Below are 57,671 nucleotides of genomic sequence, written 5' to 3' on the forward strand. Positions count from 1 at the left end.
GATATGGAAGGCGCTGAAGAGTTCATACCGGTCGGTTCGGCAGGCGCGTGGAACGAATCTACGAATTCGTACGACAACAATTTTTTTAATGATTCTTATAGGGTAAAGGTAAAAGGGTTTAATCTTGTAGGTTTTGATGGTAATTATAACAACGATAATACGGTAGCGAAAACCAATGATTTTCTTAGTCAAATTACACAAGAAGAAGATTATGATCCAACAAAACCGATATTTGTATCTTCTCACTTCCCAATAAAAGGAACCGTGTGGTCAGGGGAATGGAGCAGCGAAGCAAGTGATCAGGTAGGTAAATATATTGCCGACAACCATTTATCTCAAGTGGTATACCTATCCGGTCATACGCATTTCGACCCGACCGACGAACGTTCTCTCTATCAAGGTGCGGCCACATATCTCGAATGCGGTGCATCGACATATTCCAGTTATATTGATAGCGGTCCGTACGGCGAATATATAGAAGGCACGTATATCAATTACACTATCGCACCTCGCATCGCGAACTTCTTTGAGGTTTACGGCACCAAAGTTATTATCAAACAGTATAATTTAAGTACAAATCAATTTGTAGGCATACCTTTTATAGTAAACGCCGGCGAAGGCAAAGATGCTTTTACATACAACAGGAGCGATACAAGAGAACTCATTGCTCCGCAGTTTGATGAAGGTATTACGGTCAATTCTATCGATTGCACCGAAGTTACTTTTACAATAAAGCAAGCAAATGACAATGTGCGCGTATTGGAATATAATATTCAGCTGATCAACAAGCTCACCGGGGAAGTGGACAAATCGTTCAACAGCCTTTCGCTGCCGCTAGATCATCCATACAATGAATACAAGCAATATAAGATTACTGATTTATTGCCGAATACTCCATATATAATCAGGGTATTCGCCGCGGATTCCATGTATAACCGTTCGTCGCAGGACATTGACATTATAACTGACGGTGTAAATTAAACAGCTTCGCTGCGCCTACTAATTGTGCCAGGAATAAGCTCTGCCCTACCGAAGCTCCACACGGGATTCACCGCTTCCTTCTTCGGTCAGGTCCTTTCGGATTTTCTGCTTTCAACATCATCCTGAACGCCTTGATGTACAAATACCTATTTCCTGTTCAGCCCTTACGCAAGGTGTTGCAACACCTTGCGTACTATAGCTTCTGCTGACTTCCGTACGTTCAGTCAACTCTCGCAAGCAGAGTTACGGATGATTTCCGCTTTACGTACAGATCTCCCCAGGTAAGAATGCTATCCTCCTCTCCATCTACCCGCCTCATTTATTCCCGTTCGCCTTTGGCAGTATGGACTTCGACTTGTCTTTCAGCCTTATATGAGATTCGTGTTCCTCAGGCCGGAGATTTGCCGACGACTTCCTTCAGATTCGTCCCCGCGGTCGACACTTTTGTCTTAAGCTAATGGCTACTACTGCCTTCGCTATTCGGGAATTGAACCCTTGAACTCCAGAGATAGCGCCCATGCTGGGCGCACAAGCAAAAATCCACAACCTCTCGCGGTTGTGGATTTACATGGTGGAGGCGAGGGGATTTGAACCCCTGTCCGAAGATTACGCCACATGTGCTTCTACGGGTGTAGTGACAGTTTTGATGTCACCCGAGTATCGCCCCGTAACCGGCTATACGTTGGGTCAGCCTGATTGTCTTCTTCAGCTCACCGCAGGCGGAGATGAGACAGCGTATTCCACTACTTGTTAGCCCCTAATCCAGTCACATGGCAGATGCTGGGTAGAAGCACACACACAGTTTCTTAGGCTGCGAAAGCGTAGTTTGTTTGTTGTTTGTCATTTAATAGGCTTTAGCGTTGATGTTGAAGTTGAGAGTCTGCAAATGATAAAATTTGACGCAGATAGCTGAAGAAAAACTATCGAATAAGTAGTAATGATCGCAAGAAATTTCATGCAGAAATAACCTTTGGAAATCAGAGTTGAGTATTGATGGCTCGTTGAGGGGATTTACATCTATTTCTTAACTCTTAAATTTTCTAATGAAAGTAATGATATTATATGGTAATATCAAATTAGGTAAATAGTAGAAATTACCTTGAATATTAGCCTTTTCCTTCACTTTTCAATTTGTTACATCTGTCAGTGGGAAATTCTGTATGATATCACTGTGAGAGACTGAACTAGAGAAGGATATTTTCTTCTAAGATGTATTCACTATCATTGTTAAACGTAAGATATAATCACTCATGAAATGACGAATCGTCTCGCCATTCAATAGATGTAGTCTAGTTATAGAAAATCGGTCGGGGGTTCTTGGTTGTGAGCGAAGAAAATACAGTTCAAGCAAAGAAGGGCGTTATGGAGGTAACTACTAAGGATAACGTTACATTCACAATCGTGACTAACGATATTATCGAAATCTCCGAGGATCAGTACAACAAGCTCGTTGAAGTAATTGATAAGAGACCATCTAAAGCTATACGTAGTGGTGGTGTAGATATTCTACCCTTGGAACCTGGGCAAGTTGAAAAGGTTTTAGAGGAAATCCGCCTTAGACTTGGTGATTCGGTAAATCCTTTGGCAGACAATTTGCTGAGGTTGGATGGACATATTATCGATGAACACGCTAATGATCCTGATTTACTTAAGAAGCGGGGATGGTATCGAGAACATATCAAGGATATGTACAGCGATATCGTTAGTGTCGTTCAAAAGTGCATTCATGTTAGAAAGGCGACATTGAAGTTTAAAAAATCAATTAACACTTCCCAACCGAGATTTTCGTTTACATTAGTTGGAGCAAAGGTTAATGGAGATCAAGGCGACTTGTCTGTTTGCTTCTTGGACAATGGGGGTAAACATGTGTTAGCTTTAACAATCCTCGAAAGCAATGAGAGATTTGTCGTCTAAACTTCAATGGGTTTGACTATACTAAATGAAGGAGGGGAACGCAATGGTGGTTAATGTTGCATTAATGGAGGGTGCTGTGAACAATACTCAAGTTACATGCATGTGTGGCGAAGAAATGCATTTGTCTCACGTATTGAAAATGGGTAGGCACGGTGATAAGCTAGTGTCAGTTCTGCATGTACCAGTACATGTCTGCGAAGAGTGTGACATGAAGATCATGAGCGGCCCTGACAGTTTACGTTTTGCAGAACGAGTTGAGTATGCAGCAGAACGCAAAATGTCTGAAATTACTTTTTAATAATGAAAGGGGTTTGCAGATCATGCAAGCCTCTTTTTTTGTTTTGAAGCATTGTTTGTCCCGCTACGGAAGGGAGGGGGAAGCTTATCACTTTCAGACACCTTTAGTTGATCAAAATCACTTATTCAAATGGCCTATTATTGTGGACTAAACCCTAGTAATTATAGGGCTTCTCCAACCCCACGCATTCAAAACAAAAAAAAGCACCTGACACGGCGCTTCTTCTGATAAGGTTGGTGGAGGCGAGGGGATTTGAACCCCTGTCCGAAGATCACGCCACTCAGGCTTCTACGGGTGTAGCCACAGTTTTGATGTCACCCGAGAGACTCCCCTTTATTCGAACCCATCGTTACTATGAAAATTTCACCTAACCATATCATCATAACTTGACTACTAGTTATTAGTACTATATAGTACTAATATGAGAAAAAATACACTTAGCAATAAAGACATTGCGCTACAATCAGCTTTCACATTGTTTCTTACCAAGGGTTTTCAAGCGACAAGCATGGACGACATAGTCGCACATAGCAAAGTCTCAAAAACCAATATTTATTACCATTTTAAGAGCAAGGAGGAACTGCTCCTCATTATTGTTGATCAGTTGATTTCACACTACGAACAACGGATTAATCACATCCTGTCTCAAAGTGAGACCTCCGTTCTAGAAAAATTAGAAACGTTACTCATCATCCTAACCGATAATACTGAACAAAATAACTACCTTGGAGGATGTCCGTTCCTAACCCTTTACATGCAAACACCCCTTGAAGCTATCGAAGTCAGAGACAGAATCAAAAGCTTTTTTGAACGGCAGCTCCATGCCGTTGAATTGATTTTAGTCGAGGGGATTGCGAAGCAAGAACTAAAGGCGGAACTCCCCGTCCAACAAACAGCTGCACTCATCGTCTCCTCTATCGAGGGTGCTCTTTTCTTAGCTCAAGCTTCTAATAACGCAGATATCATCAAAGCCGTTCATCCCGCTTTAGCTTCATTGCTAAAGTAATTTTTTAGCCACATTAGTACTGGTTAGTACTAATAATAAAACAGGAGGGTTTTTATAATGAATATCTTTTTAACAGGTGGAACTGGTTTTATCGGAAGGCATCTGCTTTCTGAATTGGCTTCTCAGCACCAACTTTATGTACTTATACGTCAAAAAAACCGTTTCCAAGCAATCGTAAATCAATTGCCAACCGATCAACAGCCTAACATCCTGCCAGTCATTGGTGATCTGACACAAACCAGATTAGGTTTAGATGATACTAGCTATGAGCAAATGCTTGCCACTGATCTGATCATTCATGCTGGCGGACCCATGAATATTGAGTTAAGCCTCAGTGAAGCAGAGCAGTCATTCCTCTATCCCGCCAAATCCCTTGTTCAGCTGGCAAAAGATATTCACGCCACAAAAGGTTTAAAGCATTTCATCCATGTCGTAGGTTTCATGAGTCCTTATCATGAACAAAATACAATGTCGGATATTGATCAGCTGCTAGATAAAGAACCGCCCTATGAGAAAATGAAGTTTCTAGCGGACTCCTATATACGTAAAACTCTTCATGCTATGAACATCCCATTATCTACAGTTAATCCTAGTGTCGTCGTTGGAGATTCCTTCTCAGGGAAGACGGAGCAGCTTGGAGGTCTTAGTATCTTAATTGATGCCGTGAGACGAAACCTTATGCCGCTCGTTCCAGGTGGCGACGACTACTGGCTGCCCATGGTACATATTGATCATGTTGCCTCATTTATTGCAAAGCTTGCTAATACAGAAGGATTATCAAGCAATACTTACTATCTATTAGATTCTAAACAAGCGAGTCCATCGATTCGAGTCTTGATTCAGCTTATTGCAAAAGAATTGCAAACAGCCCAGCCCTTGGGAAGGGTACCCCTTCCGTTATTGAAAGCCGTTCTTGGAATGGGTGTTGGAAAGCTCCTTGGTATTCCTAAGGAGTCCATGAACTTTCTTGTAAAGTCAGAATTTCCCGTTAACACTAAATTAGAAATTGAACAAATGAGCGAGATGAAATCATCCATCCTGCCATCTACACTTCCTTTTATAGTCAGCGATCTTGATTATCGGTTAAATCATTTAAGAGTGAATCGGCAGATGAGCTTTTCTCAACGAAGAAGAACGAATTTAATCTCTTTGGAAAAAGATATTCATGGCATACCTGTTATTTTTCTTCATGGGACGTTTAGCGGTGCGGATACCCTATTGCCTATCGCAGGATCTTTAAGTGATATAAATACATGGTTCATTGATTTGCCTGGATTTGGACGCACTCCATACCACCATGAACCTTCTGTCATAGAAGGCTATGTAGACAGTGTAGCAGCCATGATTATCGAATTGAACAGACCCGTAATATTGGTGGGCCATTCATTTGGCGGACTGATTGCCGCCCGAGTGATGCAACGCCAGCCTTCGCTGATCCATCAGCTCATTATGCTGCAGCCAGTCTTGCATCCTGTAAAACCTAAATACAGAATTCAAGTTGTTACAAAACTCATTTTAAAATATGTAAAACCTACCAAACTGAAAAGAGAGCTGCTTCAAAGCAAGAATTTCATAGCATCCAGCGAATATTTTGAGGATTACGCACATTATGTGGTTCATGATTTAAAATCACCCCGCATCCGCACGATTAACGCCGCGGTCATGTCATGGTTAACTCAATCGAAGTCCATTCAACTGAATCCTGAGATGTGGGATGAGACCAAAGTCAAAATATTATGGGGATACATGGACAAAGCACATTATATTCCAAAGCCATATGAACACCTCGATATTACTCGTATTCCATATGGTCATCAATTTCCCATCGAACGTCCCGAACAAACGGCCCACTGGATTCGTCAGGCTTTGAAAGTTTGAAGCGGTCTTTTGGGTAAAAATAGCATTACATGTGTCCGTTAAAATAACACCATCGCTGATTCTACTCTCTACAACAGCAAAAACACTGACCTCGTGCGGTCAGTGTTTTTATGGTGGAGGCGAGGGGATTTGAACCCCTGTCCCGATTTTCTCTTGTTGGTTTATAGTTCGTCATTTGATCCCGAGAAGCCTTATCCTGTATGGCTTCTCAGGGCTTAATTGATTATGTTCTACCGCACATTATTGCCTTGCATTATTACTCATTACCGCTTTGGTCTACATTGTGTCTACAAAATTTGGACAGGATTTCTGAATAAATCCACTCCTTGTTAGCTAGTACCATCGAACCTTTCATACAACTTACAATAAAATTAGGCTTTTTGAACAGCTCTTAAAGGTTTAAATATTATTTTTTACCATTTAATCCCTTATGAAAGCAGGTTCTAAGACTACAAACTCAAAAATCCTGTTTGTTTCAGTTGCCGTGTTCCGTCGGGAATCCCTGGCCGATCCTCGGAATGTACGAGAATATGCCAAGTCCCTTTCGGAAACGCTTGTTCCATGAATAATGGCTGGGGCAGCCAAACCCTGAATAGATTTGATTCACTGAACTCATTACCCGCGGATGCATAATCACACATAACTAGCTTGCTTTCTTTATGTCCGACGAAATGTGACGGTCTGATAAGAAAAGGTACCTCAAAAGCCATCCATACCCCCTCGGGCTTTGATGCAGCAGACACAAGATCAATGTAGGTTTCTTCATCGGAGCAGTTATCCAGGAGAACATAATCAATGTTCCAGTCTTGGTTGTGCTTTCGCTCCATCTGTTCATGATCGAGCCAAAGACTGACATGCTTCTCTGCGTCGGAAAGCCGACTGTCTAATGCAAGTACAATCGGTCCCACCATGACGGCCTTATGGTTTATACTCCCCGGCGCCGTAATCACACGTCCCCTTAAATCCAGCTTCAGGTGAATTTCGTCCCCCGATTTCCATTCTCTGTGGATTTCCGTATACGTTCCGGGTATGCAGGCAATCCGCTCGCCGTTTACTTGAAGTTCGTTTTGTCGGCTCCATGCTGGAATACGAAGCTTTATAGTATAAGAGCAGATTTCACTCTGCTTAACCTTGATTCTAATTTTGTCCAGTTCAGGATAGGCTGTCTCCATCTCAAAGCCGACTTCGTCTCCATTGTTCACTCGTCCACTCCAATTCCCTTGATAATACAAATTTATGGCTATACCAGAATCATCGTTCATGACCGCCCACCCGGACGCGGTGAGGAGTCCGCGTGGACCATTCGCCGAGCAGCAACTGCACTGCACGAGTGGGACCTGCATATGACTAGGTACACGTTCCCCAACCAAAGGCGAAAAATATGCCCACCAGTTGCCGCTCGGAACCATTGCGCTGAGCAATGCATTATATAGCGTAATTTCCATTTCATCTGCCCATTTCGGATCACCTGTAAGACGCAGCAACTGGTAGCAATATTTGATCCAGGTTGTCGTGACACAGGTCTCCATAGGCTGTTCCAGCAGTTCAGTCTGCCTTTTAGCCCCATCGCACCACAATTCACCGCTGGAACCGGAACCTACGATCATACTTTCCTTTTCTCTTACCAAATCGGCAAATTTGATTGCGGCTCCAAGGTACTCATGCTTTCCTGTAGCCCGGTACAATTCGCACAAGCCTTCATAACAGGACATCATTTCGTAACCTTTAGGTGATGCAATTTTCAGGGGTTCGATTCCCGCAATTGCATCCTCGATAAGTCGGATTCCTTTCGGATTGTAAGCGCTCGGTTCGCTCCAAAGCGAAACGAGGTACTCGGCGAAATCAAGGTACTTCTGATCACTTGTTCGCTGAAACAACAATACGACAGGTTCCAGGACGGAACAAGACGATAATGCCTCCAAGAGCGAGAGCCCCGTTTCCGTCAGCTTTTTTCGGCCGGGACCGGATATCCGAATAAGCTCGTCCGTGGCTAAAACAGCCGCTTGCAATGCCTCCTGTTTTCCGGTCAAATCATAGTAGGCGATCAGTCCAAGCAAGGCATACTTTCTTCCCCAGATGTCCCAGTCCCCAAAATCGTTCTCATAGCTGCTGATACGGCCATTCTCCGACTGCGTATCTATCAAACCCTGAACCGCATCAGCCAAAATCGCCCCGTGATGATCAGTTGGTTCAATCTGATAGGCCAGTACTGCGGAGGTAAACCATTTGCCCCAAAATTCCCCCCCCCAACTACCGCCTTCATCCGTTTTATCCCGAAACGGGATCTGGAATAAAGCATGATTGGCGGCCATGACGCCGTTGTGAATACAGGAGACAATTCTTTGCCCCAGATATCCTTCAATATGTACGCTTCCTTTGCTGGATGGTGTTAAACGATCCGTTGCCGTTGCATTCAATTTCATCTTCCAACACTCCTTACGCTCTTTATAAATTCTCACCTGACTGAATATTCATCAGGATACACCCAAGGCGCCCAGAGGTCCTTTGCTCAACACCGGCGTTACCATCATTGAAGTGCAGTGTTTCAGCCTTATCAGTTGCTCCTCCGCTGTGTGCTCCGTCTCCGCATGATTGCTCTGATTGTTGACGATTACTTGTAACCCGGGCCACAGCAAGGGACCAGCACACTCTGTGCCGATCCCCCTTCCTCCCCGGTGCAATCGCAACTTCCCCTCTAAATCGTTCATCCCGTACGAATCAGAAGAGTTTGAATCAACTGCTTATAACGCCGATAAAACCAAGCCGGAAATTTGTCCCCTTACAATTAGGGGTATTTCCATGCACCACTTCCAACTCAAACCGATGATGACTTTCTTGCAACGAGTCCGAAACAAGATAGAGGGAAAACAGCCCATCATCTGGCAGCCACTCCGGCCTTGCACGGTCTGAGAAAACCCAGTCCGAATCATCAATCCGGTAGTTAAATTCAGCCGTCTTCCAACCGAAATCAAGACCTAGTGCCAGACCTTTCCCATAAAAGGAGAAGGAAAGCTTCGCTCCCACTGCCGATGTTTCTAATACTTGATCGATCCAGACGTGATGCAGCCACCTTTTGAGTACCCAGGGACCTTCAATAGATGCGGCTTTCAGAGAATGAAGAGATACCGAATGCCATAATCCATCAAACATGGGTGCCGGCAATGATGTCGGAGCAGCTTTCGATTCCGCTTGGATGTACCTTTCACGCTCCACCTCAAGAAATGCAATTACACCTTGAGCATAGCTCAAACTTCCCCGGGTCGATGGATGGACACCGTCAGGTAGCCATTCTTCCCAACTGAATCTCCCTTTTTTGAGTTCGTTCAAAGCATGGAGTCCCACCCACACAGACCCGATTCCATAATGCTCCGCCAGTTGTTCGAATTCCGCTACGGATGCCGGCATTTCTGCTTGCATCATGGTTGTATACATATCCTGATGATAGGTGTACACGAGAATGACATCGCAATTCCCATTGCCAAGGATAGACCTGATCAGCGTTTCCCTTGTTTTATTCCTCTGCTCGGATCCAACATATAGATCATTGACCGCATATTCGATAAATACCAAATCACATCCACGGTCAATGATATCTCGTTGCGCTCTAAACACCGCCAAATCGCTGCCGGTAGCCCCAATAGCCGCATTCTCAATGCATATTTTAGCTGAAGGAAATTGTTCGCTAAACCATGCAGCAACCGGTTCGGGCCAGTTGTTACGGGGCCTCCCGTCAGTTATTGAGCCACCCATAAAGCCGATCGTTATTTCCCCTTCATTCAACGAATGCCAAGTATGCGACAATAAATTTCTATTTATAAATTCATTCAACCCTATACACCCCGCGTTCTAATTCAAGCGCTACATCACATCTATTAAAAATGCCTATTGTTCCGGAATTAACCCTAACTGATTATCCCGCATCGTATGCGATGCACATGCATCTTAAATGATATTTCAGCCTCTTAATTGATGAATTGCAAATATTGAAGCATCCGCTTCAGTATGGTGACAGCTTGGGCTCGTGTCGCTTCTTCCTTGGGGGAAAATGTGGAATCTGACAAACCCTGCATAATATTTGCATATCGGGTGATTGCTACCGATTCCAACGCCCAATCGGAAATGTCTCCCTGATCTTCGAATTGGTCAAGAACGAATTCCGCCGGATTGACCGTTTTACCGGTGAACTCTATCGCTCGCGCAATCATCACAGCCATCTGCTCACGTGTGATGGTGTCGTGCGGTCGGAAAGAACCGTCTTCATAACCATTGATTATCCCTGCCTTACTGGCTGCTCCGACCGAACCGGAGAACCAAGTCCCTCCTCTAATATCCGAGAATTTCAAATCTGTTACAGTAGTGGACAAACCAAGGGATCTTACGAGTAGTGCTGCGAACTGTGCCCTTGTAATACTTGCATCTGGTACAAATTCCTTATTGCTGATCCCATTGATAATAAGTTTGTTTGCTAGCAATTTGACATCCTCTGAAGCCCAGTGTCCAACAAGATCGTTAAAGGATCTCTCCGATTCAATTACCGTGTAAATACTGTTATGAGGGGAATATACCGTTATCTCAAAACGATCATCTTCACGGGAAATTACCGAAGGCATAAAATGTAAGCCGTTATCGTCATCAACCCATACGGCCGTCACTTTCGAAATATCCGAAGCAGCAGCAAACGAAAGTGTTCGACTGATATAGATGCCGCTGAAATCCGTGGCTTCTTTGCCATTGTATTCAACTCTGAAATCAACAGGACTTGCCAACATATGCATGAATCCCATTTTTACAACTTGGCTTTTAATGACACCTGCCATTTCTTCGGCTAATTTAGTAATCGTAATGGTGATCTTCGTATCCCTAGGAATATTCTTTAAAATTTTTGCAGGAAGTAGATAACTGGCACCATCCACCTTGATCAGTAAGCCTGCATCAGACCATTTCTCTGCCGCATCCTGAAGAGCTGAAGCGGGAACATCAACCTTGACCACAGGATCCGTGTTCTTCACCTCGAGTATGAGTGCAGATTGTTTACTCAAGGAGAAAGCTTGCGCCAGGACGTCCGCAGTCACCGCTAATCTGACTACTGTCTGATTATTGTCATTCTTTTCTCTAGTCACAGTAACTTGTAGCCCGCTGTTACCTAACTTAACATCGGTAGGATTTGTCGGGTTACCGGGATCGCCAGGAGAATTTTCTCCTTCACTTGGCGGCAATGCTTCTCCCCATACCTTAAATTCCCTACTACTCGGCCAAGCGTTGGCATCGGTGATTGTCATTCGTACATATCGGTAGATTCCTTCTACTTCTTCGGTAATCATTGGACCTTGCATGCCATCTTTCGTTCGATCAACAAGGGTCTCCCAATCCGAACCGTTCGCCGAACCTTCGATCTTGTATTTGTAGGTCTTGATATCAGTGTCCGCAAACCATTGGAAGACATGAGTTAGGGAATACTTCTCACCGAGATCGACTTTAAACCATGATGGATACTTCACACCATCCACCAGCCATCTTGTCTCAGGATTTCCATCTACGGCAAGATCCGGGGAGAACAGCGCATCTCCTCCGTAATTGGTGTACTCCGAAGCGGTTGCCTGTTTTTTGTAAGCGAGATTCACTTTCTGCCCGATGATATTGACCGGAACGGTACCAATTACTCCTGAACCATCTCCAGCCTCCGCACGAACGAGAACCGTTCCGTTTTTATTTGGATAGAGCAGCCCAGTGTTATTTATAAATGCCACATCTGTAGGCGATTTGCCGTCTTCTGCCCAAACAGACCATGCAACGGCTTTGTTTGTTGCATTTGCAGGCAGAACATCGGTAATCATCTGTAAACTCTGCCCGTTTAACGTGATTTCATTCGTTCCTCCCTCGCCCGAAACTTCAATGGTAGCTACGGGGATATTGTCCGGGATGACTTCACCGGTACTGCCATAGATTTCAAACTCTTTGCTGGACGGCCAGGCATTGGCTTGAAGGAACGTCATTCTTACATACCGATAGCTCCCATTGACCACTTCTGTGATCTTTTCCCCGGTGACACCCACTATACTGCGGTCTACCATCAACACCCAGTTTTCACCGTCTAATGAACCCTCTATTTTAAATTTATAGGTTTGGGATACTGCCGCATACTGAATGATTGTACCGAGAGCTTTAGGCTCCCCCAGATCAACCTGTAACCAAGATGGATATTGCACACCATCTACAAGCCACCAGCTATCCATATTGCCGTCAACTGCGTTGGACGGATAGTAGATTCCTGCTACGCCATAATCGGCATAGGTAGAGGCGGTTACAGTTTTACCCCGCGCAAGGTTCTCTGGCTGATTGCTAATTGTGATGATTTTCTCGCCCTTTAATTCCGGCTGACTGTTGTCCGTCACTACCACTTTCACCTGACCGTTCGACTTAGCCGTTAGCAGACCGTTGCCAGATATTGAAGCCTTAGTTGTGAGCGTGACCCCATCCATCTCGTAAACTTCCCACTTGACGGACATAAAACCGTCATCACCCAGTGGCTCTGCTTGATAGTCCATTTGCAATGTTCCATAGGGCTGGTAAATTGTGTATGCTCCGTTTGCAGTTGTTACAGTCAAACTTGTAGCATGCTTAATGGTAAGTAACTGCGGAATCTGATTTTTGTTTGGGAGCAGATTGTCCGGTTCGGTCGTCGCGTCGGTGAAGATTCTTCTTATTGCATTGAGGTAATCGAACCCATACTTTTCTGTAGGTGCGATATAATGGCCCTCAGCATACTCATTCCAGTTGTCGAGAAGTAGCAATCTGCCGCCCAAATTTCCATCGGATTTGGAATTCATTCTGGTTTTCGCTTCGTCCAAAAGTCCTTCATACAAATCCGGGGGGATCTCCCAGACGGGTRCAGGCGTGCCCCACGGCCGTGCATCCCAACCGCTTGATACAGTCATAACATAGGGAACTTCGCTGTTCAAATCGAAATTATTCCACGAATCGATGTGAGACTGGACATAGCTCTCAGACGTGATGTTCGCTTCAGATGGTTTCGTGTCCATAAAGGTCGGGATGTGATAGGAATATATATAATCGATTCCTATGTCTTTAGCGGCAGCGAAACTTTGTGTTGTATTCGAGTTCTCGGCTGTCATCAGGATAACGCCAGGATAGCCGGCAGCCGCCACTGCCTGGCGGAATTGGATAATGGCATTCTTGGCATTCTCTTCCCCACCGACATCGCTGATGAATTTGGACAAGCTGTAGATAGATAATATTGGCTTGCCTTCAACTTTCAGATAATTGGATTTAGAGAAATACTCCTCTATCCAGAAAGGGACCAGATTGTTCAGGAAATCATTTATGTCCGAGACACCGTCGGCTGACTCATTGGAATTTTCCCATTGTATGGCCCATTTCAAATACTCCCTATGCTGAGCGCTGTTGGCCAAGGAGTGCGTCAAGCCATCAAAGGAGGACATAACAGGGGCTTTGCCCATATTTCCTTTTTGTCTAAACCAGCATGAAAACAAACCGTCTATGCCGTTCTCGACAGCCATCTTGATCTGCCAATCTGTCGACACGTCGTAATTCTCGTCATAATAACCCATGAGGGGAGTCCGCTCCGGATAAAGAACGGGGTTCGTGCTTTCCCAGAAATAGCGGCTTCCCCACAAGTTGCACGACTGCGCCACTACGATTTTGTCACCGGTATCGACAGGAACAGGGGTCGGAACCAGATCCTGGGGCTGAGCATAGGTTTCGCCTTTGACTTCGAGCTCCATGCTGCTTGCTGGGCTCCCGTCTCCAGAACCGGTAATCACAAGCCTGACAAATCTGTATCTTCCCTGTACAATTTCTTCTATTATGCTGCCGTTAACACCGGTTTGGGTACGGTCAGCCAGAATGGACCAGGACCAGCTGTTTGGCGTATTTTGATTGGAACCTTCAATTTTGTAGTACCAAGTGGTATCTGTCTGAAAATGCTGTTTCACTACCCCCAGCGTGGAGATCGCATCCAAATCAACGATAATTGTTTGAGGGAATGTTGCATTCGCTGCTACCCATCCTGTGTTAAGATCGCCGTCTACTGCTTTAACTGCGGTATTGATCCCCAGGTGAGAGGAGGAGTCGGCCCGGCTTCCCAGAGCTATATTGGCATACCCGCCCTCATAATTTGTATAGGAAGACGTGGTTAAAGGCTTATTAAGCGCAATGTCCATGGCCGTTTCTGACGCTTCAACTTCATTCTCTTCCAGACCGATAATGCCCAAACACGGCAAGAAAATTGAAAGGATTAAAATACAGACTGCGATTTTGATCATTAGTTTCCGATACAAAAACCCCATCCCCTTCCACATATTTACTTCTAAACTGTCCTGAAAGCTTCACGTACAGCTTCCAAATAGGAAAAGCCATATTTTTCGGTTGGAAAGATATAATGCCCTTCTCCGTATTCATTCCAGTTATCCAGCAGAATTATAGTACTTTCCAATCCGCCGCTGTGCCGGGAATCAAGCTCCTGTCTAGCAGTTTCGCACAATCTTTGAAAATCACGGGGTTCAAGGCGCCACGTTTGGTCTGTGCAAGAATAATTCCACGGTGCCGAGTCCCATCCCATGGAACAAGTCACGATATTAGGAACAGCCCCCAGGGACTGCACCTCCCAGCATTTCTTCTGCGCGAGAATAATGGAATCGGGATTGTCACCGAAGAATTTCGCTCCGGGATTCGAAGAGCCATCTGCAAACGTAGGCCAGTGATACGAGAAGCTGTAATCCAGACCGATATCTCTCATAAGCTGATTCCGCTCTGTTATCGGCCCCCAGCAATATTGACCGAAAATGATCAAACCTTTAAATCCAGCCTCTATACAGCGCTTACGCATATTCTCAATCGCTCTTGCAGCAGGAAGACTTCCACCAAGTTGCTCAACCAGCAGACCGATATTGTAAATCGACAGAACCGGCTTTCCATCCAGTACAAGGTAATTGGATCTAGAAAAGTACTTTTCCACCCAATATGGCAGCAGATTTTCAATGAGATCCCTTTCAGAATCCACTCCGGAAGCGATGTCGTTAGCGTTCTCCCACATGATCATAAATCTCATTAGATCTCCGTACCTGCTGAGTTCCAGACCTCTTAGCCAATGATCGTATTCGGCCGTAATCGGACGCTTCCCCAAATTATTTTTGGATCGATACCAACAGTTCATAAAGAAGTGAATGCCATGCTCTAACGCAAATTTTATCTCCCAATCAATGAGACGGGGGTCCGCCTCATCATACCAACCAAGTACAGACTTTCGATTTGTAAAAGGCTTGATTTTCTCCCATGCGGAAGAGCTGTTCCACAGATTGCATGCTTGTGCCCCCACCAGGTATTTACCAGTTTCAATCCGAATGGGTTGTATTGGCTGGCTGCTGTAATCCCGAATCTCGTCGCTTGCCATATGTACCGCCCCCTTTTTATCAAGAGAACTCCGCCTTTATGTAGATGTAAGGGGGAGTTCTCATTTTGCCTGTCTTTGTATGGAGGTTAATTATCAGTTAAGCTCCGAGAGGGCTTTCTTCATTTCCCCGTCCCAGAAAGTGTAAACCTTGTCAATCCCCATCTTCTCAAGTTCCTTGATGATCTTCGCTTTGTGACCGACGAAGTCATCCGCAAGAATGAGCTTGATGACCTCCTGGTTCAGATAATTGACGATACGGTCCGAAATCAGCTTAATCTCATCTGGCTCACTAGGCGGCAGCAACGGAGAAAGTTCTGCCACGCGTGTTTTGCCGTACTCTTGGCCCTTGGGCGGTATCTTGTTCGGAAATTCCGCATTGTAGTACGAAGTAATTTCCTTTTTCAGCGCATTTTCGGGCTTTTCCAGTTGGATCTTCATGTAGGATTGATTATTTCTGAAATCAAGTGGATTCTTAGTGCCAGGGATGAACCCCGTTATATCTAGTCCGGATTGGTTCGCATATTTCCGATATCCGAACTTCAAGGCGTTTTCGGCGTCTTTCTCGTTCTCGAAATAAGTATCTGTATATTTATACTCACCGTTCTCGTTTACCCAATCCTGTCCTTCGATCCCATTAATAATCGTAAGCACGCCTTCAACAGAATAGAGGTAGTTGATCAATTCCATTGCTCTTTCTGGATTTTTCGAGTCTTTGCTGATTGCATACACAAAGTTTTGTCCTTTGTTTGCCGTATTGTAATAATAGTTTTCTCCACTCATAGGAATTGGGTTGTCTGCGGTCCAACCTTTATCGTAGATCTTCTTGGATTGGAAATAGGCGTTTGATCCGCCAATCACCCAGTTAATATAGGTGGCAAGTACCTGTCCAGTATTATATTTCTGAACAGCCTGATCATACTTTTGCGTCCAACTGTCCGGATCAATGAGCCCCGCTTTGTTGGCCTTATTCCAGAAATCAAGATCAGCCCAGAATCCCGAGTTTTCATTCGTGTATTTGTTGAAGTATTCGAAGGACTCCCTGTCGATTTGAAGAATATTCGTCAGTCCGCCTATCACTTCTGCTCCTTGACGTCTTACGTTCCAGTGATCGGCCAGTATTCCGTAGCCCCAGTCCAACCATAATGAGAACCCGTGGTAAGGCTTTCCGTCTTCATTTTTAGGATGAAGCTTTTTCATCTCTGCGACAACCTTGATATAATCATCGGGTGTTTCGATTGCTGGGTAACCGAGCTCCTTGTAATAATCCCATCTTACATAGGGACCCGCCCAGATCGTTTCAGGTAAAACTGGGCCGTCAGTGCTAATTTCGGAACCAAGGAATTTCAATTGCCCATCTCCGAACATATCTTTATAATAAGAAATCGTTTCCGGACTGATGTTCTTTTTGATGTCTTGTCCATATTTTTCAAGAAGTGGTTCCATATCAATAACTAGGCTTTTCATTTGATCAAAGTTCTTCTTGGGAATAACCATAATATCTTTCAGATCGTTAGTGGCGAGAATGGCTGCCAGCTTCTCATCGGATGGCTGGGTTTCCATATCGAGTTCAATATTAAACTTCTCTTCGATATGCTTCATAATCGGATCGTCCTGACGTCCTGTCGGGGAACTGGCCCACAATTCTGCTGCCCAGAATGACAAGCCTACCTTTTCCCTCGGATTTTCCTGAGCGACTGTCTCACCCTGATTCGTTGCCGCTTGTTCAGCACCTGCGTTAATGTTTTTCTGCTCGCGATTGTTACCTGCGCACGCAGTGTTAAACGTGAGTGTAGCAATGAGGATCACTGCCGACAAGTTTCTCATTCGCTTCTTCATACCCAAACCCCCTGTTATTTTTTCATAATGCTTATTGGTAACCTGCAAGCAGGCCAATAACGAAAGTTATCCTTTCACCGATCCAAGCATAATGCCCTTCACAATAAACTTTTGCATAAACGGGTATACAAGTATGATCGGAAATACTGTTACCATAGTAATAGTGGTCTTGATCGAAAAGGAATCAAGTTGCTTGCTGCTTGCAACATTTGCCAGTTTGACATCACCCTGCATTGCTGCTCGGGCAAGAGACTCCGCCTGCTGCAGGTAGTTGTAAAGCATGAGCTGCAACGTTTGAAGATTCGGATGGGATACAAGGAAGAAATTGTCCTGCCAGGCATTCCATTGGCCCACCGCATTAAACACCGCTACAGCTGCGATTACCGGCAGACAAACCGGTGCAGTAATCCTCCACAAAATCGTAAAGTATCCAGCTCCATCGACTAGGGCCGACTCCTCAAGAGCAGTCGAGATCGATTCCATGTACGTCTTGATCAATATAACTGCGAAGGGTGAAATCATTCCAGGCAGTACATAGAGCCAAAAGGTGTTGTTTAACCCTAAGGTTTTCATGATAACGAACCAGGGTATGAGTCCGGCGTTGAAGAAAAGCGTAATCACAGTAGCTCTATATATCCACTTTCTACCTGGAAGAACATTCTTAGTTACCACAAATGCCAGCATTATGGAGAAGAACAACATCAAAGCAGTCCCAACGATCGTTCTTGCGGCTGAGATACCGAAAGCCATCAGGATTCCGTCCAACTTTAGAACACTTTTGAAATTATCTAGATGGAATCCGATTGGAAAGTAAAGCACCTCTCCCATAGCTACAGCGTGCGCATCACTCACAGAGGCAATAAAGATATAATAGAAGGGATAGATACACAAGAGAGTAAAAAGCAAGAAAACTGTTGCATTGATAATTTGGAATGTATAATCTCTCTTCTTCATCGTTTTTCCTCCTTGTTAAAATATCGACTGGTTTCTTAATTTCTTCGAAATATAGTTGGCACTGAACAGCAGAATAATACTGATAACTGTCTTGGCCATTCCAATCGCCGTAGACATCGGATAATTGTTGAGTGTGATGCCAAGCCTATAAACATACACATCCAGCACCTGAATCTTAGATTGGGTAAGCCCATTCTGAAACAGAAAGTATTGTTCAAATCCCGTATTTAGCAGCCCGCCGATATTCAACAACAGCAGTGTGATGAAAGTGGGAATCAGACCGGGCATAGTGATATGCCACATCCGCGTGAATCGACCCGCCCCATCCACCGAAGCTGCATCGTATTGTTCCTGATCGATCCCTGCAATTGCAGCAATATAGATGATGGCTCCGAAGCCCAGCGATTTCCATATCGAGATGGCTGTTTGAAAATACCAGACAATGTCGGAGTTTGCCAGAGGGTTAAGCGGTTCAGAGATCCAACCCAGATTGAGCAATACTTTATTAAGAATGCCATCCCCTGGGGCAAATATAGCGTAAGCAAAAGAGAAGACCAGAATCCAACTGATAAAATTGGGTAATGTGCTTATCGTCTGAATAAGCTTCCGTAGTCTGCTATTCGTCATCTCCATAAGGAAGATGGCAAATATTACAGCAATCGGCGTAGATAACAGACTGAGAAAACTAAGAACAAGAGTATTGCGCAGCACGTTGGACAACTCAGGGTCGTCAAACGCGAACACAAACCACTTAAAGCCCACAAACTCGGTATCTAACAATTTGAGTCCCGGTTTGTAATCGAAGAATGCCATGGCCCAACCCGCCAATGGGAGATAAGAAAATACAATCAAGATAATAACGCAAGGAATTGCCATTAGCAGTAGGGTTATTTTCCCTGAATCCATCCCCTTATTCCTTTTGGCCATGTACACCTTCTGTTTATTGACATGCAAGTTGTTTGTTGACATCTAAGTACCCCTAACCTATGATATGTTTGATTTCTGAAATCCCATAGGTTCATAGTAATACGATCTCATAATGGAATGCTATTCTTAGAATTTTAGGAATTTGCAATAATTATGAACTCTTTGCCTGGAGGTTAACCAAACGATGATATCACTGTATTCAAGATTTATTAAACGGAAATTTTTCAATCGACTTCTTATCATATACACGGCGATCATTATCCTCACGGTCATTCTATTCAGCATGTCCGTCATTCACAGTCTGAAGCGGTCCGCCGAACAAGACGGTCTTCACAAGGTCAAAGAGAGCGCTTCCAGCGCAATGAATTATATGGAAGAAAAATCCGATTCTGTAACTTTACTGACAAGGCAGATTTATCTTAATCCGGTACAACACCAAAGTATGATGGACTTTCTTTCCAGGACAATTACCAATTACAACGAAGTTGATTACATAGGAGCATCTGTGATCAATAACTACCTTAATGCAGTTGCATCCCAGGATAACGATATCTTTGATGCCGTACTGTATAAGAAGATCAGCGAAGACCTCATGTTTACCTCTAATTATTTGATCTTGAACAGCCAGAGTTTCATTGCGAACAACACATCCTCTTTCAGGAAAATGGACGATGCTTTTTATGGTCTCTCGATTACGCCCTCATATCTTCAAGATTATGCAACTTCAAAGCAATTGCGAATTTTTTCGATTTCATCGAACATCCGCGCTCCCTTTGCCCTTTCCGATAAGGATAACACTTCATTGTACAACCGAAGCATCGCCATCCTGACCGTAAACTATAACGCAGAACGAATTGTCGGCCATTTCGACAAAATTGTTAGCGGTAAGTTTTCACCTGAAATTATTGTGTTAAGTCAAAACGGTGACGTGATTTTGGACACTACCGGCGACTATTACGGGAAGACATACCCTCATTTCCGGCAAGACAGTCCGACACCGATTACCCGTTTGGAGGAAGCCAGTCTCGTCAGTTCCTTGTATAATGAGAAACTCGGCTATTATGTCGTAGCTATACTGCCGCGGTCTCAAATTATGGTTTCCATCCAGTCTTCCATAAACACGGTTGTACTTATCGCTGCAGCGTGTGCGGCGTTTGCCTTATGTTTCGGTATAGTCAGTATTCGGTTATTCTCAAGAAGGGTTAATCTCATCAATAAAGCAATCCAGAAAGTACAGATGGGCAATTTGAATTACCAGATTCCCGTCAGCAAGAATCAGGATGAGATCAACAGCATAGCGGTTAATTTCAATCATATGTGCAATACGCTCAAGGATTATATCAATAAGATCTACATTTCTGATTTATTGCAGAAGGACGCCCAGATCCATGCGCTTCAAGCCCAAATCAATCCCCACTTTTTGTACAACACACTGGAAGTAATCCGAATGGAAGCATTATCTTATGGAGATGAGAGTACAGGGCATATGATTGAGCTTCTTGCCCAACTGTTCAGAAATAGCATCAAAGGAGAGTTGGTCGTTACGATCAAAGACGAGTTGGAATTCTGTAACAGCTATCTCGAAATGTACCACGTCAGGTATAGTAATAACCTGGTATTCGATTTTCGAATCGATGAAAGCATTCATCGATTCGGTATTCCCAAGCATCTGTTGCAACCGATCATTGAGAATGCTTTGATTCATGCTGTAGATCATTCAAGACCCGAAAACCATATAACGATCCACGGTTACAGGCAAGAACAGCAGATTGTGATTGAAATATCGGATGACGGGCGGGGGATGAATGACTCAACGAGAGATCAAATCAGAGAACAGCTCAGAATCACTAGTGAAATAAACCACAATAAAATTGGTCTTTCCAATGTTCATAGGCGTATTCAATTATTATTCGGTAAGGAATACGGAGTGGATATTGACAGCAAATCCGATAGGGGCACTACCGTACGTATCTGTATTCCAACAAAAAGCCGAGAGGAGATGCTGAGTGATGTACAAAGTTTTGCTGGTTGATGACGAGCCGAAAATTATTCAAGGATTGCAGCGTTTGGTTGATTGGGAAGACTACGGCATGGAGGTAGTCGGCACAGTCCAATCCGCAGCGGAAGCGATGGCGATCATGGAATGCAGAACGATTCACGTCCTGATTACTGATATAAAAATGCCTAATATGGATGGACTTCAATTGATCCAATGGACAAAGTCCTTCAATCGGCTAATCAAATGTGTCATTCTTAGTGGTCATGCCGACTTCCCGTTGGTGAAGGAAGCAGCTGTGCTTGGAATTGAGAATTACTTGCTCAAACCGGTAAATCGGGAAGAGTTGTCCGACACACTGATCGGGATCTACTGGAAAATAGAACGTTATTTATCTGAACAAACACAGTTGAGAAGCGATGCAGTCATTCTGAGAAATAATATTATCAACCGTTGGCTAGTGAATCGAATCAGACGCCAGGAACTTGAGCAAAGAGCCGATTTGCTAAACATCAAATTTGATTCTCCTTATATCATCGTCAGCTTAATAAAGATTTTATATAGAGATTCCGATACCGATCATGACAGGGATTTGATTCAATATGCCGCCGAAAATATTTGCTCAGAGCTTGCAACGTGGGCTGTTACAGTCTGTGATCCCTATGGACATATCGTATGTATATTTCCTAGCGATTCTGAAGACAAAACTCTGCAAATACAGAATGTTTTAAGGGAATGCTCTGAATCAATTACAGCCTTTCTTAAACGTGATGTGTTTATCACGATCGGGACCCGGGAAAGGGAGCTGCCCGACGTCCATCTCAGTTATAAACGTGCTCTGCATTTAATGGATTACAGCCTTGTAATGCCAATGAATACAATTATGGATGACTCGGAGCAATCTCCCCTGAAAAGCATCATTCCAATCAACATCGATTATAATCGGTTACAGTCTTGTTTGATCAACGGGAATGGCGCCGGAGTATTGACATTTATTGAGGAAACTTTATCCGAACTATCCAGTATAGGAGGTATTTCGCCTTCGCTCGTACAGAACGTCACTATTGAAATTGCTCACCACTTGCTTAGCTATACCCATAAAATAGACCCTGATCATGCGTTTCAGATGAAAAATCAGGGAAGTCTTGTAGCAGAGTTGCAGCAACAACAAAACATGGATGAACTAAGGCAATGGCTTATTTCGCTAGCACAGGCAACTTTTCAGATTGCTCATCTGAGAGACGAAGATATGAATCCGATCATCAAGCGCTTGCTGGACTATGTTGACCGTCATTATATGGAAAACATTTCACTCAAAACCATATCCAACGCTTTTAATGTGAATGCGGCGTATATGGGACAACAATTCATAAAGGCCATGAATGATACTTTCTCCAACTATTTAAACATCAAACGTATCGAGAAAGCCAAGGAATTGATTATGACAACCGATTTGCATCTGCAGGAAATTGCGATCCGAGTCGGTTATCATAACCAAAGTTACTTCAACAATATGTTTAAGAAACATACCGGTGGTTACCCTACGAAATACAAAATAACTGCAAGAGCCCTTTATTCCTAGCTACTTGCGTATTCCGGAAACTTTGGTCAGTTATTCCGGTAATGTTTAGCCACTTATTCCGGAAAGTATTATCCACTTTAACCCTCTCCATACGGCTTCTCTATTACATATCAGTTTTTCCAGTTTTGGGCAAGGAGGCGAGCATTTTTCTCATCGAGTCTCCTTGAATATCGAGTCGATAGGCACGGTGGATGAGGTGATCAAGAATGGCATCGGCCAAGGTTAGATCAGCGAAATGTTGATGTCACAGCTTGATCAGTAGTTGGCTCGCCAAACATGTGGCATGCAGGGATTCGCGGTCATCTAGGATGTCGAGCAATTCTCTGCTTTCTGCAGTTCCCAGAGGGGCGAGTCCCCAATCATCAAGGATTAAGAGATCTACTTTGGTTAGATGATTGGCTAGTTTTCCGTAGGTGCCGTCTCCTTTGGCGAGCAGAATATCTTGAAAGAGGCGTGACATTCGGTAATAACGGACTTGAAATCCCTGGCGGTAGGCGGCAGTGACGATTGCGCATACCATGAATGTCTTTCCAGCGCCTGTTGGCCCTGTTACTAGCAAATTGTGATGAGAAGTAAGCCACCCTCCCTTCAGCAACTGGCGGATTAGAGATCATCAAGCTGCCTCGGTGCTTCGTAATCAATATCCTCCGGACTCGCCTGGATTTTGAGCCGTGCATCTCGTAAAAGTTTGGTTTAAGGTTTCTGACACGCCATCACCTTCTATTAAACGTGGTGGTAGACCGGGGCTTAAAGGATATGGGCGACGGATTCCCACACTACCCGAAATCGAGATCATCCATGAGATTCCTGCTTAGACTTGCTGCTCTGCGATCACAATCAGTATGTGTTGAAGATCATGAGATAAATTTTGTATTAGCTCATGACGAATATTGTAGTGAGTGTTGGGACGAAAGGGACGCGGGAAAAGTGATTTTTCAACAGCACATCCAAACTTTTATCATTCACACGATCCAGATTAACAAATAATTAATTGATTCGCATACCATATGCTACGAATTATTGTAGACAAAATGTCTACTACTAATCCAAAAAGTTATACTATAAATTTATGAAGTCTACACTCCGTCTACAATTTCCACCCAAAGCAAAAGCCCGATCGCTTGAGGTCGGGCTTTTCATGGTGGAGGCGAGGGGATTTGAACCCCTGTCCGAAGATCACGCCACACAGGCTTCTACGGGTGTAGTAACAGTTTTGATGTCACCCGAGAGACTCCTTCTTCATTCACATGAAAAATCTCCAAGCATTAGACAGATGTACAAACCTCCCCCTTCCTCACTGAATAATATACCGTATTAATGAAAAGAGGGGTGAAGGATATCAGAACGTTTAAGGCATGCTTAAAAGGAAGAAACGAAGTACCTCCTGTAAGGACAATTTCTACAGGAAATGCTGTTTTTCGGCTTAACAGTGCTGGTGATAAGTTATTTTTTAGGCTAGTCATCCGAAATATTAACAAAGTAACCCAAGCCCATATTCATCTTGGGCAAAGAGGTGAAAACGGTCCCGTAGTAGCCTTTCTATTCGGGCCCTCGAAATTTGGCATTTCCGTAAAACGAGGAGTTATTCGGGGAACCCTTACTCGAAATGATTTAGTCGGCCCTCTAAGCAGAATGACGATCCGTGATCTAGTTCGTCAATTTGAAAGCTGCAACGCATATGCCAATGTACACACCATACAAAATCTAAATGGTGAAATCCGCGGCCAAATCATTTCGTAAATCGTACATGAATAAGTAAAAAAGACGTGCTCGCGCAATCAAACCCCGCTCCCTCCTTCGGAGTGGGGCGACTCTCCTAAATCATCTCCAACCACACAAAAAAGCCGACCTCATGCGGTCGGCTTTCTTGATGGTGGAGGCGAGGGGATTTGAACCCCTGTCCGAAGATCACGCCACACAGGCTTCTACGGGTGTAGTCACAGTTTTGATGTCACCCGAGTATCGCCCCGTAACCGGCTATACGTTGGGTCAGCCTGATTGTCTTCTTCAGCTCACCGCAGGCGGAGATGAGACAGCGTATTCCACTACTTGTTAGCCCCTATTCCAGTCACATGGACGATGCTGGGTAGAAGCACGCACACAGTTTCTTAGGCTGCGAAAGCGTAGTTTGTTTGTTGTTTGCCGTTTAATAGGCTTTAGCGTTGATGAAGCAGACGACTCCCTGCTACCCGCAACCCGCGCTCGTACAATCCCCGTCGAATCCATAAACGCCCCCAATTGGGCATAAACAATCGGTATTGAATCCCGAAGTTTAGCTAGGTTGAGGACTCAGGATTTAGGAACAACATCGATAGATATTAGGTCTAACGAGTTGTTATAGATCATGAGCACGAATGCTTAACACATTCACTATTAATTATCTTGCCGTTGCTACTGCCTTAGTATACCACGAAAGAACAGCATGTGTACAAATATGTTACTGGAAGTATTGGTTGCAATTATCCATCGCTGCCAGTAGTTATTTCTGCTTTTCTCTAAGAGCACGCTGAATATCACGCTGTGCATCACGCTTCGCTGCAGTATCCCGCTTGTCATACTCCTTCTTACCTTTGCCGAGTCCAATTAATAGCTTAGCGTAGCCATTACGAACATATATCTTCAAAGGTACAATAGAGTAGCCCTCTCGCTTAGATAACCCCAGCAGCTTATGAATCTGCACCTTATGCAGCAGCAGCTTACGTGTACGAGTAGGATCAGACGGATTATGAATATTTCCTTGCTCGAACGGGCTAATATGCATATTGTGAATGAACATTTCACCATTACGAACGGTAGCAAAAGCATCACTTATGTTAGCTCTGCCGTTACGCAACGACTTAATTTCAGTTCCCCGCAACACCATGCCTGCTTCGAACGTTTCTTCGATGTAGTAGTCATGGGAAGCTTTCTTGTTCTGGGCTAGCGGCTTGCTTTCTACCTTCTTACCCATGCTAGTCACCTCAACATTCTTACGATAAATTGATTTTTTTGCCACACTATTCAGGAATTCATTGTAACAATATTAGGTACATAAATCAAGGTAGCAAGCGCTATAGGCACTCCTCAGATAAGCGAACACTACTTTACTATACAAAGAAACCGCTCTTAACCCGTTAAGGTTAAGAGCGGTCTCATTAACGATTGTAAGCTATTACAGCTTAACTACGTTTTCAGCTTGTGGTCCACGGTTGCCTTGAACAACGTTAAATTCAACGCGTTGTCCTTCTTCAAGCGTTTTGAAACCTTCGCCAGTGATTGCGGAGAAATGTACGAATACATCGTTGCCGCCTTCAACTTCGATAAAACCGAAACCTTTTTCTGCGTTAAACCATTTAACTGTACCTTGTTGCATGTGTAAAAACCTCCAAAAAAAATGTTATTAATATGCGCCTGGTTTGTCTTTAAACAAAAAATTCACACATTGGAAAGGGTTTCATGACTATTATGATGCCCTTTTCAATAAGTGAATTCAGGACCATATCAGTGATTGCTTTGAGTGTACTATACCCATAAAAAAAAAGCAAGCAACAACCCAAATATATTTCCTATTTCGCCCAATATTAACAACTTCCAATCTGTCCCCAGATTGGAAGTTGCCTTGTATTTACTCACTTATGGAGGGGTTATTTACGATTTTTGCGAACGAAAGCAGCTGTTGAATTTCCATTGCTGCCTCCCTTTTTCTTCCGCTTCTTCCCATCTCCGCCGCTCGCATCAGGAGAAGGAGAATCAGCTGGCTTCTCGCCTTTAAACATACCACTCGGCGACGTATTCTTCCGCCTCGTGCCACCTTCGCCGCCGCGCTCGCTGCCCGCGCTGCCCCCAGAACCAGCCCCGCCGCTGCGTATCGGCAGGCCCCACATATCCTTGCGTGATCCGCTTCTGCTTCCACGCGACTGCTCACCGCCTTGGCTCGGCGCCGTATCCGCCCCTTGCCCCGGCAACTGCTCCGCTCCGCTTCCGCTTCGTCCGCGCTTGTCGCCGCGTCCAGCTCCACCGCTTGCGCCGCCAAATCCAGCTCCGCCACCGAAGCCGCCGTTACCGCCTGCTCCAGCTCCGCTTCCTCCACGCCGACGCTTACCGCCGCCTGCGCCACCGTTGCCCCACGGACTTCCGCCCGCCGCTCCAGCTCCGCTTCCACCGCGACCGCGCTTGCCGCCGCGTTCTGCTCCACCACTCGCGCCACCGCTCTCCGCTACGCCGCTAGCACCGCCGTTACCGCCTGCTCCGACTCGCGGATTACCGCTCGCCGCACTGCCGTTACCGCCAGCACCTGCTCCGCCACGCCGACGCTTGCCGCCGCTCTCTGCTACGCCGCCACTTCCACCAGCGCCCGTACCACTGCGCCACGGATTACCAGCTCCAGCACCAGCACCGGCACCGCTGCGACCGCGCTTACCGCCGCGATCTCCGCCGCCGCTAGCGCCGCCATTGCCTCCGCGCACGCCATAACTGCCGCGCTTCCGTCCGTCTCTTGATCCTCCACCTGGTGCATTAAATCCACCATTACCAGCGCCTTTATAACCGCCGCGTTCCATCATATCAACCATTTCAAAGTCAATCGTGTGGTCCGCCATATTAACTTTGGACACCCGAATTTTCACTTCATCACCGATACGATATACCTTCGAGGTACGCTCGCCAATAAGCACCATATGCAGCTCGTGGAAGTGATAATAATCATCGGACATGTCACTTAGGCGTATAAGTCCTTCTACCGAGTTTTCCAGCTCAATGAACATACCAAAGCTAGTTACGCTTCCGATGATTCCTTCGAATTCTTCGCCGACCTTATCAAGCATATACTCACATTTTTTCAGCTGGTCCGTATCACGCTCTGCTTCAACGGCAACCCGCTCACGCTCTGAAGAATGCTGCGCGATATCTGGCATCCGAGCCGTCAAAGCTTCATGGCGCGCATCGGTTAAACGGCCGCCGCCTTCCAACACTTCACGAATAATTCGATGAATGACCAAATCCGGATAACGTCTGATCGGTGAAGTGAAGTGGGAATAGAACTCTGCCGCTAGCCCAAAATGCCCTAAGCTATCCGCATCATACTTCGCCTGCTTCATTGAACGCAGCATCACCGTCGAGATGACCGTTTCTTCCTTCGTCCCCTTAATTTCCTCAAGCAGCGTTTGTAGCGCACGAGGATGAACCGAATTCCCTTTACCCTTCACGACATAGCCGAAGTTCGCAGCAAACTGCAAAAACCTCAACAGCTTCTCCTGATTTGGGTCCTCATGAATACGGTATAAGAAAGGTACACGCAGCCAGTGGAAATGCTCTGCCACCGTTTCGTTTGCCACAAGCATGAATTCCTCAATCATTTGTTCCGCAACTGATCGCTCGCGTTTCACGATATCTACCGCTTTACCCATCTCATCGACAATGACCTTCGACTCTTGGAAGTCAAAATCAATCGCTCCGCGCTTCATCCGACTAGCCCGCAAACGCATCGCCAGCTGTTCCATCAGATTAAACATATCAAGCAAGCTGGAATAACGTTCCTTCAGCTCTGTTTGTGGCTCCTCTTCCGTTGCCGTCAGCAGCTTGCGCACATTCGAATAGGTCATTCGCTCAGTCGTGCGGATAACACTCGTAAACACATCATGGCGAACACGTTTCAGCGTATTCACATCAAATTCCATCTCACAAGATAACGTTAGACGGTCAACCTGCGGATTCAATGAACATATTCCATTGGACAAACGATGCGGAAGCATAGGTATAACACGGTCAACTAAATAAACGCTGCAGCCGCGACTATAAGCTTCCTGATCTAGATTTGAATTTTCCTTTACATAGTAGCCAACGTCAGCAATATGAACTCCCAGTAGAAAATTCCCGTTTTCTAGCTGCTTCACATGCACAGCATCATCCAAATCCTTAGCGTCCTCGCCATCTATCGTAACAATTACCTCATTACGCAGATCACGGCGAGCCTGCTTTATGATTTCTTCTTCCGTAATTGCATCAGGCGCTGCCTCAGCTTCAGCCATTACTTCATCAGGAAAGCCTTCGGGTAGCTGATGTTTTCGAATAATCGACAGGATGTCGACACCAGGATCATTCTTATGACCTAATATTTCGACAATTTCGCCTTCAGCAGCTGAACGTCCTTCCGGATACGATACGATGCGTACGACAACCTTCTGCCCGGAGACAGCCCCTTTGTTACTGCCCTGAGGTATAAAGATATCACGATTAATTCGTTTATCATCGGCTACGACGAAAGCAAATGCTTCATGATCCTCATAAGTCCCGACTATCTGTGTAACGGCACGTTCAACAATTTTAACGACTTCGCCTTCCATCCGTCCGCCGCTCTCGCTTCTGGAAGTAATACGAACGAGTATAATATCGCCATTCATGGCGCTTTTCAAATCATTGGCATGCAAATAAATATCAGGATGATCCTTCTCATCTGGTATTAGAAACCCAAAGCCCTTGGCATGCGATTGCAGCTTTCCACGCACCATATTCATCCGTTCGGGCACACCGTAATGATCATTAGGTGTACGAATGACCTTGCCTTCATCCTCCAGCTTAACTAGCAGCTTCATAAATTGTTTAAAATCCTCTGCACCCTCCATACCGAAATGCTTCTCAAGCTCTCGGTAGTTCATGGGCTTATAGGCTTTTTCTCTCATAAAATCAAGCAGTTCCTGCTCGTAGTTGGTCATTATCTCATTTTCTCCTCAGGCGCCCGCCGCAGCTTGTTTCCTTTAATTACGACCGGTTGATAGATTATTATATACCATGTAGTATACACGAAATGAAAGCACCGCATCCGCTATTACGCTGAAAATACAAAAAAAGCGAGGATATCCTCGCTTTCTGCATGTGTATTCATTATTGTTGTACAAAGTAAGAAACAACTAGAGCTAAGACGAAAAAGCCAACTGCCAGAACCACTGTTAGACGCTGTAAGAACAAATCCAAACCGCGAGCTTTCTGCTTGCCAAACAAGTGCTCTGCGCCGCCTGTGATTGCTCCAGACAAGCCTGCACTCTTACCTTTTTGCAATAGTACAACAGCAATTAGGCCGACAGAAAAAATAACGAGCACGATCTTTAATAAGATTTCCATTTATTCCACCTCCAGCATAGGAGCTCCGTAAAAACACGTAAAGTGATTGTACCATAGCTGGGTATTGATTACAATAGGACAGCCTCTAAATACCAATCATTTACAGGATGTTAAACTTTTTAAAAAAATGATAATTAGCCTGCGCACTCTCAAGAGAACTTACCGAAAATGCCTCTTGCTCTACAAATATATAATCAACATCCACCTCACAAACATCATTATAAAGGCTTTCATAGCCTACGTCGCCTTTTCCAACCTCTATATCCTTACGTCCCTTAGCGAAATCCTTAAAGTGCACCATCTTTACACGATCTTTATATTTATTTAAATAATAAGCCGGATTATGACCCGCTAAATACATCCACCCAAAATCGAATTCCATTGTCATCAGTTCTGGAGGTACACGCTCGAGCAAATGATCTATAACAGGCTTCCCATCCAGCAGTTTGAATTCAAAATCATGATTATGGTAACCAAACTGCATACCAGCATCCTTCACCTGCTGACCGCATTTGGTCAATACGCCTGACAAATATTTTATATCGATAAGTGTTGGCTCCTCCGGCAGAGGGATCCATGGCGCAATTATATATTGCAGGCCAATTGATTGTGCATATTCAATTTGCTTTGCTAAATCGGACTCCAGCTTCTTAATCACTGGAAAGTTAAGCGATACATGAGCGGAAACAGATTTTAAATCAAACTCTTTAAGCTTTTTCTTCAATTCTCGTGAAGTTATTTCAAAAAAACCAGAAAATTCCACAGCTTTAAAACCCATCTCAACTACCTTTTCGAGCGTTCCAATGAAGTCCTTTTCCGTTTGATCCCTTAGCGAATATAATTGAATACCTACAACAGGCTTTGCCACAATCGACACTCCTCTTCCGAAACTAACAGCTATTTTTATAGCTTCCGCTTCTTTTAGATACCTCATTCAATAACTTATTTAACAACCTCTGCATAACTAGTCCATTAAACAAAAAAAGGGTATGCTCCATAAATGGAACATACCCTTCCTAGAAAAGCCGCTAGCGCGTCTTATTTAAGGTTTTTCAAGTTGTAGAATGCTGCTTTACCGCCGTAAATAGCAGTTGAACCCAATTGATCTTCAATGCGAAGCAATTGGTTGTATTTTGCAACGCGGTCCGTACGTGACGGTGCGCCTGTTTTGATTTGGCCAGCATTTGTAGCTACTGCGATGTCAGCAATTGTGCTGTCTTCGCTCTCGCCTGAACGGTGAGAGATAACAGCTGTGTAGCCTGCGCGTTTAGCCATTTCAATCGCATCAAAAGTTTCAGTAAGCGTACCGATTTGGTTTACTTTAACTAGGATGGAGTTACCTACACCCTTCTCTATACCGTCAGATAGACGCTCAGTGTTCGTTACGAACAGATCGTCACCAACGAGTTGTACTTTGCTTCCAAGCTTCTCAGTAAGCAATTTCCAACCATCCCAGTCATCTTCGGAGCAACCATCTTCGATTGAGATGATTGGGTATTTGTCAGCCCATGATGCAAGAAGGTCAACGAACTCAGCAGGAGTAAACGATCTGCCTTCGCCTGCAAGCACGTATTTGCCGTCTTTGAAAAATTCTGTTGAAGCAACGTCCATACCAAGGAATACGTCAACGCCTGGCTTGTAGCCTGCACGCTCGATAGCCGAGATAATTGTAGTAATTGCTTCTTCGTTTGAACCAAGGTTAGGTGCAAAACCGCCTTCGTCGCCTACAGCTGTATTCAAGCCTTTGTCATGCAATACTGCTTTAAGGTTGTGGAAGATTTCAGCGCCGATACGAAGTGCTTCTTTGAAGCTTTCAGCACCAACAGGAAGAACCATGAATTCTTGAACATCGATGTTGTTGTCAGCATGCTCGCCGCCGTTGATGATGTTCATCATTGGAACTGGAAGCGTCTTAGCGTTGAATCCGCCAAGGTAAGTATACAGAGGTACATCAAGTGCGTCTGCAGCAGCGCGAGCTGTTGCCATTGATACAGCAAGGATAGCGTTAGCGCCTAGTTTAGCTTTGTTTGGAGTACCATCTAGTTGAATCATTTTACGGTCGATTGCTACTTGATCAAGAGCATCCAAACCAATGATTTCTGGAGCGATAATGGAGTTGACGTTGTCAACAGCTTTGATAACACCTTTACCAAGGTAACGAGATTTGTCACCATCACGAAGCTCAACTGCTTCGTATGCGCCAGTGGACGCGCCGGATGGAACGATTGCACGGCCTTTGCCGCCGGACTCAAGAGAAACCTCTACTTCTACTGTTGGATTACCGCGGGAATCAAGCACTTCACGTGCATATACATCAATGATGATTGACATGAGAAAAACACTCCTTTTATTCGTTTTATTTGGTGTTCATGAATGACTTTGTTTACTAGCTTTACTTGTTGATTAACGTGATGCCTGTCATTTCCTTAGGCTTCTGCACTTCAATTAAATCGAGCAACGTCGGAGCGATGTCAGCCAAAATCCCGCCATCTCGCAATGTTTCACCAGCTCTTGTTACGATAAGCGGAACGGGATTCGTTGTATGCGCCGTAAACGGACGGCCATTCTCATCGAATACCATATCAGCGTTGCCATGGTCAGCCGTAATGATACAAACGCCACCTTTAGCAAGTACAGCTTCAACTACTTTGCCGAGGCAATCATCCGTTGCTTCTACTGCCTTAATCGTTGGCTCCAGCATACCGGAGTGACCCACCATATCAGGGTTAGCGAAGTTCAAAATAATAACATCATGCTTGTCTGATTCGATTTCTCGAACAGTCGATTCAGCTAGCTCGTATGCACTCATTTCCGGCTTTAGATCGTACGTTGCGACCTTAGGGGAGCTGATTAGTACACGAGTTTCACCAGGAAGCTCAGCATCGCGCCCACCGCTGAAGAAAAATGTCACATGAGGATATTTCTCTGTTTCAGCTGTGCGCAATTGTGTTTTGTTATTTTGAACAAGAACTTCTCCAAGCGTATTGTCGAGGTTCTTTGGTGAATACGCAACGAATCCACCTACGGTTTCACTGAATAACGTCAAGCAGACGAAATACAGATTAACGGGGTGATTCTCGCCACGATCAAAGCCGCGGAAATCCTCATTCGTGAAAACTTGCGACAATTGAATCGCACGGTCTGGACGGAAGTTGAAGAAAATAACAGCATCCTCGGATTCCACAAGACCTACTGGTTTATTCACTTCATCCACAATAACCGTTGGCATAACGAATTCATCATAAACTGATTTTTCATAGGATTCAACTACAGCCTGAATCGGGTTCGTATATTGAGGTCCTTCGCCGTATACCATTGCACGGTAAGACTTCTCAGTACGTTCCCAGCGCTTGTCGCGGTCCATCGCATAGTAGCGACCTTGAACAGTTGCGATACGACCAACACCGACCTGTTCGATTTTCGCTTGCAGACGCTCCAGGTAACCCTTAGCACTATCTGGTGACACGTCACGTCCATCTAGGAATGCGTGAATGTACACCTCTTCAAGCTCTTCCTTCTTCGCCAGATCAAGCAAGGCGAATAGATGATCGATGTGACTGTGTACGCCGCCATCCGACAACAAGCCATAAAGATGAAGCTTCTTGCTATTCGTTTTCACATGACGTACAGCACCGAGAATGGTTTCGTTATCGTAAAACTCACCGTCACGAATTGATTTGCTGATTCGTGTCAGATCCTGATAAACAATACGGCCTGCACCGATGTTCAAATGCCCAACCTCAGAGTTGCCCATTTGACCTTCAGGCAAACCAACCGCTTCTCCGCATGCAGTTAATGTTGTATGCGGATAAGTTGACCAATAACGATCATAGTTAGGTTTATTTGCTTGTGCTACTGCATTTCCAGTAACATCATCACGTAATCCGAAGCCATCTAAAATAATTAATGCAACAGGTTTAGGAGCAGCCATATTACTTGGCCCCCTCGACCAAAGCGATATACGATGCAGGCTCTAAGCTTGCACCGCCTACAAGAGCGCCGTCAATGTCGGTTTGGCCCATGTACTCAGCTACGTTGTTAGGCTTCACGCTACCGCCGTACTGAATACGTACAGCTTCTGCAGTTGCAGCATCATACAAGCCTGCTACTACTCCGCGAATGTATCCGATAACGTCTTGTGCATCTTCAGACGTCGAAGATTTGCCAGTGCCGATAGCCCAGATTGGCTCGTATGCAATAACTACCTGTGCCGCTTGTTCAGCAGACAGACCCTGGAAAGCCGCTTCTGTTTGCACTTTGCAAACTTCTTTTGTTTGTCCAGCTTCACGCTCTTCCAGCTTCTCGCCTACACATACGATTGGCAGCAAGTCATGCTTGAATGCAGCGTGAACCTTTTTGTTCACGATCTCATCTGTTTCTACGAAGTATGCACGACGCTCAGAGTGGCCGATAATGACGTATTTTACGCCAAGATCCTTCAGCATAACGCCGCTGATTTCACCAGTGAATGCTCCATTGTCTTCGAAATGCACGTTTTGTGCGCCAATTGCAATTTTAGTGCCTTTTGCTGCTTCAACAAGTGCAGGAAGCGTCGTGTATGGTGCGCAGATTACGCTCTCTACACCATCAACCTCAGCTTTTCCTTTGATTTCAGAGAAAAAGGATACGGCTTCGGAAACCGTTTTGAACATTTTCCAGTTACCCGCAATAATCGGTGTTCTAGTGCTCATTGTAATTCCTCCTATTTAGATCGTTATATAGAATGCTCTATTCAAAAGCTCTTATTTATCGTTTAATGCTACAACGCCTGGAAGCACTTTGCCTTCCATAAACTCTAGGGAAGCGCCGCCGCCTGTCGAGATGAAGTCCATTTTATCAGCAAGACCGAATTTCTCAGCCGCTGCAGCTGAATCGCCGCCGCCGATAACCGTGTAACCAGCTGTCTCTGCGCAAGCGCGAGCAACTGCTTGTGTTCCGTGGGAGAAAGGCTCAATTTCAAATACGCCCATAGGTCCGTTCCATACAACAAGCTTGGAGTTTTTAATTACGTCTGCATAAAGCTCACGTGTTTTCGGTCCGATGTCGATACCTTCCCAATCAGCAGGGATACTATCAATGTCAACCACTTGTGTGTTTGCATTAGCGCTGAAATCGTCTGTAACGATAATATCAACAGGGATCAAGAAGTTTTTGCCTAACTTCTTCGCTTTTTCCATGAACTCAAGCGCTAGATCAAGCTTACTATTGTCTACAAGTGATTTACCGATTTCATGGCCTTGTGCTTTGAAGAATGTATAAGACAATCCGCCGCCGATCAATACATTGTCAGCAATTTCAAGCATTTTGTCGATAACAGCAATCTTGTCTTTAACTTTCGATCCACCAACAATAGCTGTGAAAGGACGCTCTGGATTGTTCAAAGCTTTGCTTAGTACTTCAAGCTCTCTCTCCATAAGCAAGCCGGATACAGCTGGCAACAAATGAGCGATACCTTCTGTCGAAGCATGCGCGCGGTGAGCAGCACCAAATGCGTCATTTACAAAAAGATCTGCAAGTTTAGCAAGAGCTTTCGCAAATTCAGGATCATTTTTCTCTTCACCTTCATAGAAACGTACGTTTTCAAGCAGCAATACGTCGCCGTTATCCAAAGCTGCAACTTGAGCTTCAACCGCTTCGCCGATTGCTTCATTTGCTTTCATCACTTGCTTGCCAAGTAGCACAGCTAGACGCTCAGCAGATGCAGTGTGACGAAGCTCTTCTACCACTTGACCATTCGGACGGCCAAGGTGACTTGCAAGAATTACTTTTGCGCCTTTTTCAATCAAAAAGTTAATCGTTGGAAGTGTCTCGCGGATACGTTTGTCATCCGTAATTTTACCGTCTTCGATCGGCACATTGAAGTCAACACGAACAAATACTCTTTTGCCAGCTAATTCTGCTACATCACGTACACTTTTCTTATTCATCAATGAAGCCTCCCTGAACAAATTATTATGGAAAGTAAAAAGAATAATAGGCCGAAATACTAATTTGATATCAAGCGTAAACGGCTGTCGCCGTCCTCTTTGGCAAAAGTATTCGTTTCGCGGTGATATATAAGCACATTTATAAGTGAAAACTTATAAATTCTTATATATCAAAAAAAAGAAGGGCGCTCCTTCCAAAGAAGAAACGCCCTCATGGTTCAGGCTCCTAGAGAGCCGCGAACCATGGACCTTGACACCTTTTACGATGCAAGACACGTCCGCCTTCTTTTCTTACAGACCTTTGCTAGCGATGTAAGTAACAAGATCAACTACGCGGTTTGAGTAGCCCCACTCGTTGTCATACCAAGAAATAACTTTAACCATGTTACCTTCAACAACCATAGTCGACAAACCGTCGATTGTGGAAGAAGCAGGATCACTATTGTAGTCGCTTGATACAAGCGGCAATTCGTTGTAGTTCATAATGCCTTTAAGAGGACCGTCAGCAGCTTCTTTGAATGCTGCGTTAACTTCTTCAACTGTTACGTTAACTTTAAGCTCAGCAACAAGGTCTGTTACGGAAACGTTAGGCGTAGGAACACGCATAGCCATACCGTTCAATTTACCTTTAAGCTCAGGAAGTACAAGAGAAACAGCTTTAGCTGCACCAGTTGATGAAGGAATGATGTTCTCAGCAGCTGCGCGAGCACGACGCAAGTCTTTGTGTGGCACGTCAAGTACGGATTGGTCATTTGTGTATGAGTGGATCGTTGTCATCATACCTTTAACGATTCCGAATTTATCGTTCAATACTTTTGCGAAAGGAGCAAGACAGTTCGTTGTACATGAAGCGTTGGAAATAATGGTGTGTGCCGCAGCGTCATATTTATCTTCGTTAACGCCGATTACAACTGTGATATCTTCGTTCGTTGCAGGAGCGGAAATAATAACTTTTTTCGCGCCGCCTTTCAAGTGAAGCTCAGCTTTTTCTTTAGCTGTGAAAATACCAGTTGATTCAACTACGATTTCAACGCCTACAGAACCCCAAGGAAGATCTGCTGGGTTGCGCTCTGCGAATACTTTGATTTCGCGACCGTTAACTAGCAATGCGCCTTCTTTTGCTTCTACAGTAGCATCAAGCTGACCGTGTGTTGTATCGTATTTCAGAAGATGTGCCAGTGTTGCAGTATCCGTAAGATCATTTACTGCTACGATTTGAACATCAGGATTGTTCAGTGCTGCGCGGAATACGTTACGACCGATGCGACCAAAACCATTAATACCAACTTTAACCATTTTTGTTTCCTCCTAAGCGTTTTTAAAAGAATAAAATATATATTTCAAGATGTTTTGTAGTTTCGGCGGAAAGCCGACTTCAAATCATCATGATCCCAAAATTTTATGTTACAATCATTGTTTCTCTTGTTCGATTAATGCAGCAATTTCAAGTGCTGCTGCTTCATCTGTAACCAGTACATCGTTGTGACCGAATCGCATAATTGCGGCTATCGCCTCGCCTTTGCTCTTACCCCCGGCAACACCTATAACAACTTCAGTCTTAACAATATCTTCGAGCCGTAACCCTACCGTCTGCATTTTGTGCACGACAGCTCCATTTCGGTCAAAATAAAACCCGAAAGACTCCGCTAACGCGCCCTCAGCATCAATGGCATCTACTATTCCCTGGTCTAATCGTCTGCGTCTCGCCATAACCATAGCGTCCCCGATCCCATGGACAACAATTCGCGCGCTCCGAATGACTTCGACTATCTCACGAATGTTTGGCTCCTGCATGATGGATGCGAATGCTTCATCACCCAGATGATCAGGTACGTGTAAGAGCCGGTACTGCGCTCCTGTTCGCTTTGCCATCATTGAAGCAATTGTATTGGCTTGGTAATCCAAGCTTTCTCCAAGACCGCCTCTAGCTGGTACAAACCAATTGGTCTTGAGTGGCGTCGTTACCATTAGTTGACTGGATACCTGCGCGATCGTAGACCCGCCTGTTACGGCAACAACATCATTTGGCTGCATAACCTTATTAAGTACTTGGCAGCCCGCGCGACCAAGCTCACGCTTCGTTTGCGAGGATATTTCGGAATCGCCTGCTACTACAATGACTTGAGTGAGTCCAAAGTGACTGCGAATCATTTCCTCCAGCTCGGACAAACCATACATTGTCTTATAAAAAGGTTCTAGTTCTTCCAACAATAACTTGCCTGGTTCACTGATTCGCATGCCTCCTGAATAAATCTCAAGCAGACCTTGCGCTTTCAGAAAATCGGTTTCTGAACGAAGCATTCGCTCCGTCATCGATAACGCCGTAGCCAATGTTCTTCGTCCGATCAGGTCCGAAAGCATCACTTGATGCAATATCGCGTACCTTTTCTTCATGACGTCAAGCAGGTCAGGCACAAGCTGTTGCTGCAGTTCAAAGATCTGACGCATCTCTTATCCTTCACTCCATCAGCCAGTGGCTATATTGGCAGTTAGTAGCTGGACGTAATAAGTCCCGCTGTATCGTTTCAAGTCCCACCTTTAGTTTATCGGAAATATAAGAATGCCGCAAGAGCTCTTTTCCTATTGCAAACGTTTTCTGAGTCATTTTTCACAAATTTAATTTATGAACTCCTCTTGCTTTAACTCCTTGAATATCATATAATCATTTTTGCTACTGTTTTTGCGCCCGTGGTCCAATGGATATGACGTAGGCCTCCGGAGCCTGAGATCTAGGTTCGATTCCTAGCGGGCGCGCCATACTAACTTCTAAACACTATAATGATACACATAAACCGTTCCTATCCGTAGGAACGGTTTTTTTATTTTAACACTAGATTTCAGAACATTCGGCTTGTTTGACTATCTTTGACTTTTGAGTTTTCATCCGTTATTATGAGAATACGATTTAACCATTCATTGTGTTTAAGGAGGGGGATTGCGTTGGATATGAATTTCGTACCTATGGTTATTGAGCAAAGCAATCGCGGTGAGCGTTCTTATGACATTTACTCTCGCCTATTGAAAGATCGCATTATTTTTCTCGGTTCAGGTGTAAATGACGTGGTGGCCAACTCCATCATCGCTCAAATGCTATTTCTAGCGGCAGACGATCCTGAGAAAGACATTTCACTCTACATTAACAGCCCAGGCGGTTCAATTACTTCCGGCATGGCTATCTACGATACGATGCAATATATAAAACCGGACGTTTCTACGATTTGCGTCGGTATGGCTGCTTCTATGGGAGCTTTCTTGCTAACTGCAGGAGCTATTGGAAAACGTTACGCGCTTCCGAATAGTGAAGTTATGATTCACCAACCACTTGGTGGTGCAGAAGGTCAAGCAAGTGATATCGCCATCCGCGCAGCCCGCATTATTAAGATGCGCGACAAGCTTAACGGCATTTTGGCAGATCGCAGCGGTCAACCGATTAGTCGCATCGAGAAGGATACTGATCGTGACTACTTCATGAGCGCTGCTGAAGCGAAGGAATACGGTCTTGTTGATAAAGTTATCGAGAAAATCGGCTAAACCATTATACGAACGACAAAAAACAGGTCAGAGATCCTCTCTGGCCTGTTTTTTTACTTACAAACACTCATGTTCCTTAAAATGAAAAAAAGAGCTGCCGCCGCAAGCTCTTTAGGAAGCTGCGTGACTTCTCCTCTTCTGTTTTAATGCCTTTTATTGATTCTCAAGCTCTTCTTTGCTTACCAATGCAACTAAAGCGTTTACAGCCTGTTCTGAATCCGAACCTTCTGCACTAATAGAAACTTCCGTACCCGAACTGATTGCCAAGCTCATTATTCCCATAATGGATTTAGCATTAACTTTCTTATCATCCTTCTCAACAAATACCTCGGAGGAAAATTTGTTCGCTTCTTGTACGAATAACGCTGCAGGTCTTGCATGAAGCCCCGTCTTAAGACGAACGACTACCGGAAGCCTTGTCATGGAAACCATACCCCCTATATTTTACTCAAACATTACATACGTCACAGGCGTAAACGGCTATTGCCGTCCTCTAGCTGTAAAAAACGCGTTTTTCTTAGCGGCGTAAGATAAGTGTAACCAAGCTTTTACAGTTACAAGTGCTTATCTTTAAAAATAAAGTCATTTTGCATCATTATATCATTATACCAGCTGATGCACTAGTTTTATGTTCAGACACCACGGATTTTTTGGGCTAACTCATCAATTTTACGTAATCGATGATTTACACCCGACTTACTGACCTTGCCTTTAAGCATTTCACCAACCTCAGTTAAATTCAAATCTGGGTGCTGCATCCTAACCTCAGCTACTTCCCTTAGTTTATCAGGCAAGCTCTCCAGACCGACCTCTCTTTGCAGCAGCTTGATATTCTCAATTTGACGAACTGCAGCACCAATCGTTTTATTAAGATTAGCCGTTTCACAGTTAACAATACGGTTGACGGAATTACGCATGTCACGCATAATGCGAACATCCTCAAATTTAAATAAAGCTTGATGCGCTCCGATGATATTTAAGAGCTCAATTATTTTCTCGCCCTCTTTGATGTAAAAAATAAATCCCTTTTTACGTTCAATACAACGAGCGTTCAAGTCGAATTTATTGGCAAGGGATACTAACGATTCACAGTGCTCTTCATACATCGATGATATCTCTAAATGATATGAAGATCCTTCTGGATTGTTAACTGATCCTCCTGCTAAAAAAGCACCTCGCAAATACGAGCGTTTGCAGCATGACTTTTTGATAATCTCTTTATCAATGCCCAGGTTAAACATAAACCCTTCTGAAACAATTTTCAACTTACTCAGTATTTCCTGCACCTGTGCTGGAATTCGGACAATATAAACATTATTTTTTTTGAGCCTCATCTTTTTACGGACAAGCAGCTCGACATGAACATCGTAATGCTTTTTAATCAAAGTATAAATCCTTCTGGCAATTGCGGCATTTTCCGTCGAGATGTCCAGAACGACTTTGCGGCTAGATACACTAACAGAACCGTTCATCCGTATGAGTGCCGATAATTCCGCTCTCTCACAACAGCTATCCGCTTCGATCATTGTAAGTTCTTTTTTCGTTTGCGCCGCAAAAGACATCTTTTATCACCTCTTTCGTAACATCCAGTTCTCAACCAACTTATAGATATGATGGCTTAAACGCTCTGCATCATGACGCAAAAAAGTACGAAATAATACAAGGCGGTCAGCAATGACCTCATACCCTTTCTGAGTAACCTCATCTAGATCGAGATGAACAGCTTTGGCACCTTTTTCCGCATACTTGCTTTCGATTTGAGGAGGTATCTCTCCGTTATTTACAATGACATAATCGAATAAATGATGGCCGATATGCGCGTGAATCGCATCTAGATGATCACCAACCGAAAAATTATCCGTCTCGCCTGGCTGTGTCATTACGTTGCAGACAAATAGCTTAACCGCTTCAGATTCACAAATTGCTGAAGCTAATTTCGGTACTAGCAAATTGGGGATAATGCTTGTATACAAGCTACCTGGCCCAATTAAAATCGCATCAGCTTGCTCAATGGCTTCAACCGCTTCCTGCAGCGGTTCTATATCAAGAGGTTCAAGAAATACGCGTTTTATCTTCTTTCCAGCCTTCGGAATCTTCGACTCACCCGTTACAATAGAGCCGTCCTCCATCTCAGCCTTCAACACGATCGCTTGACCTGCAGCAGGAAGAACCCTCCCTCTCACCGCAAGTACACGGCTTAGCTCCCGGATTCCGGTGACGAAGTCACCCGATATATCCGTCATAGCTGCGAGCATAAGGTTACCCAAACTGTGCCCTGCAAGACCAGGCACCGTTTTAAATCGATATTGCAGCACCTCAGTGAGTAAAGGCTCCGCATCAGCAAGCGCCATAAGCACGTTGCGGATATCGCCAGGAGGAGGGATTTGCAGCTCATTGCGCAAAATGCCTGAGCTTCCTCCGTCATCAGCGACCGTTACTATTGCTGTAATGTCGAGCGGCTTTTCTTTCAGTCCGCGAAGCATGACGGAAAGTCCCGTTCCGCCCCCAATTACGACAATTTTAGGCCGCCTCATTATTTTTTGCCTGCTACTCTGCATTCTCTCACCCCGTCAGTGCTTGTCACGCTCGGCATCGCGATGGCTGACACGAACACGTTCCGTATCGCTGCTGCCTAACATGCGTCCCAAATACTCGGCAATTGCAACAGAGCGATGCTTTCCGCCTGTACAACCTATACCGATAACTACTTGGCTTTTACCTTCCTTACGGTACAGCGGAATAAGGAATTGCAGCATGTCTAGCAGCTTCGTTAGAAACTGTTGTGTCTCTGGCCATTTCATCACGTAATCATACACATCAGGATTTTGTCCGGTATTCGGTCGCAGATGCTCTACATAATGCKGATTCGGCAAAAATCGAACATCATAAATAAGATCAGCATCTATTGGAATTCCGTATTTAAAGCCAAATGAAGTAACATTAACGGAGAGACTTCCGTGATCCAGGTTTGTGAAGCGAGAAATAATCCGCTCTTTTAACTGACCAGGCTTCAGGTTGCTAGTATCAATTACCTGCGACGCCGAGCCTTTCATATCCTCTAGTAGGCGACGTTCATTACGAATGCCTTCTAGCGGCATAGAATCCGGCGCTAATGGATGGCGACGGCGACTCTCCTTATAACGTTGAACAAGTATTTCATCGGTAGCATCCAAAAACAAAATTTCGCAGCTAATGGTAGAGTGCTCTTTTATATAGGTTAGTGACTCAGACAGCGCAGTAAAGAACTCCCGGCCTCTTAAGTCGATAACAAGCGCCACTTTACCAATCTTGCCGTTCGATTGTTCAATTAACTCTGCAAATTTAGGTATAAGAACGGGAGGCAAATTATCTACACAGAAGAAACCGAGATCCTCAAGGCTTTGTACAGCAATTGTTTTCCCGGCTCCCGACATCCCTGTTATAATAACAAGCTTCGATACGACTGCTGACGTTTCCATTATTGAACCTCCTAAAAGGTTTGCGAATGCAAACCTACTTCGTAAGCATTAACCAAGGTTTGCGAATGCAAACCTACTTTATTAACCTCTTAAAATAAGACCAGCCGCACCTACAACACCAGCATTATTTCCGAGTGTARCAGCGACAATTTTAACGCCTTCCTTCGCTTGATCCTGTGTATACTTCTCGAACACATCGCGAATTTGGTCAAACAGAAAATCGCCGGCTTTCGATACGCCGCCACCGATAATGAAATATTGCGGATTAAGGATGATCGCCATCATAGCCATCGATTTACCTAAATAGTAAGCAGCGCGATTAACAATACGCAACGCCACTTCATCGCCAGCTTTTGCAGCATCTAGAACGTCCTTTGCCATAATCGTCTCAACCTGTGAAAGCGTAGTGCGATCACCGCGTTCTACAGCATCCTTGGCCATACGAATAATACCAGTCGCAGACGACACGGTCTCCAGGCAGCCTATTTTTCCACAACCACATTGAATAGCTTCCAAATCAGGTACGATCGCCATATGGCCAAGCTCTCCAGCCATACCTGCGAAGCCTTCTACAATTTTTCCATCAATAATAATACCGCCGCCAACACCTGTTCCTAGTGTATAACATACGCAATGTCCTACGCCTTTACCAGCTCCAGCCCAGGCCTCACCTAAAGCAGCTACGTTTGCATCATTATTGATCTTGATCGTCTTTTGAAGCTGTTTCTCCAAATAAGACTTCAAATCGACATTTTCGATCTTTAAGTTTGGAGCAAATTTAATAATCCCATTAGGGATATCTAGAAAACCTGCAATACCAACGCCTACACCGTCTACTTGATCCCATTCATACGGTGAATCGGTTACAATTTTTCGCACATAGTCTGCAATATTTTGAAGGATAACATCCGTTCCTTTAGTTGTTTCCGTTGGCCCTTCATACGTTTGGAGCAATTGTCCCTCCGTATCGCAAATGCCTAACTTAATAGTCGTACCGCCGACATCGACTCCAACGTAAATCTTCTCAGACATCACTAGTCCACCTCATTAGTATCATAATCTTCTCTGTACACTATAAGCCAACCTAACCGTGCGGTCAAGATAACCTATTACGGATAAAACTAGTGCCCGTATCCTTATATCCGCTATAAATTACTATGTCTTTCATTACTTCGAAATGAAGGTCTCCGACTTAATGAATATGCAATGATAGCTATAAATTCAGTAAACGATAAGGAAAAAGCTATACCAACAAGCGTAATGCTCTACAGGTATAGCTTATTCCTTCTTAAGGTTGCATGTTGTTTATTACAACGTTTGACTCCAGTCATGTGTGATGCTTCCTTCAAGATATCTCTCACAATCAAGTGCAGCCATACAACCGCTGCCTGCTGCCGTGATAGCTTGGCGATATTTGCTGTCTTGAACGTCGCCGCAAGCGAATACGCCAGCAACATTAGTTTCTGAAGAGCCCGGTTTTACTACGATATAACCATGATCATCCGTATCGATTTGTCCATCCAGGAATTTCGTGTTCGGTGTGTGACCAATTGCTATGAAAATCCCATCGGTAGTAATAACCTCTTCTTCTCCCGTTGCATTGTCGCGTACCTTAAGTCCCGTTACGCCCATGCCGCCTGCTACAACTTCAATTGGAGTGTGGTTTAGACTCCAGCTGATTTTCTCATTTTCACGAGCACGATCTTGCATAATCTTCGAAGCACGAAGCTCATCCCGACGGTTAACAAGCTCAACATTTGACGCGAAGCGAGTTAAGAAGCCCGCTTCTTCCATTGCAGAGTCTCCGCCACCAACCACGATAATTTTTTTCCCGCGGAAGAAAAATCCATCGCAAGTCGCACAAGTACTTACTCCGCGACCTACATTTTCCTTCTCACCTGGAATACCAAGATACTTGGCAGAAGCACCTGTTGAAATAATAAGGCTTTCGCCCACTAACTCTCCGTGACCCTCTACTTGAAGCTTGAATGGGCGCTTCGACATATCCACGCTGTTTACCCAGCCGGTAATAAATTTAGCACCGAAGCGTTCTGCTTGCTTCCGCATATTTTCCATGAGCTCTGGACCCATGATTCCTTCCGGAAAACCAGGGAAGTTCTCAACCTCTGTCGTTGTCGTCAACTGGCCGCCTGGCTCAGGACCTTCAATAATAAGCGGGTTCATGTTCGCACGAGCTAAGTAAATAGCTGCTGTAAGACCGGCAGGACCGGTACCAATAATAATCGACTTATACATAAATATCACCTCATGGAAGTTTATTCATCCTGTAATTCTTGTGTAAAAAAAACTGAGCTTAATGACTTCATCTTATCCTTAATGCCGCAAACTCCGTCAATTAACTTCACATTCTTGCTCACAGTCGCAATTGATGTGCCGTAACGTGCGGACACCTCGGGATATGAAATCGCTCTTCGATGCATTTTTGCTGTTAAATATTCAAGTGCTGCTGCCCAGCCCTCCGGCTTTGTCAGCTTCGGAACATTTGGGTACACCCTCGACAAAAACTCCACCCACAGCGTCATCAAGTCATACTGCTGTACAAGATCATACTGCTTGCTCATACTGCTCAGAGCAACTTCTACAACAGCCTGCCACTTATCTTCCCATACAGGAAGCCTCGAAGGAACACGGTTTGGCTCAATTACCGTTTCTTTACCCTCCAGAACAACGTGCAGCGGCTCTTGTACGCCGATTGTGCGAAGCACAAAGATGGCAATACGCTTCAAATAATCATCTTCATCCTTCTCAAGCAGAAACGTCCGAAGTACATCCTTCACTTCACTATCAGCAATCATACCTAAAGCTTGTATAACCTGCAGCTTGGTATGCTGATCTCCATGACGCAGAGCCCAGAAAAATGAGGAGCGTACGAGTGGATCACGCTTTAAATGATCTGGAATGCCATCCGAAGATTTTTCCCAGAGCTTGAATTGCTCTTCAAAAGGCAAATGGTAATGGTAGCTGATAGACGCCGTCTGTACCCCGCTTCGTACTAGTTCAAGCTGTTCCATATAGTAATGCGGAATGCCCGACAATGGATCAAGCTTAATCGTCTGCTTCCAGAGACGTTCCGCTTCCTGTAATCGACCGATATTGCATGCCGCAACAGCAGCATAATGATATAAGCATGGATCATGATGAAGCTCAGCGTCCTTCAGCAAACGAGTGAAGTGTGTATAAGCTGCCCCATGCTCTCCTAAGATGCCCATTGTTGTTGCCAATTTAAACACATGCTCCTGATGAAACGGCACCGTCTTAAGAAGCAGGTCTACCAAATGTTTCAAGCTATCTTCATCGTTCTCGTGTTGAAAAAATATAGCAAGGTTGCAAAGTGCATGCAAATTGCCCTTTTCGAGCTCAAGCACTTGGTTAATGGTTTCCATCGCCTTATCGAACAATCCCATATAATAATAGGCTAATGCTAGATTATTACGCGCAGCCAAAAACTCAGGCTGCCCTTCAATAATCTGTTCTAATATCCGAACGGCTTCAGTAAACTTGCCTTCCTCAAGCAGTGTTCGAGCTTGATCATGCTCAAACATGCCTTCACGCGATTTGATATTCGTAAGACGCGTAGGCCGTTCCAATTCATAGTGAAGCAGATCCATCATCTCTTCTGCCTCATCTAGAAATTGTCCGTCCGCATCCTCTTCCAAATATTGAATAAGCGAGCCTTCGGCTGCTTCGTATTGTTCCATATTAGCAAAATTGTTTGCCATGTAAAAATGACATTCCGTCATTGAAGGATCAAGTTCATCAACAATCCAGCCTAATATTTTATTAGACTCTTCATAATTACCCAGCTCAGATAAGATGCCGGCCATGTTGCAATGGTTTACCGGATTATCCGGCTCGTATTCTACGGCGCGACGAAAATATTTGAGTGCCTTGTCATAGTGGAATCGATCCAACGATCGAACTGCCCGCTCGAAAAAAAACGTGGCGTCCCATTGAATCGGTATTATTTTGGCTTGATTGTCTACGACTGCAAGCTTCTTCTCTGTCATTGGCAAGGCACCTCCCGCAACTTCCGATTTTCTACGATTATAACATAGCCACGCCTATCCTAACACGAAAGAATATGAGGAAAATCGCGGATGGCATGTACACCGTCCGCGATTTCTCTCATCATTACTATTCATTTCTTCGAGCTTAGCGGTTATACGCCATTGCTTTTAAACAATGTGCTGATCGAACCGCCCTCTAAAATGATACGAGTTGCTTCAGCAAGCAAAGGCGCGACCGATAGCACTTTAAATCTCTCCGGAGTGAACTCCGGCAGACAGATAGAGTCGGTAACGATAATTTCTTTAATGTTCGGATGATCCAAACGCTCAATGGCCGAGCCGGAGAATAGCGGGTGCGTTGCGCATACGTATACATCCTCAGCGCCGCGTTCCTTCAAACTTTCTACCACATTGACGATCGTAGTTCCCGTATCAATTAAATCCTCAATAATAATTGGAGTTTGACCTTCTACATCACCAATGACATGTGTGATAACCGATTCATTGTGAGTAGGGCGTTTCTTAATCATAATCGCAAACGATGTGTCTAAGTAGTTAGCCAGCTTCTCAGCAGTAGAAGCACGACCTGCGTCCGGTGAAACAACAACCGGATTTTTGATGTTTTTCGTCTTGAGATAGTCACTGATTAAATCGAGTGCCGTCATATGATCAACCGGAATATTGAAGAAGCCTTGAATAGCCGGAGCATGCAGATCAATTGTAATGACGCGGTTCGCACCAACTGTTGTTAACACATCTGCAAGCATCTTAGCTGAAATAGGCTCCCTAGGTGCTGCCTTACGTTCCTGACGAGCATAACCGTAGTACGGCATGATGATGTTAACCGTTCTAGCGGAAGCACGTTTTGCAGCATCAATCATAACAAGCAATTCGACAAAATGCTCGTTTATCGGATGCGAGAACGATTGCACTAGAAATACGTCGCAATTCCGAATCGTTTCCTCGTAATGAACGTAAATCTCACCGCTTTTGAAACGTGACATCTTGATCGCACCTAACGTCAAACCAAGCTCTGCACTAATTTTCTGAGCCAATACCGGATTAGACGAACCCGAAAAAATACGCACCTTGTCGCTTAACATGATACCCTCCTGAGCGTTAAAACCAATTAATTTTACTAGCTTGTACTCGTCCTTGTCGGATCATTCGACAAAGCTTCATTTGTCATTTATATTATACATTGATTTTACGATAATTCAAAAATCTATCGATACTAATTTTCGACAATTTGTTATCACTGACTGCGTAATCCGTCTTTATCCAGCGTGATCGATGATTATCTCCAATATTCTCTTAATCTCTTCTATTTCATTATCTCATTTTGTTGGTTGTTGGCTTGCCGTGACGGTTGTTCAGCTCGTTCATCACATCATCGATGGGAAGTCCTCGTTCACGGAGCAGCACCATGAGATGGAAGAATAAGTCTCCTACTTCGCTGCGAAGCTCATCGTTATCTTGATTTTTTGCCGCGATAATGACCTCAGAAGCTTCTTCGCCAATTTTTTTAAGAATTTTATCTACGCCTTTTTCAAACAAATACGTCGTATACGATCCCTCTGGACGCTCGGCATAACGCTCTGCAATAACACTTTCCAGATTGCCGAACGTTGTGAATCTGTCTGATGTCGGTTCAATAGCTTGAGAAGCATCGGTAGCTTGACCAATTACCTCAATCGCGTTGTAGAAACAGCTGTAACGACCGGTATGGCATGCGGGTCCCTTTTGCTGAACCTTAACAAGCAGCGTATCTCCGTCACAATCATAGGACATCGATACGATTTGCTGGGTATGGCCGCTAGTTGCGCCTTTATTCCAAAGCTCATTGCGTGAACGGCTCCAGAACCAGGTTACGCCGGATTCTGTGGAGAGCTGAAGCGACTCCTTGTTCATATAAGCGAGCATGAGTACTTCCTTGCTTTGTGCATCCTGTACGATGGCAGGCACGAGTCCCGCTTCATCCCATTTTATTTGTGATAAAATATTATTGTTTTCCTTCATCGAACCTCTACTCCCTTCCGCCGCAAATCCTCTTTTACTTCACGTATGGTCATTTCTTTATAATGAAAAATTGTAGCAGCCAGCGCTGCGTCCGCATGTGCTTGCTGAAACACATCGTTAAAATGCTCGACACGTCCCGCCCCGCCCGATGCGATAACAGGAATGCCCAGTGAGTCAGACACCGCTTGCGTTAGCTTAAGATCAAAGCCATCCTTAGTTCCGTCCGCGTCCATGCTCGTAAGCAAGATTTCTCCGGCACCTAGTCGCTCAACCTCGCGTGCCCACTCCAATGCTTTAATTCCTGTAGTATTGCGTCCGCCATGGGTATAAACTTCCCATTCGCCCCACTCTGCATTAAACTTTGCGTCAATGGCTACCACAATGCATTGTGAGCCAAACTTACGCGATCCTTCCTTCACGAGCGATGGGTTTTTGACAGCAGCGGTATTGATGCCAATCTTATCCGCACCTGCCCGCAGCAGTCGCTTCATATCGTCTACGTGGGAAATGCCGCCGCCGACCGTAAATGGAATAGTAATCTCGCCCGCCGTCCGCTTGACGACCTCAATCATCGTCGCGCGGCCTTCAACGGAAGCGGATATATCCAGAAATACAAGCTCATCGGCGCCCTCCTGGTCATAGGTCGCCGCCAGCTCAACTGGATCGCCTGCATCACGCAGGTTCACGAAGTTAACGCCTTTCACTACCCGGCCGTCCTTCACATCCAGACACGGAATGATACGCTTCGCCAGCATATTGTCCTCTCCTTTATGCCCGTATAGCCGAGCTTGATTTTGGTGGAGCTTTTTGATTAATGATTTATTCAGGTGCTTGATGTAGACGTAAGTTGTAGCTGTACGATGCAGGTGTTTGGTTTGTTTTATTTCATTTCAATTATTATTTACAGCTTCTGCTATAGATGCAGTTCTCACAGCTACAGTACATATAGTTACAGTAGATATAGTTACAGTTCTTATATATATCTTAGTTTAAAGTTGTTATAGTTGTACTCTTATGGGCCAAAACTGAAAACAGCTGTAGACAGAAAGTGAGAAACGTATAGCGAAATATAGATAGCGAGAAGGTTTAATTTTCATTAGTCCTGTTTGACTGTATTTTATACATTCAAATCAACATCGAAACGTCGCTTTTAACCTTTGACTGTATTTCATACAAGCAAATCATCCGTTTCGCAGACAAAGTATCTATATCCACCTATTTGATTGTATCTTTTCCATTCAAACACATTTACAAGGTAAATATCCGCAGTTTGAATGGATGAAATACATTCTAATCGCTCAGCCCTTTTCGTTGGTTGAAAAACAACGATAGAAACTAGATTCCCTGGTCGTTCAGTACAGTACAGTACAGTACAGTTAAGCTCAGTTAAGCTCATTACATTACAGTTCAGCTTTACTTAGTTCCATTTCTCCGTCCACCGCGTAGTGCTCCAAGTAATCAAACGCTGATTTTAGGGATGAGCCACTTTTTATATAACCATAGTGTCCATTTATAAGAGTGGTTCTTCTATGACATAGTCCTTCTATAACATAGTTCTTTTAATACTGTAGTTCTCTTTAACTTCTATTTTAGAGCTGCCCTTGCAGCTTTTTGCTGTTCGTCAGCGCCAGGAAGTTGCCCAGCAATTGCATACCAAGCTCTCCGCTTTTCTCCGGATGGAACTGCATGCCGTATACGTTGCCGCGACCGACAATTGCAGTCACCTGCTGGTGGTAATCGGTAGTCGCGAGCAGATCCGAAGTCAGCTCCGGCTTCACATGGTACGAGTGAACAAAGTAGACATGTCCCTCAGTCAGACCATTAAAGAGCGGTGATTGCTGCTGCAAGAACGAAAGCTTATTCCAGCCCATATGAGGCACTTTATAATCACCTTGGAAGCGAACCGCTTTCCCGGGCAATAAATTCAGACCCTCATTCGTACCATACTCTTCGCTTTCGCCAAATAGGAGCTGCATTCCTAAGCAAATACCGAGCATAGGCTTGCCGGATGCCGCATAAAATTTCGTCACATCGTCCAGCTTCGTGTTGCGAAGATTTTCCATCGCGTCGCCAAATGCACCTACACCTGGCAAAATAGCGCCTTCTGCTTCAACAATTATTTTAGGATCAGCAGTTATAACGGCCTCATAGCCGAGTCGCTCAACCGCTTTACTAACGCTATGCAGATTGCCCATACCGTAATCGATAATGGCGATCATCTTAAAGCACTCCTTTCGTAGAAGGTACTCCTTGTACGCGAGGATCAATGCTCGTTGCTTCATCAAGTGCACGGCCTAATGCTTTGAATACCGCTTCAATCATGTGATGCGTGTTTTTGCCGTAGTGCACGATAACATGAAGTGTTATCCGTGATTCAAGCGCCAACTTCCATAGAAACTCATGAACGAGCTCAGTGGAGAAGCTGCCAACCTGTGCTGAAGGATATTCTGCACGATATTCAAAATGCGGGCGGTTGCTAACGTCGATGATAACCTGTGCCAGCGCTTCATCCATCGGTACGAATACGCTAGCGTAACGTTTAATGCCGCGTTTGTCGCCAAGTGCCTCACGAAGCGTCTGACCGATACAAATGCCGATGTCCTCTACCGTGTGGTGATCGTCAATATCGATATCGCCGCGTGCTTCAACATCTAGGTTAAATTGACCGTGCTTCGTAAACAAATCAAGCATGTGATTCAAGAAGGGTACATCCGTTTCGATCTTTGCCTCGCCTGTACCATCTACTGCGAATGAAAGCTTAATGTCCGTTTCGTTTGTCTTACGTGATACCGATGCCTCGCGCACTCTGTTTTCCGTCACTTTAATTCCTTCTTCCCTATAAAATAAGTACTTCTATGGATGAATCATTAGCTATTATATTGGTACCAAATGGTCGGCGAAGCATTGCTGCTTAACGACAACAAATGGTTATGTTAGCCCCGCTCTTTCTCCAGACGAATCTCAATTGCACGTGCGTGTCCTTCAAGCCCTTCATGCCTAGCAAGTGTCATAATCTTCTCACCGTTCGCAAGCAATGCTTCCTTGCTGTAATAAATTAGGCTCGATTTCTTCAAGAAATCGTCCACGTTTACCGGCGATGAGAATCGCGCTGTACCATTTGTCGGAATGATGTGATTCGGTCCGGCAAAATAGTCTCCAACTGGCTCTGAGCTGTAAGGTCCGAGGAAAATAGCTCCTGCGTTCTGAATGTAACCGAGCAGACGCATCGGATCAACTGTCAGCACCTCAAGATGCTCCGGTGCAAGCTGGTTCACTACATCGATGCCCGCTTCAATCGAGTCAACGAGCAGCACAGCGCCGTAGTTGTCAATGGAGCTGCGCGCGATGTCTTGGCGCGGCAGTGTGGACAGCTGGCGGTCTACTTCAGCAGCGACCGCTTCCGCCAGTTGCTGCGAAGGCGTAATAAGAATCGCCGACGACATCTCATCGTGCTCTGCTTGCGATAGCAGATCCGCAGCTACATACGCGGGATCTGCGGAATCGTCGGCTAGCACGACGATCTCGCTTGGGCCGGCGATGCTGTCGATATCGACGGCGCCGAATACGGCGCGCTTCGCAAGCGCCACGTAAATGTTGCCCGGTCCGCATATTTTATCGACCGGGTCAATTGTTGCCGTGCCGTACGCCAGCGCGGCTATAGCTTGTGCCCCGCCGACCCGGTACATCTCCTTGACGCCCGCTTCTGCGGCGGCAACGAGAATATACGGGTCGATACCTGCGGTGCCGCCTGTTGCTGGCGGCGTCACCATAACGATCTCCGGCACGCCAGCCACCTGTGCCGGAATGACATTCATCAGCACGGACGACGGATAAGCCGCCTTGCCCCCGGGCACATATACGCCGACCCGCTTAAGCGGTCGCATGATTTGCCCGAGCAGCGTTCCGTCCTGCTGCAAATCCATCCACGAGGTACGCATCTGCTTCTCGTGGAACACCCTAATATTCACGGCCGCTTCGCGAATAGCCGTGAGAAAATCAGCGTCGACATGGTCATACGCCGCCTGAATCTCCTCCTGCGTCACGCGTAGCGATTCCGCATCCAGCTTTACGCGGTCGAACTGCTCCGTATACCTGAGCAGCGCCGCGTCACCCTCGGTCTTGACGCCCTCTACGATCGTCTTGACCGCTTCATTTTGCTCCGGTGTCCCATACTCCACCTCGCGCTTCAAACCAAACTGCTCCGCACGCATAATACGCATATGCCTCGCCCCTTTCTAATCCTCATCCTTGCTGTCTGCCTCTATATTTAAGCTCTAGTCGCCAAAGTCTCCTGCAATCGATCACACAAGCTTTGAATCACATCGTTTTTCATCCGATAGCTTACCCGATTCGCGATCAAGCGGCTCGTAATTCCGAAGATCGACTCCATCTCCACAAGTCCATTCTCTCGAAGCGTTTGGCCCGTTTCCACCATATCGACGATACGATCCGCCAAGCCGATCATCGGAGCCAGCTCAATGGAGCCATTCAACTTAATAACCTCTACCTGCTGTCCACGCTCGCGGAAGTAAGCCGATGCGACGTTCGGATACTTCGTTGCAACGCGAGGATTAATCGTCGGCTTCCAATCCGGCATACTGATTACTGACATCCGACATTTAGCGATACCTAGATCAAGCAGCTCGTATACATCTTTATTTTCTTCCATTAGAACGTCTTTACCGACTATCCCAATGTCTGCAACACCATATTCCACATAAGTCGGCACATCCACCGGCTTTGCCATTATAAACTCCATGCCCATTTCAGGCAGTTCAATGATCAGCTTGCGCGTATCGTCAAAGTCACTCGGAATCGGAAGTCCCGCTTCACGAAACAGCTTTGAAGCCTGTTTATAGATACGGCCCTTTGGCATCGCCACTTTCAAAATATCTCTTCTCACTTCGCTCATGTGGCGCTGCCTCCCTTCGTAACTTCATCATTCGCAATATAGGTAGTCAAATTTTTATAGCCTACACCTTTATACATAAAAGGCTTCTGATCCGCAGCTGCTAATAAGACCGCTTCTAGACCTTCAGCACTCGCCGTATCCATCCGTTCCGTTACGACCGGCTGTCCTTGGCCGCGAAGCTTCTGCGCTTCCGCCAGAGCCTCCGTACGCCCTGCTGCATCATACAATACTAATGTCCGTTCAGAGAGACTCTCTTCCTCTTCACCCATTAGCTCCAAAATACGAGTCGTCTTCAGAGCGAAGCCTGTTGCTGCAGCCGTTCTGCCGAACTGAGCCAACAAATTATCATATCGTCCGCCGCTTACGACTGGAAAACCAAGATCAGCCGCATAGCCCTCAAAGGTCATCCCCGTATAGTAGGAGAAATCACCAATCATCGTTAAATCAATCAGCACATGCTCACAGACGTCGTATGCCTTCAGCACATCCCATATCTCGCATAAATGGCGAATGGACTCACGAGCGGTAGCATCCACGCTTAGCTGCAAAGCCTGCTCACAAATTTCTTGACCGCCGCGAAGTCGCAGAATGCCCTCCAGCTCGCGTTGAACCGGCTCATCAAGCGACAGCTCACGAAGCTGCTCACGATAGCCAACGTAATCACGTCCGAGCAAGCAGCCTTTCAGCTGTTCCTGCGCTTCTTTACGTCCAGGCAGCGTTTCCTCTAGTAAGCCATTCAGAAAACCGACATGTCCAATAGCGATCTTAAATCGTTCTACTCCTGCCGCTTTCAGCGAGGCAATAGCAAGTGCAACGACCTCCGCATCCGCTTCAGCTGAAGAGTCACCTACAAGCTCCACACCCGTTTGGAAAAATTCAGCCTCGCGGCCTGCTTCCTCTTCAATCGCCCGAAAAATATTAGAGTGATAAGACAAACGTTGCGGAAACTCTTCTTCTTTTAATAAAGAAGCAACAACACGTGCTATGGGCGCCGTCATATCAGAGCGAAGCACAAGTGTAGTCCCTTTATTATTTAGAAGCTTGAATAACTTCTGATCTGATGTTGAACTCGCAACACCGACTGTATCGTAATATTCTATAGTTGGCGTCATAATCTGTTCGTAGCCCCAGCCTTGCATACAAGCTAGAACCTCACGCTCGATATGCCGCAGCTTTGCTACAGCGCCTGGCAAATAATCTTTAACGCCTATCGGCTTCTCAAATACTTTTGGTTTAGACATTCCCGATCACCCTCCAATACTTTATCACAGTAAAGCGATACCATGTTACCATACTGCCAAAATAAAGTGTTTAGTCGTAATATTAGCATGGAAAACACGTCTCCGTCAAGCCAAAAACAGCGATATGACTCCCTTTAAACAACAAAAGGATGTCTCCCAAGCATTATGCGCCAAACGAAGCGCAAACACCGAGAAGCATCCTTTTTATATATAAGAATCTATAGGTTTCCACCTATTAATGAGCTTATATATATCCCCGCGAAATGAATGATTTGCCGTAGAAGTCGGCGACAGCCGTTTACGCTTGAAATATAGGAAAGTATAAGTTTCACACTATACTCTTGCCTATATTTTTACGAGAAACCGATCGTCCTTAGACAAGGACGACGAAGTCGTTTCTTCTTAAAATATAGGAAAGTATAAGTTTCACACTTATACCAATGCCTATATTTCACCGCGAAACGAGCTATTACCGCCAGAGGTCGGCGACAGTCGTTTACGCTTGACGTTATCACACTTTAGGTTTCGCATAGTTGCATTCGGTCGTTCATAAGGCATTCACTTAAATTTCCGAAAACTTTGGTTCACTTCTTTTGATCTCTCGCATAGGATTGCCGCCTACAAAAGCATAAGCCTGCACATCCTTATAGACTACGGAGCCTGCGGCTACTACGGCATGATCCCCGATCGTCACACCTGGCAGTATCGTTGTGTTCGCACCAATCATCACATTGGAACCGATCTTCACATCACCAAGCCGGTATTCGTTGATTAAATATTCATGCGTCAAAATCGTCGTATTATATCCTATGATCGAATTATTGCCGACCGAAATTCGTTCCGGGAAGAAGACATCGACCATCACCATCAAAGCAAATGCGGTATGTTCTCCAACCTTCATTCCGAGCACTCGGCGGTAAATCCAATTTTTAAGCGGGAGAACCGGGCAATAGCGTGCCAGCTGTATGAATACAAAATTCCGAACCGACTTTACACGGCTCACTGTCGAATAGACCTGCCACAACGCATTCGGTCCTTCCACCGGATATCGGTTAACGTTTCGCAAACGGCTCGCTCTCCATTCCAACAAATGAATAAAGGTCCCGCATGTCATGAATGACGTGATCCGCTCCAGCATCCTTCAAAATCCGCTCGCCTTTAAGCGACCAAGCAACACCGATAGCCAAAGTACCCGCCGCTTTTGCGGACTGCATATCCACGGTACTATCACCGACCATGATTGTCGTAGCCGGGTCTGCTCCTAGTAACTTGATCGCCATGCTTACAGGCTCAGGATGCGGCTTCGGATTAACAACATCATCAATCGTCACAATGGCATCGATATAATCGGCAAGCCCAACATATTTCAAGCCGCGCTCTGTCGTCAGCCGCATTTTAGTTGTTACGACTCCAATTTGAATGCCTTTGCCATGCAGCGTTTCCAGTACTTCATTTACATAGTCAAACGACTTCACAAACTCATCATGCAGCCGAAGGTTCACTTCCCGATAAGCAGCCACAAGATCCGATACCTCTTCCAATCCAGAGAACAAACGCATTTGATCAGTCAGAGGTTGTCCCATGCTAGGAATGATATGCTCTCTCCCGAAACTCTCCGGCACAACACCCTTCAATGATTCTATGAACGAGCGAATAATAAGCTCATTGGTGTCAATAATGGTGCCATCCAGATCAAATAGCATCGTTTTTATGTTACTCGTCATTCATAAACCCTCCTAATCCTGTCACGCGCTAATCTTTTTTCTCATCTTTAGTGCGATTCTTACTCTCTGTACCTGTAGTGCCTTCTTTGCTTGTATTTACTGCTTGATCTACGCCGCCATTTCTCTCTGGCCTCGTCGTTACAATCGGATCCAGGTATCTCACTGATGCCATTCCTGTCTTACGTCTCACAATAATAAGCACAATCGCCCCAATAATGAGCAATAAAGCTACTACCTGCGAAATACGGATATTACCATAGGAAGGATCCAAGTAGCCTTGTGAAAAAGCCACTTCCATTGGTGACCAAAGCCCATTAATGAATGAAGCCAACCATTGAGGCCCCATAAACGCTAAACTATCTGTACGAAGCGCCTCAATAAAGAAGCGGCCAATGGAATACCAGATAAAGTAACCCGCAAGGATTTCACCCGCACGCACAAACTTCTGGCGCCGAAGCACGAATAGCAAAGCAATACCAACCAAGCTCCAAACCGATTCATACAAAAAAGCTGGATGACGGAACGCGCCCTCTGGAAACGCTGAATCCATGATAAACATGTTATTCACGATAAAGTTTGGAATGTGCAGCGTGTTCCGTAGAAACTCCTCGCTGACTACTCCACCGTAAGCTTCTTGATTCATGAAGTTGCCCCAGCGTCCGATCATTTGACCAGCTAACAAGGACGGTGCACATATATCCGCAATCCGCCAAAAGCTGTATCCTTTGTATCTGATGTAGAAGAACCCGCATATAAACGCGCCAATAAGCGCTCCGTATATAGCGATACCGCCCTCCCATATTTTGAACACATTAAATAAGTTACCTTTGTAATCTTCCCATTTAAACGCTACATAATAAATACGGGCCACAATAATAGAAGAAGGAACACCAAGCAGTAGTAAATCCATGAAGAAGTCCGGCTTAATTCCGAA

At 45.0% G+C, this 57,671-nt stretch carries 45 protein-coding genes, 1 tRNA gene, 2 other RNA genes and 1 pseudogene (1 of these 49 running past the window's edge); 10 read left to right on the forward strand and 39 right to left on the reverse strand.

What is annotated here, in order from left to right; all coding sequences use genetic code 11:
- Nucleotides 1-981: fibronectin type III domain-containing protein (locus AC1DWN_RS02325; RefSeq protein ID WP_477557339.1), on the forward strand; the 981-nt coding region annotated here is incomplete at its 5' end.
- 569 nt (nt 982-1,550) lie between these two features.
- Here AC1DWN_RS02325 and ssrA (AC1DWN_RS02330) read toward each other — a convergent pair.
- Nucleotides 1,551-1,884: a transfer-messenger RNA gene (gene ssrA, locus AC1DWN_RS02330) on the reverse strand.
- Nucleotides 1,885-2,304: 420 nt separating this feature from the next.
- Between ssrA (AC1DWN_RS02330) and AC1DWN_RS02335 the strand changes: the two genes are divergently transcribed.
- The 4 genes from AC1DWN_RS02335 to AC1DWN_RS02350 all read left to right on the forward strand — a co-directional run bounded on the left by AC1DWN_RS02335 (nt 2,305) and on the right by AC1DWN_RS02350 (nt 6,077).
- The gene (locus AC1DWN_RS02335) at nt 2,305-2,895 is read left to right on the forward strand and encodes a hypothetical protein (RefSeq protein ID WP_477557340.1); all 591 of its coding nucleotides are present in this window, start codon (nt 2,305-2,307) and stop codon (nt 2,893-2,895) included.
- A 43-nt stretch (nt 2,896-2,938) separates the two neighbouring features.
- A complete protein-coding gene (locus AC1DWN_RS02340; protein ID WP_477557341.1) occupies nt 2,939-3,193 on the forward strand; it encodes a YgiT-type zinc finger protein in 255 nt (84 codons plus the stop codon).
- A gap of 421 nt (nt 3,194-3,614) precedes the next feature.
- Nucleotides 3,615-4,199 carry a TetR/AcrR family transcriptional regulator gene (locus AC1DWN_RS02345; RefSeq protein ID WP_477557342.1) on the forward strand — a complete coding sequence of 195 codons (585 nt, stop codon included), beginning with the start codon at nt 3,615-3,617 and terminating at the stop codon, nt 4,197-4,199.
- 57 nt (nt 4,200-4,256) lie between these two features.
- Nucleotides 4,257-6,077, forward strand: coding sequence for an alpha/beta fold hydrolase (locus AC1DWN_RS02350; RefSeq protein WP_477557343.1), 1,821 nt, complete (start codon nt 4,257-4,259; stop codon nt 6,075-6,077).
- A gap of 449 nt (nt 6,078-6,526) precedes the next feature.
- On the opposite strand, the gene AC1DWN_RS02355 is transcribed toward AC1DWN_RS02350, so the two are convergent.
- The 7 genes from AC1DWN_RS02355 to AC1DWN_RS02385 form a co-directional block, all read right to left on the reverse strand.
- A complete protein-coding gene (locus AC1DWN_RS02355; protein WP_477557344.1) occupies nt 6,527-8,500 on the reverse strand; it encodes a beta-L-arabinofuranosidase domain-containing protein in 1,974 nt (657 codons plus the stop codon).
- Nucleotides 8,501-8,810: 310 nt separating this feature from the next.
- On the reverse strand, nt 8,811-9,905 hold the full coding sequence (locus tag AC1DWN_RS02360) for an SGNH/GDSL hydrolase family protein (RefSeq protein WP_477557345.1): 1,095 nt from the start codon (nt 9,903-9,905) through the stop codon (nt 8,811-8,813).
- Between the two features lie 134 nt (nt 9,906-10,039).
- Nucleotides 10,040-14,395 carry a discoidin domain-containing protein gene (locus tag AC1DWN_RS02365; RefSeq protein ID WP_477557346.1) on the reverse strand — a complete coding sequence of 1,452 codons (4,356 nt, stop codon included), beginning with the start codon at nt 14,393-14,395 and terminating at the stop codon, nt 10,040-10,042.
- Nucleotides 14,396-14,424: 29 nt separating this feature from the next.
- Nucleotides 14,425-15,507, reverse strand: coding sequence for a glycoside hydrolase family 99-like domain-containing protein (locus tag AC1DWN_RS02370; protein ID WP_477557347.1), 1,083 nt, complete (start codon nt 15,505-15,507; stop codon nt 14,425-14,427).
- A gap of 93 nt (nt 15,508-15,600) precedes the next feature.
- A complete protein-coding gene (locus AC1DWN_RS02375; RefSeq protein ID WP_477557348.1) occupies nt 15,601-17,343 on the reverse strand; it encodes an extracellular solute-binding protein in 1,743 nt (580 codons plus the stop codon).
- Between the two features lie 66 nt (nt 17,344-17,409).
- On the reverse strand, nt 17,410-18,297 hold the full coding sequence (locus AC1DWN_RS02380; RefSeq protein WP_477557349.1) for a carbohydrate ABC transporter permease: 888 nt from the start codon (nt 18,295-18,297) through the stop codon (nt 17,410-17,412).
- A gap of 15 nt (nt 18,298-18,312) precedes the next feature.
- Nucleotides 18,313-19,266, reverse strand: a complete 954-nt coding sequence (locus AC1DWN_RS02385; RefSeq protein ID WP_477557350.1) for an ABC transporter permease subunit — start codon at nt 19,264-19,266, stop codon at nt 18,313-18,315.
- A 142-nt stretch (nt 19,267-19,408) separates the two neighbouring features.
- On the opposite strand from AC1DWN_RS02385, the gene AC1DWN_RS02390 reads away from it, so the two are divergent.
- Together AC1DWN_RS02390 and AC1DWN_RS02395 are read left to right on the forward strand one after the other, a co-directional pair.
- Nucleotides 19,409-21,256: a sensor histidine kinase gene (locus tag AC1DWN_RS02390; RefSeq protein WP_477557351.1), complete on the forward strand. Its 1,848-nt coding sequence runs from the start codon at nt 19,409-19,411 to the stop codon at nt 21,254-21,256.
- Nucleotides 21,234-22,802 carry a response regulator gene (locus AC1DWN_RS02395; protein ID WP_477557352.1) on the forward strand — a complete coding sequence of 523 codons (1,569 nt, stop codon included), beginning with the start codon at nt 21,234-21,236 and terminating at the stop codon, nt 22,800-22,802. The genes AC1DWN_RS02390 and AC1DWN_RS02395 overlap by 23 nt, the downstream gene beginning before the upstream one ends.
- Nucleotides 22,803-22,905: 103 nt before the next feature.
- On the opposite strand, the pseudogene AC1DWN_RS02400 reads toward AC1DWN_RS02395, so the two are convergent.
- Nucleotides 22,906-23,397: pseudogene (locus tag AC1DWN_RS02400) on the reverse strand (ATP-binding protein).
- Nucleotides 23,398-24,131: 734 nt separating this feature from the next.
- Here AC1DWN_RS02400 and AC1DWN_RS02405 point away from each other — a divergent pair.
- Nucleotides 24,132-24,542, forward strand: coding sequence for a CHRD domain-containing protein (locus AC1DWN_RS02405; RefSeq protein ID WP_477557353.1), 411 nt, complete (start codon nt 24,132-24,134; stop codon nt 24,540-24,542).
- Nucleotides 24,543-24,673: 131 nt separating this feature from the next.
- Here the strand turns inward: AC1DWN_RS02405 and ssrA (AC1DWN_RS02410) are convergent.
- The 12 genes from ssrA (AC1DWN_RS02410) to AC1DWN_RS02465 all read right to left on the reverse strand — a co-directional run bounded on the left by ssrA (AC1DWN_RS02410) (nt 24,674) and on the right by AC1DWN_RS02465 (nt 38,272).
- Nucleotides 24,674-25,038: a transfer-messenger RNA gene (ssrA, locus tag AC1DWN_RS02410) on the reverse strand.
- 243 nt (nt 25,039-25,281) lie between these two features.
- Entirely contained in the window at nt 25,282-25,752 is a 471-nt protein-coding gene (smpB, locus tag AC1DWN_RS02415; RefSeq protein ID WP_477557354.1) for an SsrA-binding protein SmpB, read from the reverse strand.
- A 201-nt stretch (nt 25,753-25,953) separates the two neighbouring features.
- Nucleotides 25,954-26,154 (reverse strand): cold-shock protein, encoded by a 201-nt coding sequence (locus tag AC1DWN_RS02420; protein ID WP_028609190.1) that lies wholly within the window; start codon nt 26,152-26,154, stop codon nt 25,954-25,956.
- A gap of 271 nt (nt 26,155-26,425) precedes the next feature.
- Nucleotides 26,426-29,491, reverse strand: coding sequence for a ribonuclease R (gene rnr / locus AC1DWN_RS02425; protein WP_477557355.1), 3,066 nt, complete (start codon nt 29,489-29,491; stop codon nt 26,426-26,428).
- A 169-nt stretch (nt 29,492-29,660) separates the two neighbouring features.
- Nucleotides 29,661-29,897: a preprotein translocase subunit SecG gene (gene secG / locus AC1DWN_RS02430; protein WP_477557356.1), complete on the reverse strand. Its 237-nt coding sequence runs from the start codon at nt 29,895-29,897 to the stop codon at nt 29,661-29,663.
- A 100-nt stretch (nt 29,898-29,997) separates the two neighbouring features.
- Nucleotides 29,998-30,765: a sugar phosphate isomerase/epimerase family protein gene (locus AC1DWN_RS02435; RefSeq protein ID WP_477557357.1), complete on the reverse strand. Its 768-nt coding sequence runs from the start codon at nt 30,763-30,765 to the stop codon at nt 29,998-30,000.
- Nucleotides 30,766-30,935: 170 nt separating this feature from the next.
- Nucleotides 30,936-32,228 carry a phosphopyruvate hydratase gene (gene eno, locus AC1DWN_RS02440; RefSeq protein ID WP_477557358.1) on the reverse strand — a complete coding sequence of 431 codons (1,293 nt, stop codon included), beginning with the start codon at nt 32,226-32,228 and terminating at the stop codon, nt 30,936-30,938.
- Nucleotides 32,229-32,289: 61 nt separating this feature from the next.
- A complete protein-coding gene (gene gpmI, locus AC1DWN_RS02445) occupies nt 32,290-33,828 on the reverse strand; it encodes a 2,3-bisphosphoglycerate-independent phosphoglycerate mutase (protein ID WP_477557359.1) in 1,539 nt (512 codons plus the stop codon).
- Nucleotide 33,829: 1 nt separating this feature from the next.
- Entirely contained in the window at nt 33,830-34,588 is a 759-nt protein-coding gene (gene tpiA / locus AC1DWN_RS02450) for a triose-phosphate isomerase (RefSeq protein ID WP_477557360.1), read from the reverse strand.
- Nucleotides 34,589-34,639: 51 nt separating this feature from the next.
- Nucleotides 34,640-35,824 carry a phosphoglycerate kinase gene (locus AC1DWN_RS02455; protein WP_477557361.1) on the reverse strand — a complete coding sequence of 395 codons (1,185 nt, stop codon included), beginning with the start codon at nt 35,822-35,824 and terminating at the stop codon, nt 34,640-34,642.
- A gap of 291 nt (nt 35,825-36,115) precedes the next feature.
- Complete coding sequence (gene gap / locus AC1DWN_RS02460) at nt 36,116-37,120, reverse strand: type I glyceraldehyde-3-phosphate dehydrogenase (RefSeq protein WP_477557362.1); 1,005 nt, start codon at nt 37,118-37,120, stop codon at nt 36,116-36,118.
- Between the two features lie 114 nt (nt 37,121-37,234).
- Nucleotides 37,235-38,272 (reverse strand): sugar-binding transcriptional regulator, encoded by a 1,038-nt coding sequence (locus AC1DWN_RS02465; RefSeq protein WP_477557363.1) that lies wholly within the window; start codon nt 38,270-38,272, stop codon nt 37,235-37,237.
- Nucleotides 38,273-38,506: 234 nt separating this feature from the next.
- Here AC1DWN_RS02465 and AC1DWN_RS02470 point away from each other — a divergent pair.
- Nucleotides 38,507-38,581: transfer RNA gene (locus AC1DWN_RS02470), tRNA-Arg, on the forward strand.
- Nucleotides 38,582-38,770: 189 nt separating this feature from the next.
- On the forward strand, nt 38,771-39,355 hold the full coding sequence (gene clpP / locus AC1DWN_RS02475) for an ATP-dependent Clp endopeptidase proteolytic subunit ClpP (protein WP_477557387.1): 585 nt from the start codon (nt 38,771-38,773) through the stop codon (nt 39,353-39,355).
- A 153-nt stretch (nt 39,356-39,508) separates the two neighbouring features.
- Here clpP and AC1DWN_RS02480 read toward each other — a convergent pair whose 3' ends face one another.
- The 18 genes from AC1DWN_RS02480 to lgt all read right to left on the reverse strand — a co-directional run.
- Nucleotides 39,509-39,778 (reverse strand): HPr family phosphocarrier protein, encoded by a 270-nt coding sequence (locus AC1DWN_RS02480; RefSeq protein ID WP_475811185.1) that lies wholly within the window; start codon nt 39,776-39,778, stop codon nt 39,509-39,511.
- A 209-nt stretch (nt 39,779-39,987) separates the two neighbouring features.
- Nucleotides 39,988-40,917, reverse strand: coding sequence for a DNA-binding protein WhiA (gene whiA, locus AC1DWN_RS02485; RefSeq protein WP_477557364.1), 930 nt, complete (start codon nt 40,915-40,917; stop codon nt 39,988-39,990).
- 6 nt (nt 40,918-40,923) lie between these two features.
- Nucleotides 40,924-41,889 (reverse strand): gluconeogenesis factor YvcK family protein, encoded by a 966-nt coding sequence (locus AC1DWN_RS02490; RefSeq protein WP_477557365.1) that lies wholly within the window; start codon nt 41,887-41,889, stop codon nt 40,924-40,926.
- A 36-nt stretch (nt 41,890-41,925) separates the two neighbouring features.
- Nucleotides 41,926-42,813 (reverse strand): RNase adapter RapZ, encoded by an 888-nt coding sequence (gene rapZ / locus AC1DWN_RS02495; protein WP_477557366.1) that lies wholly within the window; start codon nt 42,811-42,813, stop codon nt 41,926-41,928.
- 81 nt (nt 42,814-42,894) lie between these two features.
- A complete protein-coding gene (locus tag AC1DWN_RS02500; RefSeq protein WP_477557367.1) occupies nt 42,895-43,845 on the reverse strand; it encodes an ROK family glucokinase in 951 nt (316 codons plus the stop codon).
- A gap of 276 nt (nt 43,846-44,121) precedes the next feature.
- Entirely contained in the window at nt 44,122-45,069 is a 948-nt protein-coding gene (gene trxB / locus AC1DWN_RS02505; protein ID WP_477557368.1) for a thioredoxin-disulfide reductase, read from the reverse strand.
- 20 nt (nt 45,070-45,089) lie between these two features.
- A complete protein-coding gene (locus AC1DWN_RS02510) occupies nt 45,090-46,841 on the reverse strand; it encodes a tetratricopeptide repeat protein (protein ID WP_477557369.1) in 1,752 nt (583 codons plus the stop codon).
- Between the two features lie 152 nt (nt 46,842-46,993).
- The gene (locus AC1DWN_RS02515; RefSeq protein WP_477557370.1) at nt 46,994-47,944 is read right to left on the reverse strand and encodes a ribose-phosphate diphosphokinase; all 951 of its coding nucleotides are present in this window, start codon (nt 47,942-47,944) and stop codon (nt 46,994-46,996) included.
- Nucleotides 47,945-48,173: 229 nt separating this feature from the next.
- Nucleotides 48,174-48,860, reverse strand: coding sequence for a bifunctional phosphoribosyl-AMP cyclohydrolase/phosphoribosyl-ATP diphosphatase HisIE (gene hisIE, locus AC1DWN_RS02520; RefSeq protein ID WP_477557371.1), 687 nt, complete (start codon nt 48,858-48,860; stop codon nt 48,174-48,176).
- Nucleotides 48,857-49,615, reverse strand: coding sequence for an imidazole glycerol phosphate synthase subunit HisF (hisF, locus tag AC1DWN_RS02525; protein WP_477557372.1), 759 nt, complete (start codon nt 49,613-49,615; stop codon nt 48,857-48,859). The genes hisIE and hisF overlap by 4 nt, the downstream gene beginning before the upstream one ends.
- A gap of 834 nt (nt 49,616-50,449) precedes the next feature.
- Nucleotides 50,450-51,079 (reverse strand): imidazole glycerol phosphate synthase subunit HisH, encoded by a 630-nt coding sequence (gene hisH / locus AC1DWN_RS02530; RefSeq protein ID WP_477557373.1) that lies wholly within the window; start codon nt 51,077-51,079, stop codon nt 50,450-50,452.
- Nucleotide 51,080: 1 nt separating this feature from the next.
- Nucleotides 51,081-51,686, reverse strand: coding sequence for an imidazoleglycerol-phosphate dehydratase HisB (gene hisB / locus AC1DWN_RS02535; RefSeq protein WP_477557388.1), 606 nt, complete (start codon nt 51,684-51,686; stop codon nt 51,081-51,083).
- 107 nt (nt 51,687-51,793) lie between these two features.
- The gene (gene hisD / locus AC1DWN_RS02540) at nt 51,794-53,080 is read right to left on the reverse strand and encodes a histidinol dehydrogenase (RefSeq protein WP_477557374.1); all 1,287 of its coding nucleotides are present in this window, start codon (nt 53,078-53,080) and stop codon (nt 51,794-51,796) included.
- Between the two features lie 47 nt (nt 53,081-53,127).
- Nucleotides 53,128-53,772, reverse strand: coding sequence for an ATP phosphoribosyltransferase (hisG, locus tag AC1DWN_RS02545; protein ID WP_477557375.1), 645 nt, complete (start codon nt 53,770-53,772; stop codon nt 53,128-53,130).
- On the reverse strand, nt 53,769-55,013 hold the full coding sequence (locus tag AC1DWN_RS02550) for an ATP phosphoribosyltransferase regulatory subunit (protein WP_477557376.1): 1,245 nt from the start codon (nt 55,011-55,013) through the stop codon (nt 53,769-53,771). The genes hisG and AC1DWN_RS02550 overlap by 4 nt, the downstream gene beginning before the upstream one ends.
- A 562-nt stretch (nt 55,014-55,575) precedes the next feature.
- A complete protein-coding gene (locus tag AC1DWN_RS02555; RefSeq protein WP_477557377.1) occupies nt 55,576-56,079 on the reverse strand; it encodes an acyltransferase in 504 nt (167 codons plus the stop codon).
- A complete protein-coding gene (ppaX, locus tag AC1DWN_RS02560; protein ID WP_477557378.1) occupies nt 56,066-56,737 on the reverse strand; it encodes a pyrophosphatase PpaX in 672 nt (223 codons plus the stop codon). The genes AC1DWN_RS02555 and ppaX overlap by 14 nt, the downstream gene beginning before the upstream one ends.
- Nucleotides 56,738-56,765: 28 nt before the next feature.
- Nucleotides 56,766-57,671, reverse strand: the 3' portion of a protein-coding gene (gene lgt, locus AC1DWN_RS02565; RefSeq protein ID WP_477557379.1) for a prolipoprotein diacylglyceryl transferase. Its footprint extends 126 nt past the window's final position; the window shows 906 of its 1,032 coding nt (coding positions 127-1,032); the start codon falls outside the window, past its right edge — the gene reads right to left on this strand; the stop codon is at nt 56,766-56,768.

This window comes from Paenibacillus sp. P4_A7, from assembly GCF_056402455.1.

What these genes read in the sequence shown, in the direction of transcription:
- AC1DWN_RS02340 (WP_477557341.1), top strand. Translation starts at nt 2,939, where the DNA reads ATGGTGGTTAATGTTGCATTAATGGAGGGTGCTGTGAACAATACTCAA.
- AC1DWN_RS02345 (WP_477557342.1), top strand. Translation starts at nt 3,615, where the DNA reads ATGAGAAAAAATACACTTAGCAATAAAGACATTGCGCTACAATCAGCT.
- AC1DWN_RS02350 (WP_477557343.1), top strand. Translation starts at nt 4,257, where the DNA reads ATGAATATCTTTTTAACAGGTGGAACTGGTTTTATCGGAAGGCATCTG.
- AC1DWN_RS02355 (WP_477557344.1), bottom strand. Translation starts at nt 8,500, where the DNA reads ATGAAATTGAATGCAACGGCAACGGATCGTTTAACACCATCCAGCAAA.
- AC1DWN_RS02370 (WP_477557347.1), bottom strand. Translation starts at nt 15,507, where the DNA reads ATGGCAAGCGACGAGATTCGGGATTACAGCAGCCAGCCAATACAACCC.
- AC1DWN_RS02375 (WP_477557348.1), bottom strand. Translation starts at nt 17,343, where the DNA reads ATGAAGAAGCGAATGAGAAACTTGTCGGCAGTGATCCTCATTGCTACA.
- AC1DWN_RS02380 (WP_477557349.1), bottom strand. Translation starts at nt 18,297, where the DNA reads ATGAAGAAGAGAGATTATACATTCCAAATTATCAATGCAACAGTTTTC.
- AC1DWN_RS02385 (WP_477557350.1), bottom strand. Translation starts at nt 19,266, where the DNA reads ATGTCAACAAACAACTTGCATGTCAATAAACAGAAGGTGTACATGGCC.
- AC1DWN_RS02390 (WP_477557351.1), top strand. Translation starts at nt 19,409, where the DNA reads ATGATATCACTGTATTCAAGATTTATTAAACGGAAATTTTTCAATCGA.
- AC1DWN_RS02395 (WP_477557352.1), top strand. Translation starts at nt 21,234, where the DNA reads ATGTACAAAGTTTTGCTGGTTGATGACGAGCCGAAAATTATTCAAGGA.
- smpB (WP_477557354.1), bottom strand. Translation starts at nt 25,752, where the DNA reads ATGGGTAAGAAGGTAGAAAGCAAGCCGCTAGCCCAGAACAAGAAAGCT.
- AC1DWN_RS02420 (WP_028609190.1), bottom strand. Translation starts at nt 26,154, where the DNA reads ATGCAACAAGGTACAGTTAAATGGTTTAACGCAGAAAAAGGTTTCGGT.
- rnr (WP_477557355.1), bottom strand. Translation starts at nt 29,491, where the DNA reads ATGACCAACTACGAGCAGGAACTGCTTGATTTTATGAGAGAAAAAGCC.
- secG (WP_477557356.1), bottom strand. Translation starts at nt 29,897, where the DNA reads ATGGAAATCTTATTAAAGATCGTGCTCGTTATTTTTTCTGTCGGCCTA.
- eno (WP_477557358.1), bottom strand. Translation starts at nt 32,228, where the DNA reads ATGTCAATCATCATTGATGTATATGCACGTGAAGTGCTTGATTCCCGC.
- gpmI (WP_477557359.1), bottom strand. Translation starts at nt 33,828, where the DNA reads ATGGCTGCTCCTAAACCTGTTGCATTAATTATTTTAGATGGCTTCGGA.
- tpiA (WP_477557360.1), bottom strand. Translation starts at nt 34,588, where the DNA reads ATGAGCACTAGAACACCGATTATTGCGGGTAACTGGAAAATGTTCAAA.
- AC1DWN_RS02455 (WP_477557361.1), bottom strand. Translation starts at nt 35,824, where the DNA reads ATGAATAAGAAAAGTGTACGTGATGTAGCAGAATTAGCTGGCAAAAGA.
- gap (WP_477557362.1), bottom strand. Translation starts at nt 37,120, where the DNA reads ATGGTTAAAGTTGGTATTAATGGTTTTGGTCGCATCGGTCGTAACGTA.
- AC1DWN_RS02465 (WP_477557363.1), bottom strand. Translation starts at nt 38,272, where the DNA reads ATGCGTCAGATCTTTGAACTGCAGCAACAGCTTGTGCCTGACCTGCTT.
- clpP (WP_477557387.1), top strand. Translation starts at nt 38,771, where the DNA reads ATGAATTTCGTACCTATGGTTATTGAGCAAAGCAATCGCGGTGAGCGT.
- AC1DWN_RS02480 (WP_475811185.1), bottom strand. Translation starts at nt 39,778, where the DNA reads ATGACAAGGCTTCCGGTAGTCGTTCGTCTTAAGACGGGGCTTCATGCA.
- whiA (WP_477557364.1), bottom strand. Translation starts at nt 40,917, where the DNA reads ATGTCTTTTGCGGCGCAAACGAAAAAAGAACTTACAATGATCGAAGCG.
- AC1DWN_RS02490 (WP_477557365.1), bottom strand. Translation starts at nt 41,889, where the DNA reads ATGAGGCGGCCTAAAATTGTCGTAATTGGGGGCGGAACGGGACTTTCC.
- trxB (WP_477557368.1), bottom strand. Translation starts at nt 45,069, where the DNA reads ATGTATAAGTCGATTATTATTGGTACCGGTCCTGCCGGTCTTACAGCA.
- AC1DWN_RS02510 (WP_477557369.1), bottom strand. Translation starts at nt 46,841, where the DNA reads ATGACAGAGAAGAAGCTTGCAGTCGTAGACAATCAAGCCAAAATAATA.
- AC1DWN_RS02515 (WP_477557370.1), bottom strand. Translation starts at nt 47,944, where the DNA reads ATGTTAAGCGACAAGGTGCGTATTTTTTCGGGTTCGTCTAATCCGGTA.
- hisIE (WP_477557371.1), bottom strand. Translation starts at nt 48,860, where the DNA reads ATGAAGGAAAACAATAATATTTTATCACAAATAAAATGGGATGAAGCG.
- hisF (WP_477557372.1), bottom strand. Translation starts at nt 49,615, where the DNA reads ATGCTGGCGAAGCGTATCATTCCGTGTCTGGATGTGAAGGACGGCCGG.
- hisH (WP_477557373.1), bottom strand. Translation starts at nt 51,079, where the DNA reads ATGATCGCCATTATCGATTACGGTATGGGCAATCTGCATAGCGTTAGT.
- hisD (WP_477557374.1), bottom strand. Translation starts at nt 53,080, where the DNA reads ATGCGTATTATGCGTGCGGAGCAGTTTGGTTTGAAGCGCGAGGTGGAG.
- hisG (WP_477557375.1), bottom strand. Translation starts at nt 53,772, where the DNA reads ATGAGCGAAGTGAGAAGAGATATTTTGAAAGTGGCGATGCCAAAGGGC.
- AC1DWN_RS02550 (WP_477557376.1), bottom strand. Translation starts at nt 55,013, where the DNA reads ATGTCTAAACCAAAAGTATTTGAGAAGCCGATAGGCGTTAAAGATTAT.
- ppaX (WP_477557378.1), bottom strand. Translation starts at nt 56,737, where the DNA reads ATGACGAGTAACATAAAAACGATGCTATTTGATCTGGATGGCACCATT.